The organism is Variovorax sp. LARHSF232, from assembly GCF_052871435.1.
Genome location: NZ_JBIXJS010000005.1, coordinates 336,060 through 392,363, shown reverse-complemented (window position 1 = coordinate 392,363; position 56,304 = coordinate 336,060). Strand labels below are relative to the sequence as shown.

Genomic DNA, 56,304 nt, shown 5'->3' with positions numbered 1-56,304 from the left:
TCGTCCTGAGCCCGCTTCGGCGAGCTTTTCTATGCCCGTCCGCGAATGCCAGCAGACAGCCTTGCTCCATCATTTGGCGCGCCGACGCAGCCCCTCGCGGTAGAGCACACCGCCGATCTGCCCCAGGAAGGCCATGTCGTCGTCGGTGAGCTTGTAGCGGGCCAGATCCATCCACGCCGCCAGTTCGGAGATTGCGTCGTCCAGATCCCACATGCTGCCCTGACGATCCAGCAGGGCCGCACGCCGCTCGAATTGTTTGATGGTAGGGTGTGCCACGGGACGGGACTGTGCCACCGCCATGTCACGGTAGGCAAGCCCCTTCGCGAGCCGTTCATTTGCCCATCAGCCGCACCCACAGCCGGCGCAGTGGCGGCAGCTTCACCCCCACGAAGCCCTGCCCGACGACGAACCGGGCATCCCAGAGCCAAGCTCGTGCCCAGCGCCACATCAGTCGGCCGCTCTGCTCAGGAAATCACGGATCCAATGCCGTGCCTTGTTGGCAAGGACATGCCTGACGGCCACTTCATCGCCCACGACCGGCGCGACCGACAGCCGGCACATTTGCATGCCAGCGCGCTTCACTACGATGATGGACTGGTCCTCTTCCTGCTGAACTTCCATTGTCCATTCCGGAGGTGCCAGCCAGTCCGCGCTCTCCGGCGGGTGGTCCTTCTCTAGATTCATGGCCTCTCTCACCTCCCCAGCGCAAGCGTCGGTGCACGCCGAAAGGTCATCTTCGCCGCAGGAATTCGCCATCCTGCTGCGCAGCGGGTTAGATCCCACCTTGCACGCGTGAAGAGGTGCGCACCATTCATGGCATGCCGGATGCGTAGGCAGCTAGCTGTCGTCGTTGCCGACCCCGCCGAGAAACACGATCCTTCAGGCAACGTTTTCATTGGGTTCCCTAGCAATAAGTGACGCGAGTGGCGATCCGGAACAATGCGTCGCGCCTCGGGCGCATGGTATGAGCGGCGGCGTTCAAAGAGAACAGGACATTTGCCCTGTCTACTCAAACCTTCCGGCAACTGCCGTTCAAACCACTCCGGGGTGAAAGTCTCGCAAGGCGACCGCGATAGGGAAGGGTTCACCAGAAGCAGCGAAACACGCCACGATCCGGGCTTTTTCATTGGGGCGTCGCGCAGGGAGATCGACGAATTTGTCGTCAAACCGTGCGGTAGTGCCTATTCGAAGGCCGGCGCGTAACTTCCAGTGCGCGGGGTTGTTGATCGGCACCGTCTAAGCGCCCATGATGAAGTTTCTCGTGTGGGAACCCTTCTCCAAGGTCGTGACCACCGACCTCTTGCCCCGACTGGAAACAGCCGGGGCTTTTTCGTTTCAGCAGCGTCGTTCAGAGTTGAGCGCGACCGCGATAGGGAAGGCGCCTCCAACCTCGCCCAGACCAAGGCGAGGCTCGAGGCATTCAAGACCCTGCGCAATCGCATCGTCCACCATCTTTTGGAGGAGCATGACCTCGCCACACAGGCGAGCTGCGACAGTGCGCTCGCGCTTCTTGCCTGAGGGATCGCGACCGCCCAGGCGTCCTATGCGGAACTCCATCAGTGGGCGAAGACCGCCATGGAAGCCCAGCAAAACTTTGCCGCCTTCGTCCCGGGCCCGCAGTTTGACGAGTTCCTGCACGGCATCCTGCCCGATGGGACGGTTGATTGGCCAAACTGTACGGCCGTCCAGCTCCTTCGCCGGCAAGAAGAAAAGACGCCGCGCGGTGAGATGACGCGCTTGGAAGAGGCGGTGGAGGCGATTCGGACATCCCACCCCGGGCACAGCCCTCGCAAGTACTTCTGCAGCAAATGGCGGGAGCTCCTCAAGAAGTCCGGGCAGTTCGAGATACGCAAGGAAAAGGGTAGTGCCGATGAGCGCGGGATCACCTGGTACCGCAGCCTGGGCACCTCGGACATCGCACGATTTCGGACGACGCCCGGTTCCACCGAGAGCTGCAGATCGACGCGGCTCTGGCATGAGCAGCGTCAACATGCAAACGTCGAGGCGACCGGGCCACGTCGCCAGCCGATCGAAATGCCGGGCTTGATGTCGTTTGAAACTGGTCCAGGCCGGCGATCGGCTTCTAATCAGCCTCCTCGAAAAAGGAGTACCGCGTCGATCTCCCCGGCGGGAGGGTGAAGCTGCGCGGCGTCCATGACCGCAGCGGGAATGCGCACCGACGTGCTGTTTCCCGCTACGCCATCGTCGGTTGCACCGGCACCGGTGCCGTCGATTTCTCATGCAGTTGCACGGCGGGCCTTCGCGCCGGGCGTGAGCGGGCCGCATAGGCGTCGCCGGAGGCAATGCGCGGATCGCCCGCATCGGGCAGGCGCCCGAGCCACAGGGACGTCAACTGGGCCCTATTGTGCACCCCGAACTTGGCATAGATCGACTTGACGTGGATGTGTGTCGTGTTGGGGCTCTGGCCCAGGAGCGCCGCGATGATCTTTTCCGTTCTGCCGTCCAGGAGCTCCATCAGCACCTTGCGTTCAGTCGCCGTCAGGGGCGCCGTGGCGATGAGCAGCCCGTGGCTGAGGACCTGTTGCCGGTAGAACCAGCGCAGCCCGCGCAGGGCGAGGCCGAAGGGCGCCTTGTCGGTGGCGGCGAACCGGGGCGCCTGCGCGCCGCGAAAGACGAAGATGTGCACGCGCACGTCCTCGTTGAGGGCGCAGCGCATCGACATGCTGTCCGCATGGCCCACGTCCAGGTAGTGGCGCCGGTAATGCGCGCCGTCGAACCACTCGGGCGGGAGCGCCTCGAACAGCAGCCGGGTGCGGAAGGCCTCATCGCCCGCCATGGCGAGGACCTGCGAGATGTCCAGCGACGGCGACCACAACGCGTCGAACTGCTCCTGGAAGGATTGGGCCACCGGCGCGAGCGGCTTGAGCAGCTCGACGATGCGTGGGCGCCAGCCGTTCAGGGGATCGTCGGTGGCCGGACTCGGCAGGCGCACGACCACCGACCAGAGGGCGTTCTGCGCGGCGAAGATGGCACACAGCCGTGACAGCAGATGCGCAACGGCGGCGTCGCCGTCACCGGCGCCGAAGTCCGCGAGCTCGTCCCAGAGCGCGAACATCGCGGCCTCGGGCTGCCTGTCGGAAGTGGACGGAAAGGCGGCCGTCGGCTCGGGCTGGTCAGGGCTCACGCGATCACCTGTTGAGGTTATGTTCGAGCGTCATTGGACTCCCTACGATCCCGCGGATGGTCCAACACACTACCGCCCTGCAGGATACCGCTCGCGGCATGAAGCGCGCCGGCATCGCCCGCCATCTCATCGCCGCCGTGCTCGCGCTCGCTTTCAACGCGCAGGCCCAGGATGGGATGTCCTACCCCGAACGGCTCGCGCAGTTTGCTTCGCAGCTCGAGCGCGCGAGGACATCGCAGCTCGAATTCACGCGCGTGGCCCAGTGCCTGCGGCAGCACGAGGTGAACCTTGAGCAGCGCAGCAAGGACCTGCAGCTGCAGCTGGGCCCGCTGCTCACGCAGGAGAACGACCTGAACGCTCAGGTGCAGTCGCTGGCGGTGGCCAGCCAGGCGCATGGGCGGGACCTCGCAGCCGCCGCGACCAGCGTGGCCGAGCATGAAAAGAAGATCGCGTCGATGCCGAACCGAAAGCGGTACGAGCAGTACGAGAAGCTGTGCAACGTGTCCTATGTCGCCCCCTTTGATCGCAGATGGTGCGCCTTCAACGACAAGTACAAGGTCTCCACCTTGGCAACGGCCAAGGCAGACCTCGAGGCGGCCCGAAGACGAAGGGACATCGCACAGGGAACCCTGGACAAGGCCAAGGCGGACCACGACACGGCCGACGCTAGCCTCGTGAGAACCAGGGCCCAACTGGCGTTCACGCGTTCGAACGTCGTCGAGACGACAGGGAAGATCGTCAGCACCAAGAAGTCGATCCTCGAAGTAACGCTGCTGGACCAGCCCCTGCTGGTTTCCATCGACCAGTTCGCCAGCGAGTTGGCCGCGGCCGCCCAAGTCGACCTGGCCGATGAGCGTCCGCGCACGCTGCGCAAGCTCGACGACATCTCGCGAGGCATCGACGGCACCACCCAGAGCGGTCGCGCTGCATCCTCGCGGGTTGACCAGGCGCTGGGCGCGGGCTGGGTGACGACATGCCTTTCAAACTGAACCCAACGGAGAAGAAAAACATGGACAACACCGCATCCCGGCTTGACAGCGACATCGACGCCCGGCTGACGCACCTCATCGCGGCAGTTCCGCTGAAGCTCCCGCCGGCAGACGAGGAGGTCTGCGCCCTGTACGTCAACAAGATCGAGGGCAAGTACGACGTTCTGCGCTCGAAGCAGGACACCGACTACGCCATCGATCTTCTCTACATCGCCTACAACACCACGCCCCGCGAGGAAGGGGAGATCCGCGCGCAGATCGAAGAGGTCATGAACAACCTGACCGTGGCGCAAAAGCAGAGCGACCTGGCGATGCGCCGCGCCATGACGGCGGCCGGCGGGGTCGTCGTCTCGATCGGCCAGGTGTTCCCCGAATGGGAGGAAGTGCGCGAATGCAGGAGCGTGGAGGACCTCAGTGGCGTCGCCGAGGTCAAGGACTTCATCAAGGATGAAATCCTCGCCCTGTCCAGGAAGATCAAGGCAACAGCGCTCGCGGTGAAGAAGGAGCTGGATGGCGTTGCCGCGGTCTACGACGGCATCATCAAGGGCACCTCCGCGGCGACGAAGAAGAGCGAGCTGGCGCTGGCCGATCAGCTCAAAGGCGACGCTGCCATCCAGGAGGAGATCAACCAGGCCAACGCCAAGCGGGCCGGCCTGGAAGCGCTGGTCGCCGACCTGCAAGCCGAGGTCACGAAGTACGACAAGTTGGCGCTCAAGTACGAGGGCGAGGCGCATACGGCTGAAGAGCGCGCGTTCATCATGTCCATTGTCCAGGTCGGCGCGCAGGTGCTGTCGGCCGCGATTCCCGCGGCCGTCACGGCCCTGACGGCCTCGGCCACCGGCGGCGCGTCGGTGATTGGCGCCGCGGCGGCCAATACGGTCAAGCGGGTCGTCGGCGACAAGAACCCGGACGACAAGGGCGCTGGCGGCACGGACGCCGATGTGGTGAAGACCAAGGTCGAAATCGCGGAGAAAAAGGCGGCGGCAGAGCAGTCCGAAAAGAAGATCGCCGAAGCCAGGAAGAACCTGACGGACCTGAAGAAGGAGCTCGACAAGGAGCTCCAGAAGGAAGCGAAGAAGCCGGGCGAGGCTGCGGACAATCCCGCCGGGAAAGCCCAGGACAAGGAAACCGGCAAGGAAGCCGGCAAGGAACCGGGCAAGGCGGCCGCGAAGGACCACCCCGAGGCCGAGGGGCAGGCGCAGGAGTCCGCGGCGGTCAAGGGATTCAAGGCCCGCATTGCCGCCGCCGACAAGGCGTTGGAAGCCGAAGAGGCCACCTATGCAAAGCTGATCGGCGCCTTGTCCGGCCTGCAGGCTTCGCTGGTCGCGCTGGACAAGGGGCTGGGCAAGTTGAGCGAGGCGCAGCAGAGCGCCGCCGCCGAACTGCGCGTGATGCAGATGAAGATGCTCGACAAGGTCGAGGCCTATGAGAAGGAGAGGCGCACCCAGAACGCCGAACTCGTGAAGATCAAGGCGCTTCTCACGGGCCAGCTCAACAAGCAGCAGACCATTCAGCTTGCCGTGCAGTCACTGAATCTGAGCATCAGCGCATTGAAGCGGGCGCGGGAGATCATCGAGGAAATCTCGGCTTTCTTCCTCTCGTTTGCCCAGTTCATGGATGCCGTGGTGAGCGAAACGACGCTGGACATCGAACTGTTCGAAGGCTTCGTTGCCCGGGACAAGGTTCGGCAAAAGCCCTTCGACCACCTCATCGCGAGTACCGATAGGTTCTTCCTCAGCCGTGTGGCGGAATGGCGGGCGATCGGTTTCGTTTCAGAGAAGTTCGCCACCTGCTTTGCCGATGGCTACACGAAGCTTGCAAAGGCGAAAGCCCACTACCTGTACGACCAGGAACTCAAGGACTACCTCAAGTCGGCGGCCTCGCGGCTCGACGACATCGTCGCGGACCGGGAGCGGGCATCGAAGCAGAAGATTCTCGAGCTCGATGGTTATCGCCAAAACATGCTCAGAGGCGATATGGGCACGAAGACGGCCTGAAACAGCGCCGTGGTTTAAGCAAGCACGATTTTCACTTGTTATCTTTCAAGAGGTCAAACATGGCTACATGGAGCGCGAATGCACGGGCGGACTGGGCAGCAGGAATGCGGTCGGAACAGTCCAACAGCCTCAACGGTACGGCACAAGTCGCGTTGAGGGGAAAAGTCGAAACGTGGGCGGATGGCGCCGGCCAACTGCTGCAGTCCAAGTTGTTCCCGGTTGGGGACAGAAATGGCGTGAAGCTCGGCGTTAAGGTGACCGCCCAGAACGCGGAGGTGGGCAGCGTCCGGTTCGGCGACCTGATGACCCTGGGGGTCTAGCAAGATCAGCCGTGCATGGCTAGTTCCGAGCCCGCACAAGCTGCGCGGCCGGCAAGATTCGTGAACGCAGATCCTGCTTCGGCGCGCCAGTCGGCTCGATTCCGTCGGGCGAGTTGCGCTGCTGCCCTCGGCTGTGCGGCGGCCCGCGCCGTTGCAACCGCCGATTGCCGGCTGACCTCACCTTCGCTCCCGAGGTTGAACACGCTGACAGCCTGCACGAGGCTGGTCGCCTGTTCCTGCAGGGATCCGACCGCGGCAGCCGCCTCCTCGACGAGAGCAGCGTTCTGCTGCGTCACCTGATCCATCTGGGTGACGGCCTGGTTGATCTGCTCGATGCCCTGGGTCTGCTCGTGGCTGGCCGCAGTGATCTCGCCCATGATGTCCGTCACGCGCTTCACGCTGTCGACGATCTCTTCCATGAGGCGGATGGGGGGTGCGGCAGAAATCTTGGACTACCTGAAGGTAGTTCATGTACTCATACGAAGAGCGAATTCGAGCGGTCAAGCGCTACATCGAGCTCTAGAACTGCAATGCTGAAACTTGATCCGGATGCCCGCAAATGGCGGAATCCTAACTCTATGGCGTTGGTGAGCCTTGGTTGGCGCCGGCGCCGCCGCCGCGACACAGGTCAGACGCGAGGCTCAACAGTTCATCAGCATCCCAGTGGTCGTCCGCATGAAGGCCGTACTTGACCGCTACGACATGACCCCTCCAGTCGATAAGGAAATCTGCAGGCAAGCCTAGGATTCCATTCTCGGCCTTGTTGTAGAAGCGGCCGGTAGTCAGGACCCAACGCAAACCGCTCCAGAAAACGCGTGGGTGCAACACCGCAAGTCCAGAGGTTTCCACCCCGAACCGGCGGTAGTGTTGCTTGGTTGGGTCGGCGACGCAGTCAAAGGGGAGCTGCGCCTGATACTTGAGCATCTCGTTATGCGACGAATGGAAGAGGATGACTTCACGAATGCCCGCCGCCTCGAGGTCTTCGCGCCTTCTCGCGAGACTCAGAAGATGGAAGTTGCATACCGGACAGCCAGCGAAGCGCCGGAACTGCATATGAACAAGCCGCCCGGAGGTATCCGGCACAGTCAGATGCTCCCCGCGTATGGTTTTCAGGGTCGTTGCGGGTGCTATGTCGCCTATTGAGAGCCTCATGAATTTTCCTTGAACGAGATGCAGATCCGGGCCTCAGCTGAGGCAGATCCCTAAGTGGAATATTTGCGTACAATGTACGTCAACCGAATGTACCTTCCTATTCAGAATGGAGTCAAGTGTGGGACGCCCTGCGAAATTCACCCGTGAGCAGCTCCAGCGAGCCGCACTCGCGCTCGTCGATGCGCACGGACTCGGGGGCCTTACCATGCGCGCGTTGGCCAGCGAGCTCGGAACCGGGGCAATGACCCTCTACAACTACGTCTCGCAGCGAGAGGAGTTGGAAGTCCTAGTGGTCGAAGCGGTTGTCGGAGATGCTCGATGGGCGCCCGACGGCAAACTCGCCTGGTACGAGGAGCTGGAGGACATCGCGGTGATGCTGTGGCGTTCCATCAGAGCTCACCCGCATGTCATACCCCTCATCCTGACCAGGCGCAGCCGTTCGCCGGAAGTGTTCGGAGTGGCCGAGGCACTGCTGCAAACGTTGGCGCGCGGCGGACACACCGGACACCGCCTTCTCGTTGCCTTCAGAGCGGTGTCTGCGCTCATCATGGGCGCCGCGCAAGCCGAGCTCGCTGGTCCGCTTACGCTACAGGCCGGCGAGTCCGTCAGCGAGACAATTGCTCGATTTCAAGCTCTCCCTCCGGACCGATTTCCGCATCTGATTGAAATCGCCACGGCGGCTTCGGCCAGTGATGCTGAGACCGAGTTTCGCGCGGTGCTCGCCATCCTCGTCGATGGGCTGCGCAACGAAATTGCTTCAGGCCGCTGAGCGCCGTCGGAGCAAGCAGTGTCGGGCCGCGCTCTCTTCACAGTGAGCGAAAGTGATTCTGAGTCCCCCGAAAAGGCCCATGCGGAAAGCCCCGCGCGACTCAGCGAATGTCTGCTCGCAGCCTAGCTGAACTTCTGCCGTTCGATTACGTAGCCTTAAGGCCCGGCCCTTGTCAATGTGGGCTGCGCAGGTCCGACAGGGCGGATAGGTCGCAATCGGGGATGCCCTCCTTGAAGCACCGCTCGGGTTCACTGTCCGTTAAGTTCCATGACCCCGTGCTCAATGTGTCCCCACGACTGCGATGCCGCGAATCTGCCCGGCCATTGCCTCCGTCGCAGGCCTCGGATAGCGCTCGGGCGAGAAACGGTGCATTAGCTCAGCCTCTCTGCCGCGCGCCAGTGCGAGATTGGCCAGCTTCACATGGCCATAGCCTCGAATCGACAGGGGCACTGCGGCGATCTGCGCAGCAAGCCTCTGGTTGTCTAACGACAGTTCAGCCAGTAATTCGTCGAGCCGCGCATCGAAGTGGTCAATCAGTGAGCGCTCCAGTCGGCGTTCCTCCGTATGCCCGAACAAGTCGAAAGCCGTGCCGCGCAGGCGCTTGCCGTGGGCCAGCCACTTCATGGCCGATAGCATCCACGCGCCCAGTCTGATCTTGGCCGGGGGCTGCCCGTTCCTGGGCCGCGACAGGAACGGCGGGGCCATATAGAACTCGAGCTTGACGTCGCCTTCGAACTGATCGGCCAACCTGTCGCGGAAGGTACCGTCGCTGTACAGGCGTGCCACCTCGTATTCGTCCTTGTAACTCATGAGCCTGAGCAGGCTGTGCGCCGCATTGCGCGTGAGCGGCAATGCAGGGTCGCCGCCGGCCAGCGCCGCCTCGCGCTGCTGCACGGCGCGTACGCGCGTCTCGAAGCGTTGCGCCCACGCTGCGTTCTGATAGCCGGTCAGATGCACTCGTGCGCGGGCAATCAGAGCATCCAGGGGCTCATCCACCGCCGCTTGCGCGGTTGCGACACGCAATCCTTCGACGGCCTGCGGCGCACCGGCGGCGAGCCGACCGAGCGAGAAGGCCATGAGATTCGAAGCGACCGCGACACCGTTGAGTTCGATCGCGCGCGTCACTGCCTCCAGGCTCAGTGGAATCAACCCGCGCTGCCATGCGTACCCGGTGGCAAGGATGTTCGATGCCAGCGTGTCGCCGAGGAACTCCTCAGCCATCGTTTGCGCATCGAAGGTCTCGACCTGATCTCTGCCGGCGACAAACCGCATCTTCTCGAGCAGCAGCTCGACCTTGAGATCGGCATCCGGATTGCGCAGCGATTCGGCCACCGGGATCTCGTGCGTGTTTGCCAGAATGCGAGTGCGTCCATGGCGCACGGTCTGCAACGCATCGGGCGACGCGCCCACGACGACGTCGCAAGCCAGGATCGCATCGGCCTGCTGCGTGTCGATACGCACCTGGTTGAGCCGCGCGCGCGTGTCGGCCAGGCGCACAAAACTCAGCACGGCACCGCCCTTCTGTGCGAAGCCCATGAAGTCCAGCACGCTGGCCGATTTACCTTCGAGGTGCGCGGCCATCGCGATCACCGCACCCACGGTCACCACGCCGGTGCCACCGACGCCGGTCACGAGCAAATCGTAGGGTGCATCCCACGTGTGCGCGGCCGGCCGGGGCAGGTCGGCCACATGCCGCATGAAGGCATCGCCGCCCGAAGCCAGCGCTCCGCTCTTCTTGCGAAGCGCACCGCCGGTCACGCCGACGAAGCTGGGGCAAAAGCCCTGGGCGCACGAGTAGTCCTTGTTGCAGCTCGTCTGGTCGATCTTGCGCTTGCGGCCCAGATCAGTTTCGTGCGGCAACACCGCCACGCAGTTGCTCTGCACGCTGCAATCGCCGCAGCCCTCGCAGACGGCCTCGTTGATGAACAGTCGCTTGGCCGGATCGACCATCTCGCCCTTCTTGCGACGGCGGCGCTTCTCGGCCGCGCAAGTCTGCTCGTAGATCAGAACGGTCACGCCGCTGATCTCGCGCAGGCGCCGCTGCACCGCATCGAGTTCGCTGCGGTCATGGAACTCGGTGCCGGTCGGGAACCTGTGCTTGATGTGCTCATACTTTCCGATCGCGTCGCTGACGACCACGACCTGCTTCACACCTTCGGACTCGACCTGTCGTGCAATCGCATCGACGCTGATGACGCCGTCCACCGGCTGCCCGCCGGTCATCGCGACCGCGTCGTTGAACAGGATTTTGTAGGTCAGCGTCGCCTTGGCCGCGACCGCCTGCCGAATCGCGAGATAGCCCGAGTGGTAGTAGGTGCCATCGCCAAGGTTCTGGAACACGTGCGGCGTGCGCGTGAACATCGAGTGCGAGACCCAATCGACGCCCTCCCCGCCCATCTGGATCAGGCCGGCGGTGCTGCGATCCATCCAGTTGGCCATGAAGTGGCAGCCGATGCCGGCGCGCGCGGTCGAGCCTTCGGGGACCTTGGTGCTGGTGTTGTGCGGGCAGCCGGCACAGAAGTACGGCAGGCGCTTGACGCTGTCCCCGTCGTTGCTCAGCAACGGCGGCAAAGTGAAGTCGCGCACATGCTGGAAGTGATTTCCGAGTTCGGCGTTGTCCGGGAAATGGATCGCCAGCCAGTGAGCAACGAGCTCGATCAGCCGCGAGGGGCGCAGCTCGCCGAGCGCCGACACCAGCGGCCGTCCGTCGCGGTCGTGCTTTCCGACCAGCGCGGGACGCGCACCGGGCGGCGCGTTGTAAAACAGGTCGCGCAACTGGGTTTCGACGATCGCGCCCTTCTCCTCGACGATCAGGATTTCGTCAAGGCCCTCGGCGAATGCCCGCATGCGCGTCTGTTCGACCGGAAAGCTCAGCCCGACTTTGTAGAGCTTGACGCCGACGCGCGCGAGGCTGTCCGGCGTCACTTCGAGGCGGCGCAGAACTTCCATCAGGTCGTAGTGCGCCTTGCCGCAGGTCACGATGCCGACCTTGGCATGCGGACTCTCGATCACATGGCGGTCGATGCTGTTGACACGCGCGAAGGCGGTCACAGCCTCCAGCTTGTCGGCCAGGCGCGATTCGATGCGAAGCGAAGGCAGGTCGGGCCAGCGGTAGTGAAGACCATCGTGCGGCGCGCGATAACCGGTGGCGGCGCACACGGCGTCGGGATCAGCCCATGCGGCGATGCGTCCATTGATCAGGTCAAGGTCCACTGTGCCCGCACTCTCGACCACTTCGGACAGGGCCGCCATTGCGACCCACGCACCCGAAAAGCGCGACAGTGCGTAGCCGTACAGGCCGAACTCCAGGTATTCGGCGACGCAAGCCGGCTGCAAGATTGGCATGCTCCAGGCCACGAAGGCATGATCGCTCTGGTGCGGCATCGAGGACGAGACGCAACCGTGGTCATCGCCGGCCACCACCAGCACACCGCCATGTGGCGACGAGCCGTAGGCGTTGCCGTGCTTGAGTGCGTCGCCGGCGCGATCGACGCCCGGCCCTTTGCCGTACCACATCGCAAACACACCCTCGACCGTGCGCTCGGGATCGGATTCCACGCGCTGTGTGCCCAGCACCTGGGTCGCCGCGAGCTCCTCGTTGATCGCCGGGACGAAGCGGATGCCGGCGTCGCTGAAAGCCGGACCGGCCTTCCAGATCGCCTGGTCGACCATGCCCAGCGGCGAACCGCGATACCCGCTGACGAAGCCCTGCGTATCGAAACGGCGATCCTGATCGCGCTGACGCTGCATCAGGAGCACACGTACCAGGGCCTGCGTGCCGGTCAGAAAAACGGCGCCGGAGCGGGCCCACAGGCTGTCGGACAGCTGGTACGCGGGACGCTGGATTGGAGAGGGATTCGCCAGAGAACTCATTCGAGGATTGTTCTTCCCGCCAGCGAGGAATATCCTCCCGAATGCACCCGAATCGACCCTAGATTCGAGAATGCCATTCTCCAATAAACCCATGAATGAAGATTCCATTCCTCTTGACAACTACTCGCTGCAAATCCTTCTGGAGTTGCAGCGCGATGCCCGGCAAACGGTGCAGCAGATCGCGGACAAAGTCGGCCTCTCCTCCACACCCTGCTGGCGCCGCATCAAGGAGATGGAGGCTTCGGGCGTGATTCGCGGCTACACCGTCGTGATCGATCGCGAGAAGGTCGGCCTCAATCTCGCGGCGGTGACGGAGGTGAATCTCGACCGGCACCATGAATCAAAGGTGCGTGACTTCGAGAAGGCGGTCGAAGCCAGCCCTGAGATCGTGCGCTGCGTTTCGGCCACCGGACCGGCCGACTACATCCTTACGGTGCATGTGCCGGGCATCAAGCACTACGAGAAATTCCTGCACACCACGTTGTTCGAGCAGGCCGGCGTCACGCACGTACGGTCAGCAATTGTCTTGAGGGAAGTGAAATCGGAGGGGAGCTTGCCGGTTGACTTTGGACCGCCCCGCCGCGCCCGTACCTCCACACAGTAGCCGCGCAACTGAACCTGATCGCGTTCAACCACCTCGGTGCCCGCCGAATAGGCCTCACCCGAAATCTGGACCATCTCGACGGGCGGATAGTCGATCCTCGGCACATGGCTGCCGCCTGGCATGGCAAATCCAGACCTGGCGCGGCAGCTGTGTGGTCAGCGCATGCAATTGCAGGGCGGTGAGCAGACAGAACAACTGCCTGGGGGACCTTGGCGGCAATCGCCACCAGGCGCTCTTGCTCGGCGCCTTCGCGCTCGGGCAGGCGGTAAACAGTAAAAGGCCAGGTCCGACTTTCTCCAGCAGGCCGGTCGCGGTCATGCGCGTCAGGGCCACCCGGGGCGCGTCGATGGCGTCCAGATCGCTGGGACGCAGCATCCCCTTTCTGCGCAAGCAGACCAAGGACGCGCCGGGCGTGGGCGTCCTGCCGAGAACTGCGCACTAGTATTGCCCATTCCCGATAAAGAGCATAAATACACCAAAGCAAGTATCTTGTAAATATATGCTAAAGCCAGTATATTGGCTTTCAAAGATGACGATGCGCATGGACTTCCCCATTCACCTTCCCAGCCAACTGCGTGAGCACCTGCGCGCGCTCAGGAAGGCGCGCGGCCTGACCCAGGCCGCCCTCGGGCAGTTGCTCGGCGTGGGCCAGGCCCGTATCGCAGAGATCGAGAACAACCCGGGGGTCGTGAGCGTCGACCAGTTGATGAAGCTGCTCTCCGCGCTTCGCGCATCCCTGGTCTTGCGCGACGATGGGTTGGAAATGATCGCGGCCAGCCTCCCTGGCAAGCTTGCGTCGCCAAAATCTGTCTCGCCACATCCTTCCAAGAAAGCATTGAGGCGCCCCTCCACCAACGAGCCCCCGGCTGGCCAGGGGCAAGTGCAGCCTTTGCCCCGTGGAGGCAGGTACTCTGCGAAGTCGACCTCTGCGCGCCGCGGCAGCACCCAGGCCCCCTCCGACGCACCAGCGCACCAGGACGCGAATCCTGCGCCCGCCGGAATCCGCTCCACGTCCAGTGCTTTCATCATCCGCCCGAAAAAGGGCTCCTGGTGATGGCGACGCTCAATGCCTGGATGAACGGCGAATGGGTAGGTACCTGGCGCGTCCACCGGGGGTCCCACAGCTTTGAATACACCCCTTCTTGGCTGGAATCAGAGAAGTCGCGGCCGCTGTCCCTGTCGCTGCCGCTCACCCGCACCCTGGAGATCAAGGGCGATGTCGTCGCCAACTACTTCGACAACCTGCTCCCTGACAACCAGCGGATCCGCGAGCGCATCGGGCGACGGTTCAAGACCAAGACGCTGGAAGCCTTCGCGCTGCTGGAAGCCATCGGGCGCGACTGCGTGGGCGCCGTGCAGTTGCTGCCGGAAGGCACAACGCCCGACGGATGGGATCGCGTCGAGTGCGAAGCGCTGTCCGAGGACGAGGTGGCCAAGGCACTTCGTGACGTTCCCGCCGACCCGATCGCGCGCCATGGCGACGCAACGCCGGCTTTTCGGATTTCCCTGGCGGGCGCTCAGGAGAAGACCGCTTTCACGCGCGTCAATGGCCAATGGTGCCGCCCCCTCGGGGCCACACCCAGCACCCATATCTTCAAGCTCCCGCTGGGCGTGATCGCCAACACGAGCCGGGTCGAGATGTTCGACTCCGTGGAGAACGAATGGGTGTGCGCCCAGATCATTGAGGCGCTGGGTCTTCCGATGGCGCGCACCGAGATGGCCCGCTTCGGCGACCAACGCGCGCTGGTCGTTGAGCGCTTCGACCGCGCATGGATGGGTGACGGGCAATGGATCGTTCGCATGCCCCAGGAGGACTTCTGCCAGGCCTTGGGCCTGCCCCCGCGCCTGAGATATGAAGACGATGGAGGCCCCTCTGCCGCCCAAGGTCTTCAGCTACTGGCCGGGAGCACCGATGCGACCACGGACCGGATAGCCTTCCAACTCGCCCAACTGGCGTTCTGGCTCATGGCCGCGCCTGACGGGCACGCCAAGAACTTTTCGATCTTCCTGCGCCAAGGCAATGCCTACGAGCTGACTCCCCTGTACGACATCCTGTCCGTGTGGCCCTATGTCGGCAAGGGCCGTGGCCAACTCCACCTGCGCAACGTGCGGCTCGCCATGGCGCTGCGCTCGAAGAACACCCACTACGACATCTACGGCATCCGCGCCCGGCACTGGCACGGCTTGGCCTTGAAGAACGGCGGGCCCGCAGTGTGGGAGACGATGCTGGGGCTGGTCGAACAGGTCAACCCGGCACTGAGTTCGGTCGAGACACGTTTGCCCAAAGATTTCCCCGACCGCATCTGGGCACCCATCGCCAAGGGCATGCGCAGCCAGGCCGAGAAGTTTCTGAAGGAAGCCCAAGCCCTGGCCTGATCACCGCTCGGTGGGCAGAGCAAGTGCGCAATCCGGACACGCCTGACCACTGGACCCAGTTCAACGCGACCAGTCAGGTTCCCGGTCGACACCTACCCCCTACGCCGTTTGCTCTCACCTTGAGCCCCCCAGCGGCTCCGCGAGTCTCGAAGACCGCGCCACAAGAAGCGTCGCTCGACCAAGGCGTTGGTGAAGCCGGCCGCTTCCAGGCAGCGCGCCGCGACCCCGACCTTGAACTGCCCTGCCGTTCTGCCAGTTCGGGCTCGCTGCCCCCGAAGTGACGCGTCATGCGACGTCATTCAGCCTTGGGTTTCGCTACCTTGATCCGCAGCGCCCTGAAGCCCCTGTCACGCGCGATGAACGCGGCGAGCATGTGCGGCACCAGCGCCACCGCATCCACCGGCCCATGCAGCCCGCTGTGCACCTCAGCATAGGCCTCGAGCTGCGCCTTGAGTTCCGCCGGAACCGTGATCGTCAGCTTCACGCTGTCCGCGCGTGGCAGCGCGCCCAGGCTCAATCGACTCGCACCTTTGCTCATTGCGGCCTCCCGCGCGTAAAAAACAACGGCTGGTACGGCCGCAAGATGAGGTCCTTGTTCACCATCACGCGCATCGGAAACCCGGGCCGGATCGTCAGCGTCGGCTGAATGCTCGCGTTGCGCTTGGTGATCTCCTGCCCAACCTGGTTCACCGTGTCCTGCGCCCCTTCGCGCACAGCGATCACGAGGCGGTTGCCGTCCTGATCTGTCCGGCTCTGCGGCGCCGCCAACTCGGCCCCCACGCCGAGCAGCGTGGACAACGCCGCCCCGGCGAGGATGCGGTCCCAGTGCCAGTCGACCGCATCCTCCAGCCCGGCGTAGCCCGCCGGATCAATCCCCGGCAACCGGTCCAGCACCACCGACGACGTGTCCGGCAGGATCAGCCGTGTCCACACCAGCAGCACGCGTCGCTGCCCGAAGGCCACCTGGCTGTCGTAGCGACCGATCAGCCGCGAGCCCTGCGGGATCAACAAATGGCGCCCCGTGGCCGTGTCATAGACCGCCTCGGTCACGTTGGCGATCACCTGCCCCGGCAGATCGGAGTTGATGCCCGTCACCAGCGCTGCCGTGATGATGGTTCCCGCCATCACCTGGTATGGCGAAGCCGGCAACTGCAGGCCGCCCGGGTTGCGCGTGGCCGTGTCACCGGCCTTCGCAAGAAAGGCTTCCTTTCGATCCTGGCGGTTCTGTGCCACAGCAGGGTCGGTCGGCGAAGCCATGGTCGGGCTCATCGAGCTCAACGGGTTGAACGGCTGGCCCGCCGTCAGCCCGGACGCATCAATGGCAGTTTCGGGCGTAGCCCTCTCGGCGACCGACCCCCGCTTCGCAGCGGCACCGTCGCCGCTGCGCCGGAAGAACACCGAGGACCGCGCCGCATCCTCGGCCGCCAAACCCTCGGCCTGCGCCGGATCGACGCCTTGGCCCGTCCTCTCCTCCATCGGCTGCTGTGCCTTCACGATGGCCGAGCCGAGGTCTCCTGGCAGTGGCGGACCCAGCACCGGCGTCGACGCCGGCGGCATCCCGGCATAGTCCTTCGGCAGCTGGTCCAGGCCATCGGCCCGGGCCACGCGGTCTACGTTGTACAGCTCGGCGGCCGGGTTGCGCTCGCGCTTCTGCGACTGCAGCGACCACAGGGTGCCACCCAGCACGGCCGCGGCCAAGGTGCCGGCGACGCCCGCCAGCATGCGACGGTTGAGCCGCACGACCGACCGGGGCTGCGCGCGCAGGGCCACCGTCTCCGGCGCGACCTTGGGCGCGACCTGGGACGACAGGGGCGGCAAGGTGTCTTCCGCACTCATGATCCATCGCTCCGCGCGCCCCGCACACTGCCGTTCGCGCCATCCGTGCGCTCGATGCGCACGACCGCGGCCTTGCCGCCCTTGAAGCCGCCCAGACGCAACTCCGCCGCGCCGAAGAGGCGGTCCACCACGTAGTACGGCGAGCGGAAGCGGTAGTTCACGAGCTGCCCATCGCCCTGCGGCCCGATCACGAACAGCGGCGGCAGTTCGCCCTGCGCGATGCCGCCCGGAAACTGGATGTAGACCCGCTGCCCGTCGTCGAAGGCGCGCAGCGGCTTCCAGGACGGCGCATCGCCGTTGATCGCATAGCGGAACCGGATCTGTTCCACCGACAGGCCCGAATCCACCGGCGCCGCGGCCTGCGCCTCCCTCGCCTGCTTCTGCAATGCCAGCATCCGGTCCTTCGGATAGTCCCAGGATACCGACGCCATCCAGGCCTGCGGCGTCGAGGACAGTTCCAGCAGGTAGGTGCGCCGGTTCGTGGTGATGACCAGGTTGGTCTTCAGCCCCACGCGCGTGGGTTTCACCAGAACATGAACCCGCTGGTTCGCACCGCTGCCGCTGACCGTATCTCCCACGATCCAGCGCACCGTATCGCCGGCCGAGACCGCCACCAGTTCCTCGCCCTCCTGCAGCGCGACGAGCGTCACGCGGCCCGGACTGGTGTAGACCTGATAGAGCGCGCCGTCCGCATACGGCCAGACCTGGATCGCGTTGACGTAGCCCTCGCGCGACGGCGCGATGCGGGCCTGCGCATTGGCCCGGGAGACGCGCACCTTCTCGTCGGAGGGCTCCTGCATCGGCTTGGCTTCCTGCACGCTTGGCAGCGCTTTCATCTGCCCGGGCAGCGGCATGGGCTTCGGTATCTCCAACACCTCGACCGGCTGGGGCGGTTGCGGCAACGGCTGCGCGGCGACGGCCACCGGCTCGTCCAGAGAGATCGCCGGCGGCGGCTTGCCCTGCGTGGCACAACCGCAGACGCTCACGACTGTGGCCGCCACCGCGACCAGCAGGATCGGCGCAGATGCGCACCTACGTAAATCAGTCTTCATGGCTTGGTTCCCTTGGCTGTGTCCGTCGCATCGAGTTCGCGACTCCAGGACAGACCATTGACGTAGATGCCCAGCGGGTTTCTTCGCAGTCGTTCCTCGGTGCGCGGCGCCTGCAGCACGATCGCCAGCACTGCGGTCCAGCGCTCCAGCCCGGCCGCTTCACCGTTGACATAGCGGCGCTCCGTCCAGCGCACTTGGAACGAGGCCTCGCTGGCACGCACCACGCTGTTGATCTGCACCGCCACCGAGCTGTGCCCGATGCGCGAGAACGGATCGTTGGCGCGCGCGTAGTCGTTCAGGACCGCGGCGCCACGGTCCGTCGTGTATTCGTAGGCCTCGAGCCAGTTGTGCCGCACCACGATCGGATCGATCGAAAGCGAGCGCACGTCGGTGACGAAGCGCGCCAGGTGATGCGCGATCTGCGCGTCGCTGGGCTTGTACGGCGTGGCGGCTTCGCCGACCGCGCGCACCTGGCCGGCGCTGTCGACCTCGACGACATAGGGCGTCACGATGGACTGCGCCGAGCGCCACAACAACCCACCGGCCATCAGCAGAGCCAGCGAGAGGCAACCGAAGGCCATGCACCGCCAGTTCCTGGCCTGCACGCGCGCGCTGCCGATGCGCTGGTCCCAGACCTGCGCCGCAGCCTGGTACGGGGTGAGGGGCTCGGGCGTTTCCGAGTACCGCACCTGGGGTCGTTTGAATCGCATGGATGGTTCTCCTCAGGAATCCGGATCAGGCGTTGGAGCTGTCGTGCAGGCTCGGGCCGGTGCCGCTGCCGCCGTGGTCGCCCGAGCGCAGGACGTGCGCCGTCGTCGAGGCCGCATGGCTCAGTTGCTGCTTGCGGCGCATTTGTTTGGCCCATGCAGGCTCGGGAGGCGGTGCGCCGGCCTCGTCCGCACCGGTAAATGCCGCATTCCCCGTAGTCGCAGGCGCAGCGGCATCGACCACGAAGCTCGCCACGCGGTCCTTGACCGACCTGGCACCGGACGCGACGCGCTGGCCGACAGCCCCTGCTCCGCTTTTCGCGACATGGGCGAGGCCGGCACCGGCCGCGCGCACGCCGCCACCGCCGGATGCCGCAACGCCGGCCTCGTAGGCCGACTGCGTCGCGCCGCTCGCCAGCCCACTGGCCGAGCGCGCGGCCGCAGCGCCGCCGACGATGACCGCTCGCGCTGCGCCAGGCGCCATGCGAGCCCCCGCGGCGACGGCCGAACCCGAACTCGCCATGGCCGCGCCACCGGCGACGGCCAGGCCTGCCGCACCCAGAGCCGTCCCCGCCGCCGCACCGGCACCGAGCTGTGGCGCGCCCGACACTAGTCCGGTCGCGATCCCGGGCCCGAAGATTCCCAACCCAAGCATCGCGAGCGCTGCCAGCATGATGGTCAGCGCATGGTCGATGGAGGGCTCGGCACCGGCCGGCGTGCGGAACTCGGCGAACAGGCCCGTCCCGATCCCCACGATCACGGCCAGCACCAGCACCTTGATGCCTGAGGACACCACGTTGCCCAGCACCTTCTCGGCCAGGAACGCAGTCTTGTTCCACAGGGCAAAGGGAACGAGCACGAAGCCCGCCAAGGTCGTCAGCTTGAACTCGATCAAGGTGACGAAGAGTTGCACCGCGAGCAAGAAGAAGCTCACGATCAGCACCAGCCAGGCCAGGAACAGGACGGCAATGGTGTCCAGATGAGCGAACGTTTCGGGGAAACCCGTCATCTCGCTGATCTGTTCCATGATCGGTCGGCCGGCGTCGATGCCGACCTGCGCGAGCCGGCCGGGCTGCAGAAACTGCGACTGTGTCAGGCTGGAGCCCGACGCCACCAAGCCGAGCCCCGCGAACGACCGGAACAGGACCGCGGCCAGCTGGTTGAAGTTGCCGATGATGAACGCGAACGCTCCCACGTAGAGCACCTTGCGGATCAGCCGGGCGATCACGTCGTCGCCCTGCCCCGCCGCATGGCTCATGGCCCAGAACAACCCGGCCAAGGTCATGTCGATCACGACCAGCGTGGCCGTGAGGAACGCCACCTCGCCACGCAGCAGGCCGAAGCCCGAGTCGATGTAGCGCGAGAAGACATCGAGGAAGCGATCGATGATCGCGACGTCATCCATGGCGTCAGTCCTTCAAGCCTGCGCCGGTCGGCGGTGAGGCAGGTGCTGCTGGCGGCTGGACCGGGTCGCTGGCGTAAGGCGACTTGTCGCCGCGCATGAAGCGCCGGCGCATGGCCTCGGCCGCCGCATTGCACTGCGCGTCGCCGACCCCAGCGTGATCGGCCTTGCACAGCGCTCGTAGCTCCCTGAGGCGCTCGGGATTCCCGACCGGGGATTCGACGGACTCGATCGCGGAGTGGGTCGGCTCGGACTTGCCGCAGCCGGCGAGCACCAGGGCTGCGGTGGCACTGATGATGAGGAGAAGATTCTTCATGGAGGCCCCTCAGTTGCCGTAGAAATTCACGCTGTAGGGCGTGTACGGCGTGCCGCTGCCCATGAAACGGCGACGCACCTCGCGCGCGCGCTCCTGCACCGCCACGTGCCGCACCTGCTCCAGCGCCGCGGCGCGGTCCTGCGTGATCTGCAACTGCTGCGCCTGCATCGCCTGGCGTGACTGCAGAGCCAACAGCTGATTGGTCGCCTGCATCGCCTGCAAGGCCCCTGTGGCCGACTGGCTGCGACTCACGAGATCCGTGAGCGCCTGCTCGTCGGATGCCAGGTTCTGCAGCGCCTGCGACTGCACCTGGGTCGCGGTGCGCAGGGCTTCGAGCGAATTGCGCCAGCGCTGCCGTGCATCGCCGGCCATCTGGGCGCCGGACACTGCCGCCGACAAGGACTCGGGGTACAGGCGCTTGAACTCGTCCTCCATGCGCGAGACATTGAAGGCGAGCCCCTGCGCATGCTGGATCAGCCGGTTCGTCGCCGACAGGGTCGACTTGAGTTCGGACAGCGCGCTGAAGTCCAGGCCTGCAAGGTTCCTGGTCTGGTTCCTGAGCATCTCGGCCTGGTTCTGCAGCTGCTTGATCTGGTTGTTGATCTGCTCCAGCGTGTTGGCCGCCGTCAGGAGGTTCTGAGCGAGGTTCGCGGGGTCGACCACGACCCACTGCGCGCGTGCATCGGGCATGGCGCCGATCAGTGCGGCGGCGGCAACGGCGATCAAACTCTTCTTCATGGCGATTCCTCCTGCGGGGTTGCGGAAATGGACGGGAATGGAGTCGGAAACGAAGCAATGAGATCGGCGGCCCAGTCCAAGCCGCAGTGGCGTAGCCAGGCGGCCGCAAATCCGAAAGTTGGTACAGAAGCGCAGACGGCATCGATGGCCCGCTGGTCCTGCGGCGAGGACGCACCTGCAAAGGCCAACGCCGCCGGTCCGAGCCCCAGCTCGAAGACCCGGTTGCCCAGCCTCGACTGGTAGTAGTAGTCGCGCTTTGGCTGCGCCGTGGCGACGATCTCGATCTGCCGGCCGTTGAGCCCGAAGCCCTCGTAGATCACCCGGATCTGCGGCTCGGTGGCCTGCGGGTTGGGCAGGAAGATCCGGCTCGCGCAGCTCTCGACGATGGCCGGCGCGATGCTGGAGCCCTGGATGTCGGCCAGGCTCTGCGTCGCGAAAATGACCGACACGTTCTTCTTGCGCAGCGTCTTGAGCCACTGACGGATGCGCGCGGCGAACACCGGGTCGTCGAGGAACAGCCAGGCCTCGTCGAGGATGAGAAGGGTCGGCGCACCATCGAAGCGTTCATCGAAGCGCGCGAAGAGATAGCCCAGCACGGCCAGCACCGCGGCCTTGCTGTGCATCAGATCTTCCATCTCGAAGCCCTGCACCGATGCGCTGCCGAGGCGATCGACGTCGGCATCGAGCAGGCGGCCGTGGGCGCCGCCCAGGACATAGGGTTGCAGGGCCTGGCGCAAGGCGTTCGATTGCAGCAGCACCGACAGGCCCGTCATCGTCCGCTGCTCAACCGGCGCGCTCGCGAGGCTGTTGAGGGCCGACCAGACCGCGGCCTTTTCCGGCGGGCCAACGGCCACGCCTTCCTGCAGCAAGCGGCCCTCGACCCACTCGGCCGCCCAGCTGAGATAGCCCTCCTGATCGATGCGTGCCAATGGCTGAAAGGCGATCGCCCCATCGCTGCCCAGCTCATAGTGCTCGCCCCCCAGTCCGAGGATCGTGGCGCGCATCGAGCGCCCCATGTCGAAGGCCAGGATGCGCGAGCCGGCATAGCGGCGAAACTGCAGCGCCAGCGTGGCGAGCAGCACCGACTTGCCCATGCCGGTGGGCCCGACCACCAGCGTATGCCCAACGTCGCCGATGTGCGTCACGAGCCGGAATTGCGTCGCGCCGTCGGTGCGCGTGACGATCAGCGGCGGGCCATTGAGATGCGCGTTGCGCTCGGGCCCGGCCCAGACGGCCGACACCGGCATCATGTGCGCGAGGTTCAAGGTCGAGACGATGGGCTGGCGCACGTTCGCGTAGGGGTGACCCGGGATCGACGACAACCAGGCCTCGACCGCGTTGAGGGTTTCGGGGATCGTGACGAAGCCCCGGCCCTGGATCGTGCGCTCGATCGCGCGCAGCTTCTCGTCGGCCGCAGCCGCCTCGGCGTCGAGCACCGTCACGGTGGCGGTCACGTAGCCGAAGGCCACCTGGTCGCTGCCCAGCTCCTGCAGCGCCGCGTCGGCGTCCGCCGCCTTGTTCGAGGCGTCGGAGTCGACCAGTGGGCTCTCCTGCTGGAAGAGGGTCTCGCGCAGCAGCGCGACGATGTTCTTGCGCTTGGCAAACCACTGGCGGCGCAGGCGCACGAGCTCCTTTTGCGCTTCGGCCTTGTCCAGACACAGGAAGCGCGTGCTCCAGCGGTAGGCGAAGCCCAGGCGGTTCAGGTCATCGAGCAGGCCCGGCCAGGTCGAGGTCGGAAAGCCCCGCACCGACAGCACACGCAGGTGCAGTCTCCCGAGCATCGGCGCCAGCCCGCCCGTCAGCGGCTCGTCGGCCAGCAGCGCATCGAGGTGCATCGGCACCTCGGGCACGGCCACCGCATGTCGGCGCGTGGACACGCAGCCGTGCAGGTAGGTCAGGGTTTGCGCATCGTCGAGCCAGGCTAACTCGGGCATCACGCCCTCAAGCAGGCCCAGGAAGCGCTCGGTCTCGCAGACGAAGGCCTCCAGCCGCCCTTGCCAGTGCGTCCCGTTCGATCCACCCGACCCGCCCGCGCCACCCTGCCCCTCCATCCCGCCGTTCATCTGGCCGTTCATCCCGGCGTTCTCGTAGAGCAGGCCCGCGGCGCGCGCCTTCGACTCCTCGGGCGGCAGGTACAGGAGGGTCAGGTGGTAGCGGCTCTCGAAGTGGCTGGCATCCTCTTCGAAGGCGGCGCGGCGCTCCTCGTCGATCAGCCAGGACAGCGGCTCCGGGAACGACGAAGCGGGATAGCCGGCCGCCTCGCATCGCTCGGCCTCTACGAACAGCGCCCAGCCCGAGCCAAGCCGGCGCAGCGCGTTGTTCAGGCGCGCCGAGGTGGCGACGAGCTCGCCCTGGGTGGCGCTGTCCAGGTCGGGCCCTCTGAAACGCGCCGTGCGCTGGAACGATCCGTCCTTGTTGAGCACGACCCCGGGTGCGACCAGGCCGGCCCAGGGCAGCCAGTCGGCCAGCAGCGCCGGGCGCCTGCGGTATTCGGCGAGGTTCAACATGGTGGGTTTTCCATGGATGCCTCACGCGTCCAGCAGCGGCCGGTGCTTGATGTGCCGCGCGAAGACCTGCATGAACTGCGGGTCCAGACGCGCGCCCCGCACCGCCAGCGTGTGCCCCAGGCTCCACAGCACCAGGCCCGGCAGCCACAGCTGCAGGCCCAAGCCCACGGCGGCGGCCAGAGTGCCGTTGACGATCGCCACAGTGCGCGGCGCGCCGCCCAGCAAGATTGGCTCGGTGAGCGCGCGGTGCAGCGCGATCTCGAAGCCGTTCACCGGCGCGAAGGAATCGATGGACGCACTCATGTCAGCACCGCGCCGCCGCTGAAGCTGAAAAAGGCCAGGAAGAAGGACGAGGCCGCAAAGGCGATCGACAGGCCAAAGACGATCTGGATCAGCCGCCTGAAGCCTCCCGAGGTGTCGCCGAAGGCGAGCGTGAGGCCGGTGGTGATGATGATGATCACCGCCACGATGCGCGCCACCGGTCCCTGCACCGAGTCCAGGATGGACTGCAGGGGGCCCTCCCAAGGCATGTTCGAACCGGCTGCGCGCGCCGGCGCCGCCAGGGCCAGCAGCACAGCGGACAGCAGCAGCCTGCGCGGGACGCGACGCATCGCGCGAAGGCGCCAGCGCACGCAAAAGTGCGCCCGAAAGCGCGCCCGCCAGGCGCCGCAGATGAAGGTCGTCATGCCATGTCTCCTGGAAGTGCCCCTGAATCAGGATCGAACGGTGCCGCTGGCGCGGCAGGAAGCGGCCGCACCGCCGGGTCCGGCTGCGGCCGCGTGAGATCGCCGCGCAGGTGGTAGCCCAGCGCGTCGTGGCCCGTCACCCGCACGATCTCGCGCAGGCGGCGCGCGCGACCGCGCCCGTGCAGGACCACCACCACGTGCACGGCCTCGGCGATCAGCGCGCGCGGCACCACCACCGACACCTCCTGCACCAGCTGCTCCAGCCGCACGAGCGCGCCCGCGGCCGTGCCCGCATGCACGGTGGCGATGCCGCCCGGGTGCCCGGTGCCCCAGGCCTTGAGCAGCTCCAGCGCCTCGGCGCCGCGCACTTCGCCCACCACGATGCGGTCGGGCCGCAGGCGCAAGGTGGCGCGCACCAGGTCCGCGAGCGTCGCCACCCCGGGTTCGGTGCGCATGCTCACGTGGTCGTCGCACAGGCAGCGCAGCTCCAGCGTGTCCTCCAGCACCAGCACGCGGTCGCGCGTGCGAGCGATCTCGGCCAGCAGCGCGTTCGCGAAGGTGGTCTTGCCGGTGCTGGTGCCGCCGGCCACGAGGATGTTCCAGCGCTCGCGCACGGCCTCGCGCAAGAAGGCCGCTTGCTGGGCGCTCAGGATGCCGTCGGCCTGGTAGTCGTCCAGCGTGAGCACGCGAAGCGCGTGCTTGCGGATTGCAAAGGAAGGGGCGCGCACCACCGGCGGCAGCACCCCGAGGAAGCGCTCGCCGCTTTCCGGGAGCTCGGCCGAGAGGATGGGCTGGCCGGCATGCACCTCGGCGCGCACGTGCGCGGCCACCAGCCGCACGATGCGCTCGGCCACCGGCGGCGCGAGCGATACGCCGGTGGGCGAGCGGCCCGCGCCCAGCCGGTCCACCCACAGCGTGCCGTCCGGGTTGAGCAGGACCTCCACCACGTCCGGGTCGTCCAGCGCCGCGGCGATCTCCGGGCCCATGGCGGTGCGCAGCATGCGCAGGCGCCGCTGCGCCGGCTCGGCGGCCGCAGCCCCCGGCATCTGCGCGGCCGCCGGACCGGGATGCGCGGGGCCGATGTCAGGATCACGCGCCATGGGGGTCCTGCCTCCCGCGCGCGGCGGTGTCGTCCGATTCTGCTGGGGTCTGCGGCGCCTGCGTCGCACCCATCGTGCCCGTCGCTCCGGTCGCGCCAGGGATGTCGGGCATGTCGGGCATGTCGGGCATGTCGGCCGCCGCCGTTGCCCGAGCCGCGCCGCGGCCCACGGTCGCTGCGGCGGCCGCCGCCTCGAGCTCCTCGCCCAGCTCGCGCGCCAGGCTCTGGCCGCGCTGCAGCTGACGGCCCAGCTGGTCCACGTACTGGGCATAGCGCGCCCGCCCCTGGGCGCGCGCGGCCTCCTGCTCCTCCTGCGGCACCGGCAGGGAGAGGGTCAGGTAGATGCGCACATAGAGGGCCAGGGCCTCCACCAGCAGGTTCTGGTCGCGCTCGAGCCGGTCGAACTGGCGCGACAGGCGATCGAGCCGCCGAAGGACGGTGAGCTCGCGCTGCTCCAGCGTCTCGGGCGAGGCCAGGAAGACGGACAGAGCCGCGGCGATGAGCGCCGACTTGGACACGCCCCGGTGCGCGGCCAGCGCCTGCAGCCGCCTGGCATGGTCCGGCTCCAGGAAGATGTTCAGGCGCGCGCGGCTCACAGCGCCACCCCGTCATCGACATCGCCGGCGATGTGCCGGGCCGGCACGTCGCCACGCGTTGACGCCATGGCCCCATCCGGGGCCCGCCGCCCATCGAGCGCTCCACGTCCGCGCTCCTTCACGCTGGCGCCCCGCCCCGCGCCGATCGCCGCCCGATCCGCCAGAGCGCCGCTCGCCCAGGGCTCGAGCGCCGGCGCGCCGGTCCGCGCGGGCCCGGCGATGGACTGGAGCTCCAACTCCCGCACCCACCCGCAATCGTCCGCCATGCCCGGCGCGGCGTCGGCGCAGGCCTCGTCCGGGCCCATGTCCGGCGGCGGCGGCGGCGCCGGCAGCGCGCTCCAGTCGTCAGGCCGTGGCGGCGGACGGTCCGCGAAGCCACCCTCGGCAAGCGCCGGGGGCGGGCGCAGGCGCCGCAGGAAGTTGCGGTCCTCGTAGTAACGGAGCTTGCGTGCGCGGATGGGCGGCTGCCCAGCCACCAGCACCAGGGATTCATGCGCGGGCAGCTGCATCACCTCGCCGGGCGTGAGCAGAGCCCGCGCGCTCTCCTGGCGCGACACCATCAGGTGGCCCAGCCAGGGCGCGAGCCGGTGGCCCGCGTAGTTGGCCTGTGCGCGCAGCTCGGTGGCGGTGCCCAGCGCATCGGAGATGCGCCGCGCGGTGCGCTCGTCGTTGGTCGCGAAGGCCACCCGCACGTGGCAGTTGTCGAGGATCGCGTGGTGCGGCCCGTAGGCACGGTCGATCTGGTTGAGCGACTGCGCGATCAGGAAGGCCCGCAGACCATAGCCCGCCATGAAGGCCAGCGCCGACTCGAAGAAGTCCAGGCGCCCGAGCGCGGGAAATTCGTCGAGCATCAGTAGCAGGCGGTGGCGCCGCGCGATCCCGTCGCTGCCATCGAGCGACTCGGTCAGGCGCCGCCCGATCTGGTTGAGCAGCAGGCGGATCAGGGGCTTGGTGCGGCTGATGTCCGAGGGCGGCACCACCAGGTACAGCGACACCGGATGCTCGGCGGCGATCAGATCGGCGATGCGCCAGTCGCAGCGCGAGGTGACCGCGGCCACCGTCGGGTCGCGGTACAGCCCCAGAAAGCTCATCGCGGTGGACAGCACGCCCGAGCGCTCGTTGTCGCTCTTGTTGAGCAGCTCCCGCGCGGCCGAGGCAACTACCGGGTGCACGCCGAGCCCGCCGAGGTGGGGCGTGTCCATCATGCGCCGCAGCGCGACCTCGAAGGGGCAGGCCGGATCGGACAGGAAGTTGGCCACCCCGCGCAGCGTCTTGTCGGCGCTGGCGTAGAGCACGTGCAAGATGGCGCCCACCAGCAGCGCGTGCGAGGTCTTCTCCCAGTGGTTGCGCCGCTCCAGCGCCCCTTCCGGGTCGACCAGGATGTCGGCGATGTTCTGCACGTCGCGCACCTCGTGCGCGCCGCGGCGCACCTCCAGCAGCGGGTTGTAGGCGGCCGAGCGCGCATCGGTGGGGTTGAACAGCAGGCAGTGCGAGAAGCGCGCGCGCCAGCCTGCGGTGAGCTGCCAGTTCTCCCCCTTGATGTCGTGCACCACCGCCGAGGCCGGCCAGGTGAGCAGCGTGGGCACCACCAGTCCCACGCCCTTGCCCGAGCGGGTCGGCGCGAAGGCCATCACGTGTGCGGGTCCCTCGTGGCGCAGGTAGCGCGCCCGCCGCCCGGCCGTGCAGCCCAGCAGCACCCCGCGCCCCGCCAGCAGGCCCGCGCGCTCGATCTCGTCGAGCCGCGCCCAGCGCGCGGAGCCGTAGGTGGTGGCCGCGCGCCGCAGGCGCGCACGCCGCAGCGACAGACCCACGGCGGCCAGTGCCGCCACCCAGCCCCCCGAGGCGGCGATGACCCCGCCGATCCGAAAGACACCCGGCGCATAGGGCTCGAAGGCGTACCACCACTGGAAGAGCTTCCAGGGCGCGTACACCGCAACGCCGGCCACGTGCCCCCAGGGGGCGCCCAGGCGCGCCTGGTGGCCGAGCGCGCCGGCGGTCCACTGCGTGCCCGCCCAGACGCCGGCGAACGCCAGGCCCAGCACGGCCCCCACCTGGCCGTAGAGGAGGCCGGTGGGGGGCGTGGCGATGCGCGGTGGGGTCATGGAAGCGTCTCTCCTTCAGCTGCAGCGGTGCATGCATCGAAGTCTTCGCGATGGCGCCGTTTGCACCCACCCACGCGGTCGCAGCGTGGCGCAGCCCGTCGCAGATCCACCCAGACCTACGGTCCACACCGTTCGGTCCAAGCGCTCACCACCTGTGACGTCGCACGCGGATGCGAGGAACGCGCGACCCATCATTGGCAGTGCATCGGCATGCGCCAACTATCAGAACGGGTGGCACGGCCGACGTGGCGCGCGCCACGCCACGCCACGCCGCGACGCCTCGCCACGGTCAAGAGGTCGGGGCCTAGTCGCGCGCCGCCAGGGTGACGAGCAGGTAGCTGGCGGGGTGCGCGAGCACGGCCTCCACACCGTGCGGCACGCGCGCCTCGAACAGCAGCGCGTCGCCCCGGGCGAGCACCAGCACCCGGGCGCCGTGCCGGTAGCGCAGGCCGCCCTCGAGCAGGTAGAGGAACTGCAGGCCCGGCTGCTGGAAGTCGGCATAGGGCCGCGCGCCGGGGGCCAGGCGCACCAGGTAGGGCTCCACCCCCAGGTTGCCCGACAGCACGTGGCCCAGCAGCTCGTAGCCCAGGCCGGCCACCTCGCCCATGCGCCGGATCTGGATACCCTGGCCGGCCGGCACGAAGGACAGGTCCGCGCGGCCGTTTCTGCGGCAAAAGAAGCGCGAGGGCGGCACCTGCAGCGCCTCGGCCAGCCGCACCAGGGTGTCGACCGAGGGCGAGACGAGGCCCCGCTCGATGCGCGAGAGCATGGAGGCGGACACGCCCCCCTCGCGCGCGAGTGCCGCGGCGCTGCGACCGCTGGCGATGCGCAGCGCGCGCACCTCCTCGCCCAGGCGCAGGGCGGCCTCGCTCACCGCCGGGCCCCGCGACGGCGCGGCTGCGTGAGCGAGGCCGGCAGGCGCGGCCGACGCGCCGTCGGCAAGGGCGAAGGGGGCGCGGCCCGGCGACTCATGGCGGCGCGCTCCCCTCCCCGCCCCCCTCCTCGCTCCCCTCCCCGCCCCCCTCCTCGCGCCCAGCCTTGCGCCCGGCCTTGCGCCCAGCCTCGCCGCTGCGCGGACCGTGCGCGCCCGGCCCCTCGCAGGCCCCCGGCCAGCGCTGTGGCGCCAGCCGCCCGGGCGGCCCGAACGGCCCCGGCGGCCGGGACGACCCGCGCGGACCCCGCGCCCCGCCAGGGACCCGATCCACCCCCTGCGGCGCGGCGCGCCCCTCGGTTGGCGACGGCGCGCGCACCCCCGCGCCGCGCGGCGACCCCGCGCGAGCGCGCCGGGCGCCACCCAACGCCGCCGGCTCAGGCACCGCGTCGCCAGACCCCGACCAGGATTGCATCGTCACGTCCCATGAAGGCCAGTTTGGCCTTTTTCAAGGACCGAATGATAGCGTGAATATGCCAATTTGGCCTATTCTTCAACTGCGGCGAACATCGGGCCCGTGCAGACTCTCACCGCCCATCGCCGCCGCCAGGAGGCCCTCTGCCGGCACCTGCGCAAACTGCGCCGCCTGGCCGGCCTCACCCAGCTCGAGCTGGGCCAGCGGCTCAAGGTGGACCAGTCCCACGTCTCCAAGATCGAGCGCGGCGAGCGCCACGTGGACGTGCTGTTCTACCTGGACTGGTGCCGCGCCTGCCGCCTCGCGCCCGAGGCGACGCTGGTCGAGCTCATGCAATCGGGCGGCTAGCCGCCGACCGGCCCACCAACCGGCCAACCGGCCCCGCCTCCCGCCCGCGCCGGGCCAGCCGCCACCGCCGGCGGCTGCCCTGCGCACGCGCGGCAGGTCCCCACCCAAACAGGTAGTTGGACGCCGCGCGCGGCGACTCCACCATCGGCGCACCTTCCCTCCTGTTTCCTCACCTTCTCCCGAGGTCCGGCCATGCGCACGCTGCTCATCGACAACTACGACTCCTTCACCTACAACCTCTACCAGTACCTGGCGGCCAGCAACGGCCAGGCGCCCACGGTGGTGCGCAACGACGAGCGCCGCTGGCAGGAGCTGCGCACCCAGGACTTCGACAACATCGTGATCTCGCCGGGCCCGGGGCGCCCGCAGCGCGCCAGCGACCTGGGTCTGTCGGCCGACGCGCTGCGCCACGCGGACATGCCCATCCTGGGCGTGTGCCTGGGCCACCAGGCCATGGCCCACTACTGCGGCGCCACGGTGGAGCTGGCCTGCCGCCCCATGCACGGGCGCCTGGACCAGGTCTCGCACACCGACAGCGAGCTCTTTCGTGGGATCCCGTCGCCCTTCCAGGCCGTGCGCTACCACTCGCTGGCCGCCACGCGGCTGCCGCCGGACCTGGAGGAGCTGGCCTGGACACCCGACGGCACGCTGATGGCGCTGCGCCACCGCCACCTGCCCTGGTGGGGCGTGCAGTTCCATCCCGAGTCGGTGTGCACCGAGTTCGGGGCGCGCCTCTTGGCCAACTTCACGCAGCTCAGTCGCGAGTGGCTCGCCCGCCACCGCGACGCGGCCGGCGGGGACGATTTCCCGAGCCGCGCGCCCCACCATGAGTCGGGCGGCGAGACCACCATCCGCCTCAGCCTGCATGTGCATCGGCTGGACGGCTTTCCGGATCCAGAGGCCGTATTCACGCAGTGCTTCGCCGACGCGGACGCTGCCTTCTGGCTGGACAGCAGCGCGCACCAGCAGCCTCAGGGGCGCTTTTCCTACATGGGCGATGCGCGCGGCCCGGCGGCCGAGGTGCTGCGCTACCGCACCGCGCCGCGCGAGCTGCAAGTGCAGCGGTACGCCCAGCCGTCGCTCGCCAGCACCACCGACGAGAGCGTGCTCGACCACCTGGCCTCGGGTCTCACGCGCCGCTCGGTCCCCACCGGCGCCTGGCCCTTCGAGTTCGTCGGCGGCTACGTGGGCTACTTCGGCTACGAGCTCAAGGGCGAGCTGCAGGGCGAGGCCGCGCACCCGGCCACGACGCCCGACGCGCTGTGGCTCTTCGCCGACCGCCTGGTCGCCTTCGACCACAGCGAATGCGAAGCCTGGCTGCTGTGCCTGGACGAAGGGCCCTTGTCGCCCGCCAACGCGCAGTGGATGGCGCAGATGCGCGAGCGCCTGCAGCAGCCCGCGCTGGCGGTTCCGCCACCGCCGGCGCCGCCCGACGCCAACGCGCCGCTGGCGGACCTGAACTGGCGCATCGAGCTCGAGCGCTACCGCGAGCTCATCTTGCGCTGCCAGCAGGAGATCGTGCAGGGCGAGACCTACGAGGTGTGCCTGACCAACCAGCTGCGCGGCGCGGGGCGCATCGACACGCTGGCCGCCTACCGGTGGCTGCGCCAGCGCAACCCGGCGCCCTTCGCGGCCTACCTCAAGGCGGGGAATCTGGAAGTGCTGTGCGCCTCGCCCGAGCTGTTCCTGCAGCTGTCGGCGGACCGCACCCTGGAGTCCAAGCCGATCAAGGGCACCACGGCGCGCGGCGCGACACCCGAGCAGGACGCGCTCAACGCCCAGTTCCTCACCGAGGACGAGAAGACGCTGGCGGAGAACCTGATGATTGTGGACCTGCTGCGCAACGACCTCACCCGCGTGTGCGAGGTCGGCAGCGTGCACGTGCCGCGCCTGTTCCATGTCGAGTCCTTCGCGACGGTCCACCAGCTCGTGAGCACCATCCGCGGACGGCTGCGCGAGGACCTGTCCATCATCGACGTTGTGCGGGCCACCTTTCCGGGGGGCTCGATGACCGGCGCGCCCAAGGTGCGCACGATGCGCATCCTCGACGGTCTGGAGGCCGGCCCGCGCGGCATTTATTCCGGCAGCCTGGGCTTCCTTTCGCTGGACGGCCAGGCCAAGCTCAACATCGTGATCCGCACCATCGTCTGTGATGGCCAGGAAGTCTCCATCGGCGCGGGCGGCGCGATTGTGGCGATGTCCGACCCGGACGCCGAGGTCCAGGAGGTGCAGCTCAAGGTGCGCGCCCAGGTGGAGGCGCTGCGCGCCAGCGGCGCCCTGCCCGCCGTGCCTGGACACGACACCGCGCCGCCGCCCGATGGCCGCGCCCACTGAGAACCGGCGCGGCATCGCGCTGATGCTGCTGGCCATGGCCTGCTACGTGGCCAACGACGCGCTCATCAAGCTCGCGGCGCCGCACTGCACGGCCGGCCAGATCCTCCTGCTGCGCGGGGTCTGCGCCAGCGCCATCGTGCTCGCCCTGGCCATCCCCGCGCGGGCCCTTGCCACCTGGCGCGCCGGCCTGCGCCCCATCGTGGGCCTGCGGGTCCTGCTGGAAGTCAGCACCGCCCTCACCTCCGTCCTGGCCCTGGCCCGCATCCCGCTGGCCACCGTCACCGCCCTCATGATGAGCGCGCCCCTGATCGTCACGGCGCTGAGCATGGCCAGCGGCATGGAGCCACGGCGCATGGGCCGCATCGTTGCCACCGCCCTGGGCTTCGCCGGCGTGTTGATGGTGCTGCAGCCCGCGGCGCAATCCAGCGACCCGGGCAGCGGCCCCGGCCTGCTGCTGGCCCTCGCCTGCACCGCCTCCCTGGCCGCGCGCGAATGGGTGAACCGGCGCGTGCCGACACAAGTGCCTTCCCTGCTTCTGGCCGTGCTCACCACCGCGGCGGTCACGGCGGCGGGCGGACTCATGGCCGCCGCCGAGCCCTGGCGGTCTCCCGCGACCACGAACGCGCTGGCCTGGATCGCGGGCGCGGCGGTCTTCACCGCCATCGGCAACTACGCGGTCATCGCCGCCACCCGCCGCGCCGACCTGTCGGCGGTCGCGCCCTTTCGGTACAGTGCCATCGTGTGGGCCTTGCTGCTGGGCTATCTGCTGTGGAACGACACCCCCGACCGGATGGCCTGGATCGGGATCCTCTTGATCGTCGGCAGCGGCGCGGGAATGTTGCGGGCACTCAATCTTCCGCCCGCCCGGCCGACGAGCCGGGGCCAGGGCAGCAAATAGCCCAGTCCCCCCGCTCGCTCTACAGTTCGCTGAATTCACTGTCCGAGAGGTGTTCGCGCCGTCGCCAGTCGTCGATGAATGCCTTGGATTTGCGTCGCAAGGCATCGGTCGCTTCATCAGCCACTTCGAACTCTCCTCTCAAGGCGATTCGGCACTTCAAAGTGCCCGCTTGAAACAATTCGGCCCTACCTGCGTAGCGCCGCTCGGGCCAGTCCCAGCTGAGGTAAACCAGCACCTGCCAATCTTCGACTTCCAGGCGCTCCGGCAACTGAGACGCGTCCATGTGGTTGCCCCATGAATAGAGGTCATGATGAATTGCTTCCAAGTCCAACGACAGGCGGCAGACCATGGTTGTCGCTCAAACGGTTGGTGCACACACGCTCCGGCAACAAGGATCTCGATGCGAATTTCGAGTCTCCAAGGATCGCAAGGTCTGCGGCTAGATGCCGCTTTTTGACGACTCGCGCCGATTCGAGCATCGCCCGCGATGTCGCTTCAAGACTGTCGCCGCTGGTTGCCATGCGCATGGAGCACGTTGCTTGGTTTCCACGGGCTGACGCATACGTTGATATGACTTCTCGACGCATTGGCTTCATGAAGCCTGCACGCTTGCTTTCTCAATGGGTCCTTTTCGCAGCGCGACCCATGGGGCAAGGTCAATCCGACTTCATCAACGCAGCAATGCATCTGCCCCGCACGTAGAGTCCCTCTGGAGCAGCGCCCCCTTGCCAAGCCTCAACGGCGATTGGCAACTGCGTCGTCATCGATCTCCTTGAACAACGCCGCAGCAGGACTCGACGTCCACACCAGGGTCTGGCCGCGGTCCACAGGGCGCGGCCCGTAGACGATCCACGCATCGCACACCGCGCCGATGGGCTGCACTATCTGCAACCGATCGGGGTAGTCGCGGGCCAGTGACTCGAAAGCAATGCCTGCCGCATACCGCCCGCACAGCAACCCCTCACCGACCTTCGAGACCGTGGGCTCGAAAACTCGGTTCGGCCACCGCGAAAGGTCGACGTAGTGTTCGGTGGCCGGCTGCAGGCCCACGGCGTCATGCGCCTCACCTTCAGCAGCCGCCGGGTGCGTGGAACGCAGCAGCGCCATCGGCTGGCTGGGCGAGACGAAGGCATCCACCACGAAGAGCGAATTGCGGTACCGGCCGGTGATCTCCGGCGCGGCCGGATGGACGGCGCACTGCAACAGGAAATCCGCCTCCCCGGCCATGACCTGCCCTGCCCCGTCGTGGAAATCCTGGACATAGCCGATGATGGCCCGCTCCTGCAAGCGTAGGCCGTGCGCCGCCAGGTAGCGCCGCAGCACGAAACCGTGGTTGCCGCCCTTGGGGCCCAGGGTCAGGAATCTCAGCATGCCGGTTACCTCGTCACAACAAAACTCGATGCGGTGCAGCCCTGGCACGGCCACGCGCACGCAACGACGGCCAGTATGAAGGACCCGCCGCGCTTCCCGCAGCGCATGCGCCTCAGCTCCTTACCGTGAAAACGATCGACAGGTAGGCCACCGGCCCGTCCTCGATGTGCTCCACGCCGTGCAGCGCCGTGGCGTCGAACATCAGCGTGTCGCCGCGCCCGAGCACGACCGCCCTTGTGCCGTAGCGGTAGCGCAGCCGGCCCGAGACCACATACAGCAGTTTGACTCCCGGATGCTGAAAGCTGGTGTAGGGCTGCGCCTGCGGCGCCAGTTGCACCAGGTAGGGCTCCACAAACAGATTGCCCGACAGCAGGTGCCCGACCAGCTCGTAGCGGTAGCCGGCGGCCACGCCCACCCGTTCGACCACCAGGCCGCCGCCCGCCGGCACATAGGAGAAGTCGAAGCGCTCGGCCTGGTCGGAGAACAGGCGCGACAGCGGCGCACCGAGTCCGCTCGCCAGGCGCTCGAGCGTCTCGATGGAAGGCGAGGCCGTCCCCCGCTCGATGCGCGAGATCATGGAGCGCGACACCCCGCTCTCGCGCGCCAACGCACCACCGGACAGGCCTGCCGCCACCCGCAGCGCCTTCACCTGCTCGCCCAGGCGTCGCGCCGCCTCGCTGCGCGGCGGCGTGGCGTTCTCGCGCGGCCGGTACAGCCCCTCGGGCAACCGCAGCTTGCGCGCCGTGGGGAACGGCGAGGCGACGCTGCGCCGACTCACCGCGCGGCACCCGCCCGCACGAGGAGAAGGACCGGAGCACCGAATGCAGCCATGGAAACCGTCGCGCGCCCCGGGATCAGCCGCGCGCCGGGCTGCCGTCATCCGCCCCCTGCGCACCGATGATCGCGTCCTCCAGGCGGCAGGTCTCCTCGATGATGAGTGCGTACAGCCGGCGCAGGAGCTCGCCGCTCAGGCCATGGGCCATCGCGAAGGCGGCCGCCCGCTCCTGCACCACGCCGATGCGCGCGGGCTGCATCATGGGCACGCCGTGCTGCTTCTTCCAGTGGCCGATGCGGCAGCAGCATTCCAGGCGCTCGCGCACCAGCTCCAGCAGACGCTGGTCGATGGCGTCGAGTTCGCCGCGCAAGACCTGCAGCTGCGCCGACATGTCCGACTGCGGCGGCGCCGAGGAAAGAGTATTCGCCATGGCGCTCACTCCACCTTCACCGCGCCCGAATCGATCAGTGCGCGCACCTGCGCCGTGTCCTGGCGCAGCCGCTTGGCGAAGTCGTCGGCAGGGATGCCCGCCGCCTGGTAGCCCTGCTGGAAGAGCTTCTCGCGCACCTCCGGGCGGTGCACGATCCCGGTCAGCAGCAGCGACAGGCGCTGCACCAGGGCGGCCGGCAGGGTGGCCGGGCCGGCGACCGCCGTCCAGATCTCCAGCCGGAAATCGCGCGCCCCCAGTTCCTGAAGCGGGGGCACCAGCGGCGCCAGGGGGCTGCGCGTGGTCGAGGTCACGCCGATCGCCCGCAGCTTGCCCGTCTGCACCTGCGCCTGTGCGAGGCCCGGCGGCAGCAGCGCCAGGTGGATCTGCCCCGAGAGCATGGCATTGACCACCTGCGGGTTGCCCTGATAGGGCACGTGCACCGGCGCGATCCCGGTGCGGGTCTTGAGCAGCTCCATGCCCAGGTGGCCGATCGTGCCCATGCCGGGCGAGCCGTAGCTCCAGCGATCGCCGGCCTCGCGCGCCGCCGCGAGGAACTCCACCCCGCCCCGACCGGGCGCGTCCGCCGGCGCGGCGAGCACCAGAGGCGCGGTGCACAGCAGGTTAATGGGCGCCAGGTCCTTCTGCGGGTCGTACGGCGTGGCCGGGTTCAGCAGCTTGGCCGTCGTCATGTTGCCGTTGATCAGGATGCCCAACGTGTGCTGGTCGGTGGACTTGGCCACGATGGCGGCGGCGATGTTGCCGCTGGCACCCGTGTGGTTGTCGACGATGACCGGCTGGCCCAGTTCCTTGGACAAGGACTCGGCCAGCGCACGGGCGACCAGGTCGGGCGACGAGCCGCCGCCGAAACCCACCACCAGCCGCACCGGCTTGCTGGGCCACGAGGCGCCCTGGGCGGCCTGCGCACGCGCCGGGCGCATGAAGACGGCGGCGCCCACGACGACGGCCCCGGCCAGCCCGACCTCCAGCAGCAGGCGACGGCCCACGCGGTGCCCGGGACCGACGACAGCGGCCGGCGCCGGTGCAAGCGCCGCGCGCAGGGCCTCCGACACATGCACCGCACGCGACCGGGCAGCCGCACCCGAGACATCGACCCGCTCCGACATCTCGGGCGTCTCGGGCGTCCCGGGCGGCCCGCGCATCTCGACAGTCCCGGTCGTATCGACGGTGTCAAGCGCATCGGCGCTGGCGCCAGCCCGCTCGGGCACGTTGGTGGAAGAAGACAAATCGCGCATGGTTCACTCGGTGGTTGGGTGAACCGATCGTCCGCCGCCGCCCCCGGCGCCTCAACGCTTGCATGCCGTGCGAGGACGGCATCGCCTGCGCCCCGGGCGTGTTGCATGGCATGCACACACGTGCCGGTACATGGCACCCGCCGACGTCGCGCGCCACCCCACCTCTCAGGTAGTACCGCGCTGCGGGGCAAGGTGTTTCCGCAATTGATGGGAGGTCACCCGCCGCCACGCAGCGCGCGGGTGTAGGAGCTGTCGCGCTTTGCCGCGTTCGATCCCGAGCGCGACGGCGCGAGCGGCCCTCGCCTCGCCGCTGGTCGTCGCGCTGCTGCGGGCGGGCCCTGCACCGGACGGGCGGCCGGCACCTGATCACGGTCTCGCCGCCGGGTGTCGGGCGTCTGTTGCGCCGCTCGGGCTTCAGCGAACGGGCGTAAGCGTCCGGCTATCCCGTCTCGGACCCGTGACTAGGCAGCCACGGCAAATACTGGATATGCGCGCCGGCGTATGACGTTGCGCTGTCGTTGCGCGAGACTGGCGGTTGGCGCCCCCACGTGCACACACAAGCGAGTCCCCATGTCCACTCCGCAGACCTCTCACATTGACCGACTGCGTGCCCTGCCGAAGGCCGAGGTCCATGCTCATCTCGAAGGCTGCTTCGAACCGCTGGTTCTGGAGCAATGGGCAGCGCGGGCGGGCGTGGCCATGCCCAGGCCTCCCGATCGCTTGTTCGAGTTCACAGGCCTGGCTGACTTCCTGCACTTCCTCGACTGGGCTTGCGGTCTGGCGTCGACACGCGAACGCCTTGCAGAACTGAGCTACGGCTTCAGCAAGCGGCTCGCCGACAGCGGTGCAGGCTACGCGGACGTAATCGTCAATCCGACCCACTGGAAGGCGTGGCACGGCCGACTGCCCGAGATGATCGACGCGATCGATGCCGGCTTCAGCGCCGCGGAGCAGGACGGTCTTCCGCCAGTGGGCTTGTGCATCAGTCTGCTGCGCACGCAATCTTCGGACGCCGCGGCCGAACTGGTCGATACGCTGATCGCGCTGCGGCATCCGCGCGTCGTGGCGCTCTCCATCGATGGCAACGAAGCTGCTGCCGGACGCACCGGCCCACGTTTCGCAGAGGCGTTTCGCCGCGCTGGCCAAGCGGGGCTGCGCCGCACCGTGCATGCGGGCGAGTCCAGCGGCCCCGAGGGCGTGCGGGACGCCATCGAACTGCTGGGTGCCGATCGCATCGACCATGGCGTGCGAGCGATCGAGGACCCCGAACTGGTCGAACTGCTGGTCGATCGACAGATACCCCTTGCCATCTGCCCGACTTCCAATCTCAAACTGGGTGTGTATGCCTCCATCGAGGATCACCCGATCGATCGCCTGCGCCATGCCGGCGCCGTGGTGTCCATCAATACGGACGATCCAGTCTTGCTGGGTGCCAGCCTGGAGGGAGAGTACGCGCTATGCAGCAAGGCCTTTGGTTGGTCGGATGACGACCTGCGGGCACTGGCGCGCAACTCGATCGAAGCAAGCTTTGCGAACCCTGACCTCAAGGCAAGGCTGATCCAGGCGCTGTCGAGCTGGTGAAGCGCGCGTGCTGGTTCGACCAGCGATGCGGCAACAGATCCTGGATACGGCTGGCGGGCTGAGTAGGCAGCTGCTCATTGCTCACTCGACCAGTTCGTCGATGCGAATCATGAGTGAGGGCGAAATTGCCATTCCAGCGCGCCGAACGGCCCTCCTATTTACAACCAGCTCGAATCTTGTTGGCTGTTGGATGGGTAGGTCACCTGGCTTCTCACCCTTCATGATGCGATCAACATACGTCGCCGCTTGACGGTAGTTTGCCCCGATGTTCACTCCGTAGCTGATCATTCCCCCGCTGACCGTGTACTCCCGAAACGGATAGATAGCGGGAAGTTTGGAGGCAGTGACGACGGCAACAACTCTTTCGCGAGCCGCGACCAGCACTGGATCGGGAAATACTATCAATCCATCGGGTCTGACTTCGTCAATCATTCTTTGTAGACGCTCCAGGTCATCTGCTCCACCAAGCATGAGAGGCAGAATCTTGACGCCAAACTTCTTTGCCGCCTCCTCGGCTTCACGTTGGAAGGTATTCGCCACCGGATCTTTGATTCGGCGAACGACACCGATGCGTCGTACGGTGGGCGCGAAATCCAGGAGCAGCGAAAGTTGCTTCTGAATTAGACCCTCTGTCAGGCTCGACATCCCCGTCACGTTGCCTCCAGGTCTGGCAAGGCTCCCAACAAGTCCGGACTCGACCAAGCCCCCACCGTTCGCGATGACGATTGGAAGCGTCTGCGTGGCCTGCTTCATAGCCAGCGCCACAGGTGTGGAGCTCACCACGATGACGACAGGTCCCTTCTGAACAATTTCTTCTGCGAGAGCAGGGAGCCTGGAGAAGTCTCCGTCCAGATAGTGCTGCTCAACAACAATATCGTGGCCCTCCCGGTATCCGAGTCCGCGTAGCGCGCTTCGAAACGCATCGACAAGGTGGCCGAAGGTGTGCTGTGACCCCGGAAGTAACATGCTGATGCGCCGGACAGAACTTTGCGCGCCGGCATGCATCGACGCGACTGCACCAATCACTAGCAAAAGCTCTCGCCTGCTTGCCATGGAAAGAGGATACCCGTTGAGGCTGCGCAAGCGCAAAGCTTCGGTCAGCGGTTGGCCGCGTGTGGAACGGGGTGCCGATGTGAGGACACTACTTGTCCAGCAATTGGTCCAAGGCCAGCTTTGCCGCGGTCAAGGCTGCCTGGTAGGCAGCCTCTTGCGTTGCATACGTGCCCTTTTCGGAGCCCTGAAGGACGGCCTGATAGTTGCTGCTGGCTGGCTCGTGCCGCCAGCAAGAGTAGAGCGCAGAGAACGGACCGTCTCCGAGACCCGCTGGAATGGCAAAGATCGCGTGACCGCGGTACGGCGTAAAGAACGGATGCAAGGAGAAGCCTCTCTGGTGGAGACCACAGTATGAAAGAGCGCCCCATCCTCTTCAGACTGGGCGAGCTACGCCCCTTTCTCCGAGGCGTCTTCGTTCGGCGTCAAGTGTCGTACCGCCAGTTCGAACCCCTGGTCGAAAGCACTGTCCAAGCTCCTCGCCCAGTACTTGGTCGGAAGATCGCTCAGACGGTCCGTTTGCCCGCTGCTTCTACTCACGTAGATGTGAAACAGCCATCCGTCCGTCTCAATGTCGTAGCCAGCAACCACCTCGACGCGGACGCCCAGATAGGTGCCCTGCATCACGTGACGCGGCCCCGTCTCCGTTTGCACCATGTTCTCGACTCTGCTCGGCATGGCATCTCCCTTCGAAAGACCCAGTATGACTGAGCCCATCCTCTTCAGCGCGCCAGGGCCGACCCAGTCACCCAAGCGGCACGTATTGCCAATAGACCATGACGACGCGAACACGCGGTGGCACGCCGGCATTTACTCCTTCGGCGACCGCGGTGGGCGTCAGAGGAAGGACGTTCACGGACACAATATCCGACTCGTCGAGTCTCATTTCAAGGATGTGGTCATTGCATGCATCGATGGCGTCGGCCAGCTCAACAGCGTGCGAATCGAATATGCAGAGGTCACGGAGCATGAATAGTCAACCTGTGAGGGAAAGGCCGATTTTCTGTATGCGTCCGGGGATCTCGCCTTGACCGACTGCAGGAGTCAGTTTGTGAGAGATGCGAGCTGCTTAGCGAGCGACTGCCGCTGTTGCTCCAGGCCCATGTTGCTTGCAGCCAAGAGAAGCGGTTGGATGAGGGGCGGAACCGCGCAGTGAGCGTCCTCCACAATGCCGAGCAGCGTGTCGAAGGCCAAGCTAAGCTCGTTGTGCGCGAGGAATTCAACGAACTGTTCAAGCTGTGAAGAGAACTCGGCAGCAACGTCTGCAGGCAGCGCAGTTCTCGCCTCGCGTAGGAAGGCTTCGGTTCGTGCCCAAGACTGGATCAGTTCAGGGGTTGCCACTGGATCACCTTCGCGCTTGATGAACGGAGAGCATAGCCGCTAGCCCCCTCGCTCTGTAGAGCTTGGCCGAGTTGATCAGGCTCACGACAGCAGCGGGGCGGCATGCGTCTGATGAACTAGTCTTGACGACGGTGGCGCGTCTCAGCTGCCGCGGTGCGGCAATAGATTCGACTATTAATGCCTCAGAACGAAGTCGCCTGTTACCTCGGAAGTCGGGGCGCCGAGTTCCCGAATAAAGGCGTCTCGAATTTTCTGAAGCGACTCAGAGGCGTTTGATGTGGATCCCGCCTCCAGCGCGTTGGCGACATGTCTCGCGGAATCTGCGAGTATCGTTCCCCAAGCCTTCTCTTCCGGGATGTTCGTCGTCTCCCGGTACATGCCAATCTTCATGGAGCAATGAAGGCGTTGCTCAGCGATCCACACGCGTAGCATTTCCACTGCGTCGCCATCGCGTAGCGCGGCTTCCGGTATTGGGCGTTGATTGAGTTTCATGGCTTCATGTGTCATTTCTTCGGCTCCTATGTTCCCGTCTCAGTATGCGTCCGCTGACGCGTCTTGACGGGCGGAGATGTAATCAGATTGCGGCAGGCCGCCAGCGATGCGGCAACAGATCCTGGATGCGACTCGCAGGCTGAGTAGGCAGTCGCTCGAGCACGTCCTTCAAGTAGGCGTACGGGTCATGCGCGTTCAGTCGCGCGGAATGCACGAGACTCATGACCGCAGCGGCGCGCTTGCCCGCTCGCAATGAGCCAGCAAACAGCCAGTTCGAGCGTCCGATGGCAATGGGCCGGATCTGGTTTTCAACCCAGTTGTTGTCGATGGGCAAGTCGCCGTTAGTGATGTAGCGCGTCAGCGCCTCCCATCGTTTCAGGCTGTAGTCGATCGCCTTGGCGGTCTCCGACCCGTCGGGCACCTTTTGCCGCTGCTGCGTCAACCACTGTTGCAAAGCATCGGCGATCGGTTTGGACTTTTCCTCTCTGATCTCGTCCTTGAGTGCCACCTCCGCTTGCAGCGCGCGCAGAACCTGGCGCAGTTGCTCCGGATTCAGCGAGTCGATGTTCTCGTTGGCGATCACGGACAGTGATCGTGCCGGGCCATCGGCCGACGCGCATCGGCACATCCGGCAATTGCGCGATCCACGGCCCCTCGTTCTACAGCACTGTGATGATCCCGGCCTCGCCGACGCGCTGCCAGGGCAGCCCCAGAACGAGGGCATTGAGCTGCGCATGGGTCAGTGCCAGCGTCGAGCCGCTGTCCTTGGGCCAGACGAACTTGCCGCTGTTCAAGCGCCGCGCTGCGAGCCATACGCCGATGCCATCGTGCACGAGCACCTTCATGCGGTTGGCGCGCCGATTGGCAAACAGGTAGGCGTGGTGCGGCCGAGCTGAGCCGAAGACGTTGACGACGCGCACCAGTGCTGCTTCGGTGCCGGCACGCATGTCCAGCGGCTCGATGGCCAGCCACACCGCGTCCACGCGAATCACCGCAGCAATTCGCGCATCCAGCCCGCGAAGTCGGCAACCGCTGACACCGGCCATGTGATCGTCATCGAGGTCGTGCCGCGGCGCAACTGGATCTGGATGTCGCTCGTGTTCGTGGATGTCGACACGGCCGGCAGCGACACCGGCACGAACTCACCGCTGCCCGCCGGCACCGCAGGCCGTCCTTCGCGGGCGAGTTGTCGCCACCGGTGCACGACGTTCGCATTGATGCCGTGTGCCATCGCCACCTTGGCGACCGAGGCGCCGGGCGCATCGCATTCCGACAGCACCTGCGCCTGCATCTCTGCGGTATAGCGCCGCCTCGATCCAGATCCCGATGCAGACTTGTCGCTTGTCATCATGTCCACCTATTTTTGAGTGGACACGATCCTTCACGTCGCGAGGCCCCGATTCAAGATGGGATTACCGGACGCATACGAACGGGCTGCGGGCGAGCCGCAGCGGCTGCAGGGCCATCCACTCGTGGCCTACTGGATCGCCACCCGCCAGCGGGCGCAGCAGTCGCCCGCACCCGCCTCAGATCCCGTTCAGGCTTGCGCGCTGCCCTGTGGGGCGGTGTCCTAGCGCGGGATTCGTTCGATCTATCGAATGGCTGGGCGGCGTGCCGCGAACGGCCATGACCCATCGGGCGCACGTCCGCAGGCTACTACCGACCTAGACTGATTGCGGTCGCTCACGCCTCGCAATGGGGGGACAGGATCGGGCTCGAAGCGGACGGTCGTGTTTGCCTGAAGCGGACGTTGAAGGCCGCTTAATCCGCTCGGTTCTAGGTCTGCGCGTTTGTCGTGCCATGCCCGACCTCGGGGCGGAAGACCACCTCGAAGTGCTCGCCGTCCCAACGAGTCACCCGGCCAATCATGTCGGGCCGCGCCGAAAACTTGCCAGCCCCGTGGCGAATGCCCAACCGGGCAACTTTCACTCCAGCGTTCAGTTCGTCCACCCAGCAGCGCGAGGTCGCGTGAGTGCTCAGGCCCTTCCACTCGCTGACCTTCGAGCGGTGGACTAATGCATCGCCCTGGGGAGTCAATTCTTCGTGCTTAAAAACCATCACGGCCGAACCGTCCGGGCAACGTCCAATGCAGTAGTAGACCGAGACGCGTGGCAGCGCCTTGTAGCTGTCGAAGACTTCGAAGAGCTTCATGATGTCTCCAAGAGGGTATGGGGCGCCGGTGAGCAACGGAGTTGCCGGTGGCAAGCGACAGGTACTGGGCCGCGTCCAGTCCCTATCGCGTACGTCCGGCGGTGGCCGGAACTCGAAAGTCAATGCGCGCCGGCTTGAACGGGCTCCTCCCGCCGCATAGCCTCCGCAGCGAGGCCCCGTCAAGGCGTTCAACCCTGCGGGCGCGCCGCAAGCACGTTGATCGAAGCCGCAGTTGGCCGAGCAGGCGTGGTCACAGGTCTTGGTCAGTGACATCGGCTTGCCTGGGCGCACGGCTATGACCTGGTTCGGCAGTTGCGCCATCTGGGGCGGTCGAACGCGCAACCCCGTTTCTTTGCGGTAGCCGCTAACGACGTTCTCGCGTCCGAAAGCCAACATCAGCGACGTATTGAACTTGCAGACTCAGACACCAATGCCGGCGTAAGCGCTGTTAGTGAAGCGTGTTGTGGACCAATCGCGTTCCAAAAGTAGATCAAATTCTCCATGGTCACGGGGACGCGTGGACGGGCAGCAAACATGCACTTTATGAGCTTGGATCGATCGACCCGAATAAGATCCTTTGCGGCGGCGGCATCTGAATTCAACACCCGAGTTAACTCATCGGATACCTGCCCTCGCATCCGAATCTTTATCAGATTGGGGAGCATTGCAGACCAGTTCTTGCGTTTGTAGTGTCGGTACGCGAGTTCGTCAAATATCCTGCCCATACTCCATTCTGAAGTCTCCAGTGTTGCGACGACCCCGTTCAGAGCTCTGCTCAAGTCATCATGCTCCTGCCAACTCTCCTTGGCCTTATAGCGGAGGTCATGTTCAACCTCGTGCCATCCCTCGGAGAGAATGCTTCGCAATTGCACCTCGAAGCAAGTATCAAGAGGCCCGTCCGCCGCCGCGCGTTGAAAGTTGCCTATGAAATCTTCAGGCAACTTGAAAACCAAGTTGTATCGTGTGACTGAGAACTGGTCGCGTTCTGGCGTATCAATGGTAGATGATGGGAGATCAAGATGGTATTTCGCTTCTAGGATTGACTTTACAAGCGGAATGTCTTCGGAAAAATAAAGAGCAACTCTAACTCCAATGGAGTCCTGAACGAGTTTCCCGCCGATACTATATTTATCCGGCTCGCGCCGCAATTTTTCACTCAGCGAAACGGGATCCTTGCCTCTGGCAAAGACTCTGGCCAGAAGGCCGAGACTAAAAAGAGAGTCCTCAACTTGGCGGCGCAGATCCTCCGCAATATGCCTAAAATTGCTCCGCATCACGGTCTCCCGAGAATTTGCCGAATCTCGGGTAGGCGGTCGAAGTTCAGTTCAACAAACGATGTATTGTTGGGCTGAAGAAGAAGTCCACTCTTCTTGAGGCGAACTACTGCCTCAAAAATTTCGTTCGGCTTGTAATCTCCGCTTGCTGTACAAATTCCTGAAATTGGCCGATGTTTGTGCATCAGTTTCTCTCGACCGATAGGCCAAAATTTCTCAAGAACATGTCGCTCGAGTAGCTGCGGATGATCTTTCTGTTGCGCTGGCTCTACTGCGCTGGCCTGGATTGCCTCGCGAAGGAATGCGGTATCACCTGACTCTCCCAGAAGATAAATCTTGCTGTCTGACGTACCGACGGCGACATTGGACCCGTAGAACTTGCAATTCAGAAATGTGACATTTGCCATAGATGACAGGGTGAACTGACAATTCCTGAAGGTGCAATCATTAAACTGAAAATCAGTTATAGGCAGGGATCCCAGATTGACATCATCCAAATCCAGTCCTTCGGCCTCGTCGGAGGAAAGCGGGAAGTCCACTGCGCCGCTTAACTTGGCGGTAAAATCTATTCGGTAGGAGATCGAGGCGAATTCGAGCGACGTTCGGATTCGATCAAGGAGTGCGGTCTTGTCCTCACGGGTTCGAGGTCCATAGGATGTCACCGCCGGCTCAAGAAATCTTAGGTCGTCGTTCAACCAGTCCGGTTGGCGCAAGATATTAGATGAGACAAAATAGCCCAAGACGAATTCGTTTATGAAGCCGATTTTGCTCTCTTCCTTGTTGCTTCGATCTAGCAGCGCGTGGCTGGCGATCTTGTTCGCAAGAAACTCTCTATCAGGGCGTTCTGCGGCCGGATACAGAGTCAGAGAAGCTTCGAGTTCTTGCAGGCATGACCTTAGTACTAATTCGACGATGTAGTCACGTTGCTCCGACGTGTAGCCTCGGGAGATCATATCTCCTGCTATTAGGGCTAGTATTGACTTTTGGGTGTCAACACTCATCTTTAAATCTTGGCGGACCTGTTCGCGCTCGAGTAAGAAGCTAAAGTACCTCTCCACAAGGTCCTGTGGTGATTGAACCACCGCATCAAACTTATCCTTGGGAATGCATCTCAGATATGAAAGCAGGACTGGATTTGACAGGCCATTTTTTATGTTGAGTGTGGTAGCGTTTATGGCGCTGAGGCGGTCTTCTGGCAGCCAGTCGGAAATGGACGGCTCTCCAATTCTGATGCGGACTAGCTCAAAGTTGTCAGCGTGATTTGCGGCCCATGTATGGAACGCATCGCCTTCAAACAATACGGTCCGTCTCGTTGTGAGAACGATCTTCGCGCTTCCAGTCAGGAATTGCCCAATCGTCTCTAACATTGGCTCTTGCTTGTCAAACTCGTCTGTGTCGTCTGCTTTGCGCAGTAGTTCGTCAAAGCCATCAAGTATCGTGAGAACTCGACCTTTGACCATCTCGGTCTGTACTAACCGCGAACTAAGTGTTGGAAATTTCCTGTCTATCTCGTCAAGCAAAACGTATCTGAAGATGGGAGCCTTCCTGTTGCGAGAAAGCTCGGAGAATAGCGGCAAGTAGTCGGCGTTGCGTATTAGAAGGTGGACAATTTCATATGCGGTACACGTCTTTCCAAATCCTGCTGCTGCTTCAATCAGGAAAAGCATTGGCTTGTTTGCGCCTAGCCGCGAAACAACTTCCTCGGCAGGAGATAGCTCTCCTTTCTTTCCGTTGACGCTGTAGGGTGCATTTATATACGTGTACTTGGCGTCGTCCGCGAATGGGCGAACAATGCTGCTGGTAAATTGGGAGTAATCTCTCCCTAGGCGATCTAGGATGGATGATACAGAGAAGAAGCCCTTGAACAGCTCATGCTCGGTCTGTTTGGCTGTGAGGTAGTTTCGAACCGTGCACGCAAAGCCGGCGGCCGAGAAGTCGTTAAATGCTTTCTCTGTTTGGGCCTCTTCGCTAAGAGGTACTATGTCGGCGTTGTCAAAATAGCCAGTCTTCAGAGTGAATACGATAACGCCTTCTGGGTCGTATAGTTTTGCGACTTCAAAGCCGTAGCGCTTATATATCTCTTCCAATTCGCGCCTAAGAGGGGTGCTCAATGCGTACCTTTCAACGGTGTGCTGCGCCAGTAAACTGGCAGAAGGAGCCTTTGCAATGCGCTCGTCATCGCATGCTATCTGTGGCTTGTCTCGACCTGCCACGGCGCCGAGGATCTGTAATTCTGAGGCCTGAAGAAGTGAGTGTCGAAGTGTGATTTAAGCAGTGCCGTCCTAGCGTGCCATCTGTGAATTTTTCCCGATTTCCGCCTGCCTTTTTGAGCATGCGTCTCCTACGTAGAGCAGCCGCTTACGAACTGGACGCGCGCGCCAAGCTTCGGATGCCAAGCCCGCGCCGCCCCGGAGTTCGGAAGGATCGGCACTCGTCAGCTGACTGGGAGCGACTCCTGGTCCTTGCACTTCGAGCCTAACCGGCGAGACGTGGGGCAGCATCGAGTGTCTGGGGACGGCGCACTCCGGATGTGCGACGGCGTCGAACGCGTGTGGTGCGACGTGCGAGAAATGGTCCCGCGCTGGGTCGGAGCCAATTGCATTGATGGGAAGCTAGCGAGCGCTCATTGGAAAGCACCCGCTCCAAGCCGACCCCAAGATCCGGGAGGGGGCCGCTTCGCTCAAAGCGGGCTGACAGCAACGGGCCCGGACTACCATTCCGACGGCCAGGATTGCGGCCGTTCGGTCGGACTTCGACGTATGGCTCGGCACAACTTTGAAACCGGTCATCGATGCTGCCTCTTGCCGCACCGAATGACTGCAACCTGGGTCTCAGCCTCAGTCAGGCAACCGGGCCGCGAGAGGCAGCAACCGCTGCGCGGCCGTCTAACGCGACAGCCGCTGTCAAGTCCCGCGGGTCCGCTCCTATACAGTCCTTGGGCCTTGGTAGAGGAACTCAACTGACGAGGCGATTGGCCCGCGCCAGCAGAGACTGCGGTAGCTTGAGGCCTATCGCGTTGGCGGTCTTCACGTTCAGCACCAACTCGAAAGTGGTGGGCCGCTCGATCGGCAAGTCTGCCGGTTTTGCACCCTTGGCGATTCGGTCGACATACGAGGCGAGCCGTGCGTACGAGTCCACGAGGCGCGGCCCGTAGGTGCAAAGCGCACCGCTGTCCGCGAAGATCGGCCAGCCCGTCATGACCGGCATCTTTCGCGCAATCGCGAAATCGAGGATCTGCCGCCGGTTGGACACCGCGAAGCTGTCGCTGAAGATCGCCAGGGCCCGCGCCGGCGAATCGGCCATCGCTTGAAGCGACGACGTCAACTCGTCGCGCGTTCGCGCGGGAAAGTATTCGGTCCGCATGCCAAGCTGCCTTGCCGCGCCCTCGGTGTAGTCGCGCTCGAGATTGAAACCGGGGTGTTCGGGGTTGGCCACGATGGCCACATCGCGCACCGCCGGAAGTATCTCGCGCAGGATCTCCAGTAGCTTGCCATTCATCTCGGCCGCCAGCAGCGTCAGGCCGGTCATATTTGATTCGGGATACGCGAGGCTCTTCGCAAATCCGGCCGAGACAGGGTCGCCGCTGTAGACATAGGCCACAGGAACGGATACCGGGATGCCGGCCACGACGGTCAACGCCGGGCCGCCTTGCACGAGCAAGATGTCAACGGGCAGGCGCTCAAGTTCCGCGACCATTTCAGGCACACGATCGGCGGAGCCGTCGCCATATCTAAACGCGATGGAGACGTTCTTTCCTTCGACATAGCCCAGCCTGGCCAGCGAGGCGCGCAGCGCCGTGACCATCGGCGTAAGGCTGGCGGCCTCCTGCGCAGTCACCCACCCCAGGCGCAGCACCTTGTCGGCCGCGTCCGCATGCGGACTGTTCTGCGCCAATGCAAGCGCGCAGGCAGTGCCCAGGACCGTCCGGCGTTTCATGGCGTAGAGCGTGCACCATCGGCGGCAGCCGTGCAATATGCCGAAGCGCATCAGCCGCGGTGCTGCCACTCCCCCGGCTTGTCGCGCAGGAAAACCTGTCCGCGGTTCAAGTTCTGCTGTCGTTGGACCGACCGCTGTCCGCCGAGTAGCGGTCGGCTTGCCGTGCATCGCCACCTTCGGCTTTCGCTGCATATGCGACCTTGCTCATGAGGAATCGATCAGCCAGAGGCGGGCCAAGACTCGAGTCGATCCCAGCACCACCAGCTGGATGTCGATCGGGCACATGGACCAATTGATCAGTGTGCATGTTGTCATTCTGCGTTGGTGGCGGCCACTCGGCTCGCCATGATCTCGGTCGAGAAACGTTCCTCGGGCGCGCAGGGCATTGCGGCCCTCTGGGCGCGCACTTGCGGGCAACGCTATCACCCGGGTCTCTTGCAGAGCAGGGTCAGCCCGGAGCAACCGGATAGCCGCAATGCGACAGAAGCGCCGCAGCCCACCGCCGAGCAGCGCAAGCACCTGAAACGACGAGCATGGGCGCTGCGCAGCGAGCTATCAACCCTCCGTACACCCGCCGCGCCGGAGCACTGGCAGCAGCTGCGGGCCAAGCGATTTCAGCAACTGCACCGGCAGCGCGCTCGTGAACCGGTAGCGTGCGGCATAGGGTTCGCGCGCGTAGACCATGATGGTGCCGAAGTAACGATCGCCGATCATGAACACGAAGGTGGCGGTGCGGGTGATCTTGCGCTCCGATACTACCCGCCCGCCGCGGCCGATGACCTCGTAGCGGTGATCGCCCGTGCCGGTCTTGCCGCCGATCTCGATTGAGCGGCCGCTCGCGTCGGTGAGCGCCCCCTCGAGGCGCCGGGCAGTGCCATCGTTCACCACCTCGACGAGCGCGCGGCGCACCGTCGCGGCCACTTCGGCGGGCAGCAGCTGCTCGGCCGCCGCGTTGCGCGGCTCGAGCCGCGTCTCGTAGGGCGTGTCGCGGGCGAAGTGCAGCGCGCCGACCCGTTGCGTCGGCAGCCGTGCGCCGTCGCTAGCGATGATGCCCATCAAGTCCGCCAACGCGGCCGGCCGGTCGCCCGAGGCGCCGATTGCGCTTGCGTAGGAGGGCGTGAGCGATGCGAACGGATACCCCAGTCGCCGCCACGAACGATGAATCTGCGCGAAGGCGTCGAGTTCGATCAGTTCGCGGATGCGCTTGTCCTGCGCGTTTTTGTGGCGCGTCTTGAAGAGCCAGGCGTAGGTCTCCTCGCGTTCGCGCGCGCTGGCGTCCAGCACGTCGGTCAATGTCGCGCCCGGGTGACGCCGCAAGAAGCCCACCAACCAGAGCTCGAGCGGGTGCACGCGTGCGACATAGCCGCGATCGGCGAGCGACAGGGCGCTGTAGGTGTTCCGCATTGCCCGCAGTGCGCGCGGCGAGCCGGCGCCCTGGCCGAGTTGTCGGGTCAGCAATTCGTCCAGCTGCGCCTCGCTGGCTTCGGGCTCGATGGTGAACAGCACACTCGCCAGGCGCGGCGCCATTGGCCTCACGCCGCGCAGCAGCAGCGCTTCGGCGTCCGCGGCCGACTTGCCCTGGTACTTGCGATAGAAGCGGACAAGGAAGGCTGAGCCTTCGCGGTCGGCAAAGCGAGCGAGCATTTCGCGCCGGCCCGGATCGGCACGATCCCTCAGCAGGCGCTCGGCATTCGACTCACCGCCGAACATCCGGTGACGCACCAGGTCGCGCATCAGGCGGATAAACACCAGGTTGACCGAATGCTTGAAACCCTCCCGCACCGTCATCGAGCTGCTGTTGCGCGAGCGCTCGAAGTTCTCGAACTGATGCAGGCCGCCGCCGGTGAAGAAGGCCTCCGCCGGGCTTGCTGAGTACCGGCGCTCCATGGACGCCTCGAGCATCGGCGCGAGGTTGCGGTCCTTGGCGCGCAGCAGGTGCTGCCGCGCCCAAGCGCCCAGCGGGTCGCGCGGGCTCACCGCCAGTGCCGACAGCTCGGTGGGGCTCAGATCGGCCCAGCTCGCGTGCAGCTCGGCGACGAGTTCCAGGTAGCTCACCAGGGTGCGCAGCTTGGCCGTGGAGCCGAGGTCCAGCCGCGCGCCCTGGTTCACGTCGAAGGGCTGGTCGATGTTGTCGGCTTGAACGCGCAGCAGGTTCGCTTGTGCGCCGCGCTCGAACAGCGTGAAGCTGTAGACCAGGGGAGCGGGGTCGGCGCCCGGGTCGAGCATGTGGAAGCCGACCAGTCCCGCCTCCTTCGCCGCGGCGGGCTTGCGCAGTCCCGCCAGCACCCGCGCCGCGAGCGCCTGCGCCTGGCCGTCCAGGCTGGTTTCGGCCTCGAGGTCGAGGCGCTCGAGGTCGTAGGCGGCGCGCCTTCGATGCACGCCGCGCGGCCGGCAACACCGCGCGTGAGGTACTGAGATGCGCGCCGTCTATCTCGTGAGCGCGAGGAACTGTGGCCTGTTGCCTAAGGCCGGGAAGTTGACGCCCGTGCCGAGCGCGCCGGTGGCCCTGTCGATCGTGAAGAAGGTGATCGTGTTGTCGCCTTGGTTGGCCGTGTAGGCAAAGCGGCCCGTGCGGTCCACGGTCACGGAGTCGGGCACGTTTCCGGTCGCAAACGGCTGGCCCGGCACCGCTGTGAGCGCACCCGTGCGCGGTTCGATGGCATAGGCGGAGACACTGTTGCTGCTGCGGTTCACCACATAGACGAAGCGGCCGGTTGGATCGACCGTCAAGCTGAATGGGGTGACGCCGGTGGGCACCGAGCCGATGAGTGTCAAGGCGCCAGTCGCGGCATTGATCGCGTATGCCGACAAGGTGCCGGCGCCGCCGGTTCCGCTGATGCTGTCAACGTAGGCGAAGCGGCCGGTGGGCTCAATCACGATGTCTTGCAGCAAGGGCTGAGCGACCGATGCAGGCGCCAGGGTCGGATCCCCGGTGGCTTGGTCCAGCAGGTACACGCCGATCGACCCGTTGTTGGGCGCGAAGGCGAAGCGCCCTTCTGGATCGAAGCTGATCTTGCGCGAGCCGACGGCACCGGGGAAGGTGGCGCCGTTGACGAGGTTGCCCGTCGCATCAATGCCGAAGCGGTGGATTGCGCCATTACCGACCACGTAGGCAAAGCGTCCCTTCGGTTCGATGCCCACGAAGAGCGGGTACGAGCCGACATTGGCAGTGACCTCTGGTAGCCGGGTCAGCGCGCCTGCGGCGTCGATACTGTACTGTGTGACGGTCCCGCCCAAGATATTGGCAACGTAGACACTCTTTCCTTCAGGGTGGACCGAGACGTGTTGCGGCGTATCGCCTGCGGCAAATGATGTTGCGTTGCTCAATTGGCCGTCCGCAGCCACGGTGTAACGCGTCAGGGTGTCGGAGCCCTCGTTGGCCGTGAAGGCAAAGCGGTCGATGCCTGGCACTGTGCAAGCAACCGTCACCGAGGCAATCGGTCCCGTGGTCACCGTGCCGAATGCTTGGCGCGCAATGCACACCTGGAGTGCACTGGGCTGCGTCTTCACCGTCACGCCGTAATCGGCGCCGCTGGCCACCGGCACGGAAAAGCTGAACGCACCATTGGCGGCGACGGCAAGATCGTCGCCCGCGTTGTTCCGCAGAGCCAAACCGCTGCCAACGAGGCCGCTCACTGTCCCGCTCACGGTGAAGCTGCGCGTCGAGCACATCACCGTAAGATCGCTCACCGCGCTCGCGCTCACGGTGCCGCTGGCGCGGCTGACGGAGCACGTCTGCGCGGGGGCGCCGGGTTGCGTCTTGACGGTGACGGCATACGCCGCACCGCTGGCCACCGGCTGCGCAAAAACAAACGAGCCATCGGCGGCCACGGCGAGATCGTCCGCGCCGTTGTTCTGCAGCAGCAGGCCAGAGCCGCCCAGGCCGGAGACGGTGCCGCCGACGAGATAGCTGTTGGTCGCGCAGATGACCTTCACGTTGTCCACTTCGGCGCTGGCAATGGTTCCACTGCCGTTGTTGACGGTGCAGGTCTGGGCCGGACTGGAAGGCTGGGCCTTCACCGTCACGGCATAGGCCGCACCACCGGGCAGGGCCGTGGCGAAACGGAAGCTGCCGTCTGCGGCCTGATGCAGATCGTCGCCCGCGTTGTTCTGCAGCACGAGGCCCGAGCCGCTCAGGCCGGAGATGATGCCGCCGATCGCGTGGGTCGCCGCGGGTGGCTCTGGCGCAGTGGGTGAAACAGGGGAAACAGACGAAGCGGCAGAGATCGGAGGGCTGCTCCCGCCGTCCGAGCCACCCCCACAGGAAGCCAGAACGGCCAACAGGCCCATCAGGAAGGCCCCGCGAGCCAGGCGGCGAAGGCCGGCAGACTGTGAGCGGGCAAGATTCGAAGTGATTGGAAACATGGGCGACACGTCCTGAGTTGACCAGAGCGTATGTCGGTTAACAATCAGAAACAATCACGGAAAACTGGTAGCTGTCGCACGACCGCCTGCTTGATGAAACCGATGATCTGCTTCTCTGATCGGGCCCGTTTGTCAACAGCGGGCTATCTCCGTGTCGTGGGCATTGTGCTGGAATCGTCTCGGTGCAGTTCGCGCTTCTCTACGCAGTCGGGGCCGGGGCGTTTCAGTCCGGCGCTGCACGCATTGGTCAGACGGAGCGGAGAGCCACGCTTTTGGGCGCGCTTTGATGCGCAGCAGACATTTGCGGCTTCATCCGGACCATCGTCCACACCTCAACGAATCTCGTCACAACAACCATTGATGCTTCTTGGTTTCTGGTCGGCGCTCAGACAGCTACCTCCTGAGCCCCCCAGCGGAACACCGTGCCATCGGTCCACATGCGGTGCAGGATGATGGCGAGCTTGCGTGCCACCGCGATCACCGCGCGCCGGTGACCTCGCGTCTTGGCCAGCCGCATACCCCAGGCTTTCAGTGACGACCACTGCTCGTTGCGCGTGAGTAGCGAGTGCGCCGCCACATAAAGTGCCGAGCGAACGTCTGCGTCACCGGCGCGCGAGATATGGCCGGGGTTGTCGCTCTCGCCGGACTGGAAGCGCCTGGCGTGAGTCCGAAGTGCGCAGCCACGGTGCGGGAGGACTTGAAACGGCTCGGATCGTCCACGCCCGCCTTGAACGACAAGGCAGTCACTGGGCCGACGCCAGGCACCGACATCAGCAGCTTGCATACCGGATCGGCCTTCACCAGCGCCTTGATGGCGTTGTCGAGCTTCAGGTAGGTCTTGTAGAGCATCGTTCGGGCGTCCAGAAGAGGGTTGAGCGCACATGCGAGCATCTCGTCCTCTGCAAAGGTCTGACGAACTTCGCCATCGAAGCTGCCGTGCCCCACGCGCGGTGGCAGACAGACACCGAACACGCGAAGCAATCCGCGCAACTCGTTCTCCAGATCAACGCACTTCTTGAGGATCGCCTTGCGGCTGGCCAGCAGTGCCCGCACGCGGTGGCTATGCATGCTCTTGATGTGCACACGGCTATACCAGCCGGTGCGCAGGATCTGCGCGATGCCACGGGCGTCGTTGCGATCGGTCTTGTTGCGCATGGCAGCCAACGTGTTTTTGACCTGCCGGGCTTCCATGCAGATCACTTCGAAACCGGCCGCCTGCAGGCCGTACGTAAGGTATTGGGTGAGCGTTTCCGCCTCCAAGCCCACTGACTTCACATCGGCGTTGAAGCTGTTCAAGCACTGGGCAATCGCCGCCGGCTGTGCGGCCGTCTTGGCTTCGTGGCACACCTCGCCACGCTCATCCACGATGCAAATCGAGACGGAGCGCAGCGACACATCGATTCCTGTGAAGTACGTCATTCGAGCTCTCCTTCGTAAAGGGACTACGAGTCTAGAGAGACAACTCCGCGCGCTACTGGGGCCCGCCCGATCACCGATGCTCCTCCTGGCCGGTGAGAGCCGACCGAGGAAGGAAGGTCTAGGCTGAGAAAGACTGATTGCCGACACCCTGCTTCGGGAATCGAATTGCCGCTCGGACTAAAAGCGGAAAATGCGCCGGGACGGGCTGCGCCAACTAAGGCCAAGGCAGCGATCGATGCGCTCCCCGATCAGAATGACCTGGGCGAGATCGCGCCTGGCGCGAGCGCATAAAAGCGGGCGCCCGGTTCGCCCAGGCGTTGGCTTGGCTGCTCTTTACTTCGGAGGAGACTCCGGCCCGCGCAAAGTCAGCCCACGCTGGCAGGCACAGGCGTGTTGAGCAACTGCTGCTCCCACAGGTACGCGATGCCGCTGGCGCCGGCATGCTGCGTGATCACTTTCGTCAACTCAGCAGCGCTTTCGGTCCGGGCCCAGTCGCGCTGCCATTCGGCGGTCACCGCGAGCCAGGTCAGCATGTTCGCGCCCGCCGCGATCATCCGTTGGATGGCAACCTGATGAGCCTCGACGGACATCCCGCCGGACGCATCGGTGACGACGGTGACATCCCAGCCTTCGCCCAGCGCGTGGATGGCCGGCATCGCGACGCAGACTTCGGTCCACAGCCCCGCGATGATGAGTTGCTTGCGACCCGTTGCCTTGACGGCGTCCACCGTCTTCTTGTCCTGCCAGGTGTTGACGAACGTTCGGTCGATGACCTCCTGGTCGGGGAAGACGTCCGTGATCTGCGGGAACAGGCGCCCGCCGCGTTCCGCAATCACGCTCGTCAGAATGGTGGGAACGCCGAAGGCCTTGGCAGCCTTTGCCAGCCCCACGGTGTTGTTGATGACCATCTGCGGGTCGTGACTGTTCAGGTTGGCAAGCTGGTAGGGCTGGTGGTCGATCAGAAGAAGGACCGAATCTTCAGGGCGGAGAAGGGACGAGAGGCCGTTGCGAGGGTTCATGGTTGGTTCCTTGTTGCCGCGGTGAGCGGAGGGGTTTCCGGCGGTCGATGCGCTCGGGGCGATGTCGCCAGCGATGAGTATTCCGTTCCCCTCACTCGAACGGTAGTACCATCTTTTGGCGAGCTGTGTCGCGCTTTAAGGAACGCCAGAGTGGACATCGAGGACCTGCGTACATTCGTCGACGTGGCCCAGGCGGGCGGGGTCTCGGCCGCAGCCGTTCGGCTCGGGATCTCCAAGTCGATGGTGAGCCGGCGACTGGTCCGGCTGGAAGGGGAACTCGGCGTCCAGCTCCTGGCGCGCTCCACGCGCGGAGCCGCACTCACCGAGGCCGGCGCAATGTTCCGAGACCACGCGGCCAGGGTCTGTACCGAAATCGACGTGGCGAAAGAGACGATCCTGCCTGAAGGCGACCTCCGTGGCCGCTTGAGGATCGCGGTGCCGCTGTCCTTCGGCCCCACCCACTTCGCACCCATGCTCGCCGAGATGGCGCGGCGACATCCCCAACTGCAAATGCAGACGTGCTACAGCGACCGTTTCGTGGACCTCATCGCGGAAGGCTTTGACTGCGCGATACGGGTGGGCTACCTGGAGGATTCCAACCTCATCGTACGGCGCGTTGGCCCGGTCTACGGAAAGTTCGTCGCGAGTCCGGGTT

Annotated in this window: 52 protein-coding genes and 4 pseudogenes (1 of these 56 cut by a window edge); 14 read left to right on the top strand and 42 right to left on the bottom strand. The window is 65.5% G+C overall.

Annotated features, from left to right (window positions below; translation table 11 throughout):
* Nucleotides 1–69: 69 nt before the first annotated feature.
* Nucleotides 70–300: a hypothetical protein gene (locus ACIPRI_RS16070; RefSeq protein WP_446622441.1), complete on the bottom strand. Its 231-nt coding sequence runs from the start codon at nt 298–300 to the stop codon at nt 70–72.
* Nucleotides 301–447: 147 nt separating this feature from the next.
* Nucleotides 448–684 carry a hypothetical protein gene (locus ACIPRI_RS16065; RefSeq protein WP_446622440.1) on the bottom strand — a complete coding sequence of 79 codons (237 nt, stop codon included), beginning with the start codon at nt 682–684 and terminating at the stop codon, nt 448–450.
* Nucleotides 685–1,263: 579 nt separating this feature from the next.
* Here ACIPRI_RS16065 and ACIPRI_RS16060 point away from each other — a divergent pair.
* On the top strand, nt 1,264–1,518 hold the full coding sequence (locus ACIPRI_RS16060) for a hypothetical protein (protein ID WP_446622439.1): 255 nt from the start codon (nt 1,264–1,266) through the stop codon (nt 1,516–1,518).
* 57 nt (nt 1,519–1,575) lie between these two features.
* Nucleotides 1,576–2,139 (top strand): OST-HTH/LOTUS domain-containing protein, encoded by a 564-nt coding sequence (locus ACIPRI_RS16055; protein WP_446622438.1) that lies wholly within the window; start codon nt 1,576–1,578, stop codon nt 2,137–2,139.
* A gap of 55 nt (nt 2,140–2,194) precedes the next feature.
* Here the strand turns inward: ACIPRI_RS16055 and ACIPRI_RS16050 are convergent, their stop codons facing one another.
* On the bottom strand, nt 2,195–3,145 hold the full coding sequence (locus ACIPRI_RS16050) for a helix-turn-helix transcriptional regulator (protein WP_446622437.1): 951 nt from the start codon (nt 3,143–3,145) through the stop codon (nt 2,195–2,197).
* Between the two features lie 98 nt (nt 3,146–3,243).
* On the opposite strand from ACIPRI_RS16050, the gene ACIPRI_RS16045 reads away from it, so the two are divergent.
* Genes ACIPRI_RS16045 through ACIPRI_RS16035 form a run of 3 tightly spaced genes read left to right on the top strand, consistent with a single transcriptional unit; the run spans nt 3,244 to nt 6,451 of the window.
* A complete protein-coding gene (locus ACIPRI_RS16045) occupies nt 3,244–4,134 on the top strand; it encodes a hypothetical protein (protein ID WP_446622436.1) in 891 nt (296 codons plus the stop codon).
* Nucleotides 4,135–4,154: 20 nt separating this feature from the next.
* Nucleotides 4,155–6,131, top strand: a complete 1,977-nt coding sequence (locus tag ACIPRI_RS16040; RefSeq protein ID WP_446622435.1) for a hypothetical protein — start codon at nt 4,155–4,157, stop codon at nt 6,129–6,131.
* Nucleotides 6,132–6,190: 59 nt separating this feature from the next.
* Nucleotides 6,191–6,451, top strand: a complete 261-nt coding sequence (locus tag ACIPRI_RS16035; RefSeq protein ID WP_446622434.1) for a hypothetical protein — start codon at nt 6,191–6,193, stop codon at nt 6,449–6,451.
* Between the two features lie 5 nt (nt 6,452–6,456).
* Here ACIPRI_RS16035 and ACIPRI_RS16030 read toward each other — a convergent pair.
* Together ACIPRI_RS16030 and ACIPRI_RS16025 are read right to left on the bottom strand one after the other, a co-directional pair.
* Nucleotides 6,457–6,876, bottom strand: a pseudogene (locus ACIPRI_RS16030) (methyl-accepting chemotaxis protein); the annotation flags it as partial.
* A gap of 151 nt (nt 6,877–7,027) precedes the next feature.
* Nucleotides 7,028–7,603, bottom strand: coding sequence for a peroxiredoxin-like family protein (locus tag ACIPRI_RS16025; RefSeq protein ID WP_446622433.1), 576 nt, complete (start codon nt 7,601–7,603; stop codon nt 7,028–7,030).
* Nucleotides 7,604–7,709: 106 nt separating this feature from the next.
* Between ACIPRI_RS16025 and ACIPRI_RS16020 the strand changes: the two genes are divergently transcribed.
* On the top strand, nt 7,710–8,372 hold the full coding sequence (locus ACIPRI_RS16020; protein ID WP_446622432.1) for a TetR/AcrR family transcriptional regulator: 663 nt from the start codon (nt 7,710–7,712) through the stop codon (nt 8,370–8,372).
* Between the two features lie 279 nt (nt 8,373–8,651).
* On the opposite strand, the gene ACIPRI_RS16015 is transcribed toward ACIPRI_RS16020, so the two are convergent.
* The gene (locus ACIPRI_RS16015; protein WP_446622431.1) at nt 8,652–12,245 is read right to left on the bottom strand and encodes an indolepyruvate ferredoxin oxidoreductase family protein; all 3,594 of its coding nucleotides are present in this window, start codon (nt 12,243–12,245) and stop codon (nt 8,652–8,654) included.
* Nucleotides 12,246–12,336: 91 nt separating this feature from the next.
* Between ACIPRI_RS16015 and ACIPRI_RS16010 the strand changes: the two genes are divergently transcribed.
* Complete coding sequence (locus ACIPRI_RS16010) at nt 12,337–12,849, top strand: Lrp/AsnC family transcriptional regulator (protein WP_446622430.1); 513 nt, start codon at nt 12,337–12,339, stop codon at nt 12,847–12,849.
* Between the two features lie 54 nt (nt 12,850–12,903).
* Here the strand turns inward: ACIPRI_RS16010 and ACIPRI_RS16005 are convergent, their stop codons facing one another.
* Nucleotides 12,904–13,224: a hypothetical protein gene (locus ACIPRI_RS16005; protein WP_446622429.1), complete on the bottom strand. Its 321-nt coding sequence runs from the start codon at nt 13,222–13,224 to the stop codon at nt 12,904–12,906.
* 166 nt (nt 13,225–13,390) lie between these two features.
* Here ACIPRI_RS16005 and ACIPRI_RS16000 point away from each other — a divergent pair, with 166 nt between their 5' ends.
* Together ACIPRI_RS16000 and ACIPRI_RS15995 are read left to right on the top strand one after the other, a co-directional pair.
* Nucleotides 13,391–13,903, top strand: a complete 513-nt coding sequence (locus ACIPRI_RS16000; protein WP_446622428.1) for a helix-turn-helix domain-containing protein — start codon at nt 13,391–13,393, stop codon at nt 13,901–13,903.
* Nucleotides 13,903–15,225, top strand: coding sequence for a type II toxin-antitoxin system HipA family toxin (locus tag ACIPRI_RS15995; protein WP_446622427.1), 1,323 nt, complete (start codon nt 13,903–13,905; stop codon nt 15,223–15,225). Before ACIPRI_RS16000 ends, ACIPRI_RS15995 begins: the two co-directional genes overlap by 1 nt.
* A 295-nt stretch (nt 15,226–15,520) precedes the next feature.
* On the opposite strand, the gene ACIPRI_RS15990 is transcribed toward ACIPRI_RS15995, so the two are convergent.
* The 14 genes and pseudogenes from ACIPRI_RS15990 to ACIPRI_RS15925 all read right to left on the bottom strand — a co-directional run bounded on the left by ACIPRI_RS15990 (nt 15,521) and on the right by ACIPRI_RS15925 (nt 29,140).
* Nucleotides 15,521–15,763 carry a DUF2274 domain-containing protein gene (locus tag ACIPRI_RS15990; protein WP_446622426.1) on the bottom strand — a complete coding sequence of 81 codons (243 nt, stop codon included), beginning with the start codon at nt 15,761–15,763 and terminating at the stop codon, nt 15,521–15,523.
* Nucleotides 15,760–17,061, bottom strand: a complete 1,302-nt coding sequence (locus ACIPRI_RS15985; protein ID WP_446622425.1) for a TrbI/VirB10 family protein — start codon at nt 17,059–17,061, stop codon at nt 15,760–15,762. The genes ACIPRI_RS15990 and ACIPRI_RS15985 overlap by 4 nt, the downstream gene beginning before the upstream one ends.
* A complete protein-coding gene (gene trbG, locus ACIPRI_RS15980) occupies nt 17,058–18,113 on the bottom strand; it encodes a P-type conjugative transfer protein TrbG (protein WP_446622424.1) in 1,056 nt (351 codons plus the stop codon). The genes ACIPRI_RS15985 and trbG overlap by 4 nt, the downstream gene beginning before the upstream one ends.
* Nucleotides 18,110–18,823: a conjugal transfer protein TrbF gene (gene trbF, locus ACIPRI_RS15975; RefSeq protein ID WP_446622423.1), complete on the bottom strand. Its 714-nt coding sequence runs from the start codon at nt 18,821–18,823 to the stop codon at nt 18,110–18,112. Before trbF ends, trbG begins: the two co-directional genes overlap by 4 nt.
* Nucleotides 18,824–18,848: 25 nt before the next feature.
* Nucleotides 18,849–20,225, bottom strand: coding sequence for a P-type conjugative transfer protein TrbL (gene trbL / locus ACIPRI_RS15970; RefSeq protein ID WP_446622422.1), 1,377 nt, complete (start codon nt 20,223–20,225; stop codon nt 18,849–18,851).
* A gap of 4 nt (nt 20,226–20,229) precedes the next feature.
* Nucleotides 20,230–20,538, bottom strand: a complete 309-nt coding sequence (locus ACIPRI_RS15965) for an entry exclusion lipoprotein TrbK (protein WP_446622421.1) — start codon at nt 20,536–20,538, stop codon at nt 20,230–20,232.
* A gap of 9 nt (nt 20,539–20,547) precedes the next feature.
* Nucleotides 20,548–21,276 carry a P-type conjugative transfer protein TrbJ gene (gene trbJ / locus ACIPRI_RS15960; protein ID WP_446622420.1) on the bottom strand — a complete coding sequence of 243 codons (729 nt, stop codon included), beginning with the start codon at nt 21,274–21,276 and terminating at the stop codon, nt 20,548–20,550.
* Nucleotides 21,273–23,783 (bottom strand): conjugal transfer protein TrbE, encoded by a 2,511-nt coding sequence (gene trbE, locus ACIPRI_RS15955; RefSeq protein ID WP_446622419.1) that lies wholly within the window; start codon nt 23,781–23,783, stop codon nt 21,273–21,275. The genes trbJ and trbE overlap by 4 nt, the downstream gene beginning before the upstream one ends.
* Before the next feature lie 21 nt (nt 23,784–23,804).
* Complete coding sequence (locus ACIPRI_RS15950) at nt 23,805–24,086, bottom strand: VirB3 family type IV secretion system protein (RefSeq protein WP_446622418.1); 282 nt, start codon at nt 24,084–24,086, stop codon at nt 23,805–23,807.
* The gene (locus tag ACIPRI_RS15945; protein WP_446622465.1) at nt 24,083–24,394 is read right to left on the bottom strand and encodes a TrbC/VirB2 family protein; all 312 of its coding nucleotides are present in this window, start codon (nt 24,392–24,394) and stop codon (nt 24,083–24,085) included. The genes ACIPRI_RS15950 and ACIPRI_RS15945 overlap by 4 nt, the downstream gene beginning before the upstream one ends.
* A gap of 71 nt (nt 24,395–24,465) precedes the next feature.
* Nucleotides 24,466–25,515, bottom strand: a complete 1,050-nt coding sequence (gene trbB, locus ACIPRI_RS15940; protein WP_446622464.1) for a P-type conjugative transfer ATPase TrbB — start codon at nt 25,513–25,515, stop codon at nt 24,466–24,468.
* 196 nt (nt 25,516–25,711) lie between these two features.
* Nucleotides 25,712–26,164, bottom strand: a pseudogene (locus ACIPRI_RS15935) (CopG family transcriptional regulator); the annotation flags it as partial.
* Nucleotides 26,161–28,266: a conjugal transfer protein TraG gene (locus ACIPRI_RS15930; RefSeq protein ID WP_446622417.1), complete on the bottom strand. Its 2,106-nt coding sequence runs from the start codon at nt 28,264–28,266 to the stop codon at nt 26,161–26,163. The gene ACIPRI_RS15930 and the pseudogene ACIPRI_RS15935, both read right to left, overlap by 4 nt.
* Before the next feature lie 304 nt (nt 28,267–28,570).
* On the bottom strand, nt 28,571–29,140 hold the full coding sequence (locus tag ACIPRI_RS15925; RefSeq protein WP_446622416.1) for a helix-turn-helix domain-containing protein: 570 nt from the start codon (nt 29,138–29,140) through the stop codon (nt 28,571–28,573).
* Between the two features lie 574 nt (nt 29,141–29,714).
* Here ACIPRI_RS15925 and ACIPRI_RS15920 point away from each other — a divergent pair.
* The 3 genes from ACIPRI_RS15920 (at nt 29,715) to ACIPRI_RS15910 (ending at nt 33,192) form a co-directional block, all read left to right on the top strand.
* Nucleotides 29,715–29,960: a helix-turn-helix domain-containing protein gene (locus ACIPRI_RS15920; protein ID WP_446622415.1), complete on the top strand. Its 246-nt coding sequence runs from the start codon at nt 29,715–29,717 to the stop codon at nt 29,958–29,960.
* Nucleotides 29,961–30,152: 192 nt separating this feature from the next.
* The gene (gene pabB / locus ACIPRI_RS15915) at nt 30,153–32,294 is read left to right on the top strand and encodes an aminodeoxychorismate synthase component I (protein WP_446622414.1); all 2,142 of its coding nucleotides are present in this window, start codon (nt 30,153–30,155) and stop codon (nt 32,292–32,294) included.
* A complete protein-coding gene (locus tag ACIPRI_RS15910) occupies nt 32,278–33,192 on the top strand; it encodes a DMT family transporter (protein ID WP_446622413.1) in 915 nt (304 codons plus the stop codon). The genes pabB and ACIPRI_RS15910 overlap by 17 nt, the downstream gene beginning before the upstream one ends.
* A 19-nt stretch (nt 33,193–33,211) precedes the next feature.
* Here the strand turns inward: ACIPRI_RS15910 and ACIPRI_RS15905 are convergent, their stop codons facing one another.
* The 5 genes from ACIPRI_RS15905 to ACIPRI_RS15885 form a co-directional block, all read right to left on the bottom strand.
* On the bottom strand, nt 33,212–33,541 hold the full coding sequence (locus ACIPRI_RS15905; protein WP_446622412.1) for a hypothetical protein: 330 nt from the start codon (nt 33,539–33,541) through the stop codon (nt 33,212–33,214).
* 386 nt (nt 33,542–33,927) lie between these two features.
* Nucleotides 33,928–34,563 carry a hypothetical protein gene (locus ACIPRI_RS15900; RefSeq protein ID WP_446622411.1) on the bottom strand — a complete coding sequence of 212 codons (636 nt, stop codon included), beginning with the start codon at nt 34,561–34,563 and terminating at the stop codon, nt 33,928–33,930.
* A 112-nt stretch (nt 34,564–34,675) separates the two neighbouring features.
* On the bottom strand, nt 34,676–35,224 hold the full coding sequence (locus ACIPRI_RS15895) for a helix-turn-helix domain-containing protein (RefSeq protein WP_446622463.1): 549 nt from the start codon (nt 35,222–35,224) through the stop codon (nt 34,676–34,678).
* A gap of 193 nt (nt 35,225–35,417) precedes the next feature.
* On the bottom strand, nt 35,418–35,768 hold the full coding sequence (locus ACIPRI_RS15890; protein WP_446622410.1) for a chorismate mutase: 351 nt from the start codon (nt 35,766–35,768) through the stop codon (nt 35,418–35,420).
* 5 nt (nt 35,769–35,773) lie between these two features.
* Complete coding sequence (locus ACIPRI_RS15885) at nt 35,774–37,021, bottom strand: Bug family tripartite tricarboxylate transporter substrate binding protein (protein ID WP_446622409.1); 1,248 nt, start codon at nt 37,019–37,021, stop codon at nt 35,774–35,776.
* A 570-nt stretch (nt 37,022–37,591) separates the two neighbouring features.
* Here ACIPRI_RS15885 and add point away from each other — a divergent pair.
* Nucleotides 37,592–38,602: an adenosine deaminase gene (gene add / locus ACIPRI_RS15880; RefSeq protein WP_446622408.1), complete on the top strand. Its 1,011-nt coding sequence runs from the start codon at nt 37,592–37,594 to the stop codon at nt 38,600–38,602.
* 81 nt (nt 38,603–38,683) lie between these two features.
* On the opposite strand, the gene ACIPRI_RS15875 is transcribed toward add, so the two are convergent.
* From ACIPRI_RS15875 to ACIPRI_RS15800, 16 genes and pseudogenes are all read right to left on the bottom strand, one after another.
* Nucleotides 38,684–39,685: an ABC transporter substrate-binding protein gene (locus tag ACIPRI_RS15875; RefSeq protein WP_446622407.1), complete on the bottom strand. Its 1,002-nt coding sequence runs from the start codon at nt 39,683–39,685 to the stop codon at nt 38,684–38,686.
* 357 nt (nt 39,686–40,042) lie between these two features.
* Nucleotides 40,043–40,330, bottom strand: a complete 288-nt coding sequence (locus ACIPRI_RS15870) for a hypothetical protein (protein WP_446622406.1) — start codon at nt 40,328–40,330, stop codon at nt 40,043–40,045.
* Nucleotides 40,331–40,397: 67 nt separating this feature from the next.
* Nucleotides 40,398–40,622 (bottom strand): hypothetical protein, encoded by a 225-nt coding sequence (locus ACIPRI_RS15865; RefSeq protein WP_446622405.1) that lies wholly within the window; start codon nt 40,620–40,622, stop codon nt 40,398–40,400.
* 74 nt (nt 40,623–40,696) lie between these two features.
* A complete protein-coding gene (locus ACIPRI_RS15860) occupies nt 40,697–40,993 on the bottom strand; it encodes a hypothetical protein (protein WP_446622404.1) in 297 nt (98 codons plus the stop codon).
* Between the two features lie 174 nt (nt 40,994–41,167).
* Nucleotides 41,168–41,500: a DUF5076 domain-containing protein gene (locus ACIPRI_RS15855; protein ID WP_446622403.1), complete on the bottom strand. Its 333-nt coding sequence runs from the start codon at nt 41,498–41,500 to the stop codon at nt 41,168–41,170.
* Nucleotides 41,501–41,567: 67 nt separating this feature from the next.
* Nucleotides 41,568–42,014, bottom strand: a pseudogene (locus ACIPRI_RS15850) (IS66 family transposase); the annotation flags it as partial.
* Between the two features lie 130 nt (nt 42,015–42,144).
* Nucleotides 42,145–42,477 carry an IS66 family insertion sequence element accessory protein TnpB gene (gene tnpB, locus ACIPRI_RS15845; protein WP_446622402.1) on the bottom strand — a complete coding sequence of 111 codons (333 nt, stop codon included), beginning with the start codon at nt 42,475–42,477 and terminating at the stop codon, nt 42,145–42,147.
* Nucleotides 42,474–42,836 (bottom strand): IS66-like element accessory protein TnpA, encoded by a 363-nt coding sequence (gene tnpA / locus ACIPRI_RS15840; protein WP_446622401.1) that lies wholly within the window; start codon nt 42,834–42,836, stop codon nt 42,474–42,476. The genes tnpB and tnpA overlap by 4 nt, the downstream gene beginning before the upstream one ends.
* Before the next feature lie 425 nt (nt 42,837–43,261).
* Entirely contained in the window at nt 43,262–43,636 is a 375-nt protein-coding gene (locus ACIPRI_RS15835) for a hypothetical protein (RefSeq protein ID WP_446622400.1), read from the bottom strand.
* A gap of 395 nt (nt 43,637–44,031) precedes the next feature.
* On the bottom strand, nt 44,032–44,910 hold the full coding sequence (locus tag ACIPRI_RS15830; RefSeq protein ID WP_446622399.1) for a hypothetical protein: 879 nt from the start codon (nt 44,908–44,910) through the stop codon (nt 44,032–44,034).
* Nucleotides 44,910–47,123: a hypothetical protein gene (locus ACIPRI_RS15825; RefSeq protein WP_446622398.1), complete on the bottom strand. Its 2,214-nt coding sequence runs from the start codon at nt 47,121–47,123 to the stop codon at nt 44,910–44,912. Before ACIPRI_RS15825 ends, ACIPRI_RS15830 begins: the two co-directional genes overlap by 1 nt.
* Before the next feature lie 742 nt (nt 47,124–47,865).
* Nucleotides 47,866–48,897, bottom strand: coding sequence for an ABC transporter substrate-binding protein (locus ACIPRI_RS15820; RefSeq protein ID WP_446622397.1), 1,032 nt, complete (start codon nt 48,895–48,897; stop codon nt 47,866–47,868).
* 504 nt (nt 48,898–49,401) lie between these two features.
* A complete protein-coding gene (locus tag ACIPRI_RS15815; RefSeq protein ID WP_446622396.1) occupies nt 49,402–51,225 on the bottom strand; it encodes a hypothetical protein in 1,824 nt (607 codons plus the stop codon).
* A gap of 48 nt (nt 51,226–51,273) precedes the next feature.
* Nucleotides 51,274–52,965: a lactonase family protein gene (locus ACIPRI_RS15810; protein ID WP_446622395.1), complete on the bottom strand. Its 1,692-nt coding sequence runs from the start codon at nt 52,963–52,965 to the stop codon at nt 51,274–51,276.
* 631 nt (nt 52,966–53,596) lie between these two features.
* Nucleotides 53,597–54,630, bottom strand: a pseudogene (locus ACIPRI_RS15805) (IS110 family transposase).
* Between the two features lie 365 nt (nt 54,631–54,995).
* Nucleotides 54,996–55,649, bottom strand: coding sequence for a hydrolase (locus ACIPRI_RS15800; RefSeq protein ID WP_446622394.1), 654 nt, complete (start codon nt 55,647–55,649; stop codon nt 54,996–54,998).
* Nucleotides 55,650–55,799: 150 nt separating this feature from the next.
* Here ACIPRI_RS15800 and ACIPRI_RS15795 point away from each other — a divergent pair, with 150 nt between their 5' ends.
* On the top strand, nt 55,800–56,304 hold the 5' portion of the coding sequence (locus tag ACIPRI_RS15795; RefSeq protein ID WP_446622393.1) for a LysR family transcriptional regulator. 392 nt of this gene lie beyond the right edge of the window; 505 of the gene's 897 nt are visible here — the first part of the coding sequence; the start codon lies at nt 55,800–55,802; its stop codon lies beyond the right edge, outside the window.

Bases quoted from the DNA above. Each gene is read 5' to 3' on its own strand.
- ACIPRI_RS16070 (WP_446622441.1), bottom strand. From the start codon at position 300: ATGGCGGTGGCACAGTCCCGTCCCGTGGCACACCCTACCATCAAACAA.
- ACIPRI_RS16065 (WP_446622440.1), bottom strand. From the start codon at position 684: ATGAATCTAGAGAAGGACCACCCGCCGGAGAGCGCGGACTGGCTGGCA.
- ACIPRI_RS16055 (WP_446622438.1), top strand. From the start codon at position 1,576: ATGGAAGCCCAGCAAAACTTTGCCGCCTTCGTCCCGGGCCCGCAGTTT.
- ACIPRI_RS16045 (WP_446622436.1), top strand. From the start codon at position 3,244: ATGAAGCGCGCCGGCATCGCCCGCCATCTCATCGCCGCCGTGCTCGCG.
- ACIPRI_RS16040 (WP_446622435.1), top strand. From the start codon at position 4,155: ATGGACAACACCGCATCCCGGCTTGACAGCGACATCGACGCCCGGCTG.
- ACIPRI_RS16035 (WP_446622434.1), top strand. From the start codon at position 6,191: ATGGCTACATGGAGCGCGAATGCACGGGCGGACTGGGCAGCAGGAATG.
- ACIPRI_RS16025 (WP_446622433.1), bottom strand. From the start codon at position 7,603: ATGAGGCTCTCAATAGGCGACATAGCACCCGCAACGACCCTGAAAACC.
- ACIPRI_RS16020 (WP_446622432.1), top strand. From the start codon at position 7,710: ATGGAGTCAAGTGTGGGACGCCCTGCGAAATTCACCCGTGAGCAGCTC.
- ACIPRI_RS16015 (WP_446622431.1), bottom strand. From the start codon at position 12,245: ATGAGTTCTCTGGCGAATCCCTCTCCAATCCAGCGTCCCGCGTACCAG.
- ACIPRI_RS16010 (WP_446622430.1), top strand. From the start codon at position 12,337: ATGAATGAAGATTCCATTCCTCTTGACAACTACTCGCTGCAAATCCTT.
- ACIPRI_RS16005 (WP_446622429.1), bottom strand. From the start codon at position 13,224: ATGCTGCGTCCCAGCGATCTGGACGCCATCGACGCGCCCCGGGTGGCC.
- ACIPRI_RS16000 (WP_446622428.1), top strand. From the start codon at position 13,391: ATGGACTTCCCCATTCACCTTCCCAGCCAACTGCGTGAGCACCTGCGC.
- ACIPRI_RS15995 (WP_446622427.1), top strand. From the start codon at position 13,903: ATGGCGACGCTCAATGCCTGGATGAACGGCGAATGGGTAGGTACCTGG.
- ACIPRI_RS15990 (WP_446622426.1), bottom strand. From the start codon at position 15,763: ATGAGCAAAGGTGCGAGTCGATTGAGCCTGGGCGCGCTGCCACGCGCG.
- ACIPRI_RS15985 (WP_446622425.1), bottom strand. From the start codon at position 17,061: ATGAGTGCGGAAGACACCTTGCCGCCCCTGTCGTCCCAGGTCGCGCCC.
- trbG (WP_446622424.1), bottom strand. From the start codon at position 18,113: ATGAAGACTGATTTACGTAGGTGCGCATCTGCGCCGATCCTGCTGGTC.
- trbF (WP_446622423.1), bottom strand. From the start codon at position 18,823: ATGCGATTCAAACGACCCCAGGTGCGGTACTCGGAAACGCCCGAGCCC.
- trbL (WP_446622422.1), bottom strand. From the start codon at position 20,225: ATGGATGACGTCGCGATCATCGATCGCTTCCTCGATGTCTTCTCGCGC.
- ACIPRI_RS15965 (WP_446622421.1), bottom strand. From the start codon at position 20,538: ATGAAGAATCTTCTCCTCATCATCAGTGCCACCGCAGCCCTGGTGCTC.
- trbJ (WP_446622420.1), bottom strand. From the start codon at position 21,276: ATGAAGAAGAGTTTGATCGCCGTTGCCGCCGCCGCACTGATCGGCGCC.
- trbE (WP_446622419.1), bottom strand. From the start codon at position 23,783: ATGTTGAACCTCGCCGAATACCGCAGGCGCCCGGCGCTGCTGGCCGAC.
- ACIPRI_RS15950 (WP_446622418.1), bottom strand. From the start codon at position 24,086: ATGAGTGCGTCCATCGATTCCTTCGCGCCGGTGAACGGCTTCGAGATC.
- ACIPRI_RS15945 (WP_446622465.1), bottom strand. From the start codon at position 24,394: ATGCGTCGCGTCCCGCGCAGGCTGCTGCTGTCCGCTGTGCTGCTGGCC.
- trbB (WP_446622464.1), bottom strand. From the start codon at position 25,515: ATGCCGGGGGCTGCGGCCGCCGAGCCGGCGCAGCGGCGCCTGCGCATG.
- ACIPRI_RS15930 (WP_446622417.1), bottom strand. From the start codon at position 28,266: ATGACCCCACCGCGCATCGCCACGCCCCCCACCGGCCTCCTCTACGGC.
- pabB (WP_446622414.1), top strand. From the start codon at position 30,153: ATGCGCACGCTGCTCATCGACAACTACGACTCCTTCACCTACAACCTC.
- ACIPRI_RS15910 (WP_446622413.1), top strand. From the start codon at position 32,278: ATGGCCGCGCCCACTGAGAACCGGCGCGGCATCGCGCTGATGCTGCTG.
- ACIPRI_RS15905 (WP_446622412.1), bottom strand. From the start codon at position 33,541: ATGGTCTGCCGCCTGTCGTTGGACTTGGAAGCAATTCATCATGACCTC.
- ACIPRI_RS15900 (WP_446622411.1), bottom strand. From the start codon at position 34,563: ATGCTGAGATTCCTGACCCTGGGCCCCAAGGGCGGCAACCACGGTTTC.
- ACIPRI_RS15890 (WP_446622410.1), bottom strand. From the start codon at position 35,768: ATGGCGAATACTCTTTCCTCGGCGCCGCCGCAGTCGGACATGTCGGCG.
- ACIPRI_RS15885 (WP_446622409.1), bottom strand. From the start codon at position 37,021: ATGCGCGATTTGTCTTCTTCCACCAACGTGCCCGAGCGGGCTGGCGCC.
- add (WP_446622408.1), top strand. From the start codon at position 37,592: ATGTCCACTCCGCAGACCTCTCACATTGACCGACTGCGTGCCCTGCCG.
- ACIPRI_RS15870 (WP_446622406.1), bottom strand. From the start codon at position 40,330: ATGCCGAGCAGAGTCGAGAACATGGTGCAAACGGAGACGGGGCCGCGT.
- ACIPRI_RS15865 (WP_446622405.1), bottom strand. From the start codon at position 40,622: ATGCTCCGTGACCTCTGCATATTCGATTCGCACGCTGTTGAGCTGGCC.
- ACIPRI_RS15855 (WP_446622403.1), bottom strand. From the start codon at position 41,500: ATGACACATGAAGCCATGAAACTCAATCAACGCCCAATACCGGAAGCC.
- tnpA (WP_446622401.1), bottom strand. From the start codon at position 42,836: ATGATGACAAGCGACAAGTCTGCATCGGGATCTGGATCGAGGCGGCGC.
- ACIPRI_RS15835 (WP_446622400.1), bottom strand. From the start codon at position 43,636: ATGAAGCTCTTCGAAGTCTTCGACAGCTACAAGGCGCTGCCACGCGTC.
- ACIPRI_RS15830 (WP_446622399.1), bottom strand. From the start codon at position 44,910: ATGCGGAGCAATTTTAGGCATATTGCGGAGGATCTGCGCCGCCAAGTT.
- ACIPRI_RS15820 (WP_446622397.1), bottom strand. From the start codon at position 48,897: ATGCGCTTCGGCATATTGCACGGCTGCCGCCGATGGTGCACGCTCTAC.
- ACIPRI_RS15800 (WP_446622394.1), bottom strand. From the start codon at position 55,649: ATGAACCCTCGCAACGGCCTCTCGTCCCTTCTCCGCCCTGAAGATTCG.